This is a genomic window from Streptococcus mitis, assembly GCF_001579045.1.
Lineage (GTDB): Bacteria > Bacillota > Bacilli > Lactobacillales > Streptococcaceae > Streptococcus > Streptococcus mitis_D.
This window is the reverse complement of record NZ_KQ970262.1, coordinates 323,040-369,977: the sequence shown is the minus strand read 5'-3', so window position 1 is coordinate 369,977 and position 46,938 is coordinate 323,040. Positions and strand designations below refer to the sequence as shown.

General features: G+C 40.1%; 53 protein-coding genes, 2 tRNA genes and 1 other annotated feature. Of the genes, 43 read left to right on the top strand and 12 right to left on the bottom strand.

Translation table 11 applies throughout. The annotated features are described in order from the left end of the window. Positions 1-330: 330 nt before the first annotated feature. Positions 331-1,041, top strand: a complete 711-nt coding sequence (gene deoD, locus SMIDD28_RS04850) for a purine-nucleoside phosphorylase (RefSeq protein WP_061425110.1) — start codon at positions 331-333, stop codon at positions 1,039-1,041. A gap of 229 nt (positions 1,042-1,270) precedes the next feature. After that, entirely contained in the window at positions 1,271-2,002 is a 732-nt protein-coding gene (locus tag SMIDD28_RS04845; RefSeq protein WP_061425108.1) for an NAD-dependent protein deacylase, read from the top strand. A 230-nt stretch (positions 2,003-2,232) separates the two neighbouring features. On the opposite strand, the gene SMIDD28_RS04840 is transcribed toward SMIDD28_RS04845, so the two are convergent. The 3 genes from SMIDD28_RS04840 to coaA all read right to left on the bottom strand — a co-directional run bounded on the left by SMIDD28_RS04840 (position 2,233) and on the right by coaA (position 4,022). Beyond that, positions 2,233-2,745: a DNA topology modulation protein gene (locus SMIDD28_RS04840; RefSeq protein ID WP_061425106.1), complete on the bottom strand. Its 513-nt coding sequence runs from the start codon at positions 2,743-2,745 to the stop codon at positions 2,233-2,235. Between the two features lie 52 nt (positions 2,746-2,797). Beyond that, positions 2,798-3,034 (bottom strand): 30S ribosomal protein S20, encoded by a 237-nt coding sequence (gene rpsT, locus SMIDD28_RS04835; RefSeq protein WP_001274000.1) that lies wholly within the window; start codon positions 3,032-3,034, stop codon positions 2,798-2,800. Between the two features lie 67 nt (positions 3,035-3,101). After that, positions 3,102-4,022, bottom strand: a complete 921-nt coding sequence (gene coaA, locus SMIDD28_RS04830) for a type I pantothenate kinase (protein WP_061425104.1) — start codon at positions 4,020-4,022, stop codon at positions 3,102-3,104. A 200-nt stretch (positions 4,023-4,222) separates the two neighbouring features. Here coaA and SMIDD28_RS04825 point away from each other — a divergent pair, with 200 nt between their 5' ends. The 9 genes from SMIDD28_RS04825 to SMIDD28_RS04785 all read left to right on the top strand — a co-directional run bounded on the left by SMIDD28_RS04825 (position 4,223) and on the right by SMIDD28_RS04785 (position 12,591). Further along, on the top strand, positions 4,223-4,627 hold the full coding sequence (locus tag SMIDD28_RS04825) for a hypothetical protein (RefSeq protein ID WP_061425102.1): 405 nt from the start codon (positions 4,223-4,225) through the stop codon (positions 4,625-4,627). Positions 4,628-4,837: 210 nt separating this feature from the next. Then, positions 4,838-5,428 (top strand): class I SAM-dependent methyltransferase, encoded by a 591-nt coding sequence (locus SMIDD28_RS04820; protein ID WP_081103217.1) that lies wholly within the window; start codon positions 4,838-4,840, stop codon positions 5,426-5,428. Continuing rightward, positions 5,425-6,702 carry a pyrimidine-nucleoside phosphorylase gene (locus tag SMIDD28_RS04815; protein ID WP_061425098.1) on the top strand — a complete coding sequence of 426 codons (1,278 nt, stop codon included), beginning with the start codon at positions 5,425-5,427 and terminating at the stop codon, positions 6,700-6,702. Before SMIDD28_RS04820 ends, SMIDD28_RS04815 begins: the two co-directional genes overlap by 4 nt. 19 nt (positions 6,703-6,721) lie before the next feature. Further along, on the top strand, positions 6,722-7,384 hold the full coding sequence (deoC, locus tag SMIDD28_RS04810; RefSeq protein WP_061425096.1) for a deoxyribose-phosphate aldolase: 663 nt from the start codon (positions 6,722-6,724) through the stop codon (positions 7,382-7,384). After that, positions 7,371-7,760, top strand: coding sequence for a cytidine deaminase (locus tag SMIDD28_RS04805; protein ID WP_061425094.1), 390 nt, complete (start codon positions 7,371-7,373; stop codon positions 7,758-7,760). The genes deoC and SMIDD28_RS04805 overlap by 14 nt, the downstream gene beginning before the upstream one ends. An 89-nt stretch (positions 7,761-7,849) precedes the next feature. Then, entirely contained in the window at positions 7,850-8,902 is a 1,053-nt protein-coding gene (locus tag SMIDD28_RS04800) for a BMP family lipoprotein (protein WP_061425092.1), read from the top strand. A gap of 143 nt (positions 8,903-9,045) precedes the next feature. After that, positions 9,046-10,581 carry an ABC transporter ATP-binding protein gene (locus tag SMIDD28_RS04795; protein ID WP_061425090.1) on the top strand — a complete coding sequence of 512 codons (1,536 nt, stop codon included), beginning with the start codon at positions 9,046-9,048 and terminating at the stop codon, positions 10,579-10,581. Continuing rightward, positions 10,574-11,632 carry an ABC transporter permease gene (locus tag SMIDD28_RS04790; RefSeq protein ID WP_023942990.1) on the top strand — a complete coding sequence of 353 codons (1,059 nt, stop codon included), beginning with the start codon at positions 10,574-10,576 and terminating at the stop codon, positions 11,630-11,632. Before SMIDD28_RS04795 ends, SMIDD28_RS04790 begins: the two co-directional genes overlap by 8 nt. Before the next feature lie 2 nt (positions 11,633-11,634). Next, complete coding sequence (locus tag SMIDD28_RS04785; RefSeq protein ID WP_000029124.1) at positions 11,635-12,591, top strand: ABC transporter permease; 957 nt, start codon at positions 11,635-11,637, stop codon at positions 12,589-12,591. A 38-nt stretch (positions 12,592-12,629) separates the two neighbouring features. On the opposite strand, the gene plsY is transcribed toward SMIDD28_RS04785, so the two are convergent. Next, on the bottom strand, positions 12,630-13,271 hold the full coding sequence (plsY, locus tag SMIDD28_RS04780) for a glycerol-3-phosphate 1-O-acyltransferase PlsY (protein ID WP_000628800.1): 642 nt from the start codon (positions 13,269-13,271) through the stop codon (positions 12,630-12,632). Positions 13,272-13,406: 135 nt separating this feature from the next. Here plsY and parE point away from each other — a divergent pair, with 135 nt between their 5' ends. The 18 genes from parE to sufB all read left to right on the top strand — a co-directional run bounded on the left by parE (position 13,407) and on the right by sufB (position 32,057). Beyond that, the gene (gene parE / locus SMIDD28_RS04775; RefSeq protein ID WP_061425088.1) at positions 13,407-15,350 is read left to right on the top strand and encodes a DNA topoisomerase IV subunit B; all 1,944 of its coding nucleotides are present in this window, start codon (positions 13,407-13,409) and stop codon (positions 15,348-15,350) included. Then, complete coding sequence (locus SMIDD28_RS04770; protein WP_155719314.1) at positions 15,313-15,825, top strand: hypothetical protein; 513 nt, start codon at positions 15,313-15,315, stop codon at positions 15,823-15,825. The genes parE and SMIDD28_RS04770 overlap by 38 nt, the downstream gene beginning before the upstream one ends. An 11-nt stretch (positions 15,826-15,836) precedes the next feature. Continuing rightward, positions 15,837-16,241 carry a hypothetical protein gene (locus SMIDD28_RS04765; RefSeq protein ID WP_061425084.1) on the top strand — a complete coding sequence of 135 codons (405 nt, stop codon included), beginning with the start codon at positions 15,837-15,839 and terminating at the stop codon, positions 16,239-16,241. A 373-nt stretch (positions 16,242-16,614) separates the two neighbouring features. Next, positions 16,615-19,086, top strand: a complete 2,472-nt coding sequence (gene parC / locus SMIDD28_RS04760; protein WP_081103235.1) for a DNA topoisomerase IV subunit A — start codon at positions 16,615-16,617, stop codon at positions 19,084-19,086. A 134-nt stretch (positions 19,087-19,220) separates the two neighbouring features. Beyond that, positions 19,221-20,243: a branched-chain amino acid aminotransferase gene (locus SMIDD28_RS04755; RefSeq protein WP_061425080.1), complete on the top strand. Its 1,023-nt coding sequence runs from the start codon at positions 19,221-19,223 to the stop codon at positions 20,241-20,243. Positions 20,244-20,265: 22 nt separating this feature from the next. Further along, the gene (locus SMIDD28_RS04750) at positions 20,266-22,233 is read left to right on the top strand and encodes a peptide ABC transporter substrate-binding protein (protein ID WP_061425078.1); all 1,968 of its coding nucleotides are present in this window, start codon (positions 20,266-20,268) and stop codon (positions 22,231-22,233) included. Between the two features lie 97 nt (positions 22,234-22,330). Then, positions 22,331-22,561 (top strand): DUF2969 domain-containing protein, encoded by a 231-nt coding sequence (locus SMIDD28_RS04745; RefSeq protein ID WP_000037113.1) that lies wholly within the window; start codon positions 22,331-22,333, stop codon positions 22,559-22,561. Positions 22,562-22,610: 49 nt separating this feature from the next. Further along, positions 22,611-22,691 (top strand) — tRNA-Tyr (locus SMIDD28_RS04740). Positions 22,692-22,700: 9 nt separating this feature from the next. Then, positions 22,701-22,772, top strand: a tRNA-Gln gene (locus SMIDD28_RS04735). A gap of 162 nt (positions 22,773-22,934) precedes the next feature. Further along, positions 22,935-24,137: a 30S ribosomal protein S1 gene (gene rpsA / locus SMIDD28_RS04730; protein WP_001001631.1), complete on the top strand. Its 1,203-nt coding sequence runs from the start codon at positions 22,935-22,937 to the stop codon at positions 24,135-24,137. Between the two features lie 86 nt (positions 24,138-24,223). Beyond that, complete coding sequence (locus tag SMIDD28_RS04725) at positions 24,224-24,721, top strand: GAF domain-containing protein (RefSeq protein WP_061425076.1); 498 nt, start codon at positions 24,224-24,226, stop codon at positions 24,719-24,721. Further along, a complete protein-coding gene (gene dnaX, locus SMIDD28_RS04720; protein ID WP_061425075.1) occupies positions 24,721-26,376 on the top strand; it encodes a DNA polymerase III subunit gamma/tau in 1,656 nt (551 codons plus the stop codon). The genes SMIDD28_RS04725 and dnaX overlap by 1 nt, the downstream gene beginning before the upstream one ends. A gap of 27 nt (positions 26,377-26,403) precedes the next feature. Continuing rightward, a complete protein-coding gene (locus SMIDD28_RS04715; protein ID WP_001041547.1) occupies positions 26,404-26,598 on the top strand; it encodes a DUF3272 domain-containing protein in 195 nt (64 codons plus the stop codon). Positions 26,599-26,862: 264 nt separating this feature from the next. Then, positions 26,863-27,633: a Fe-S cluster assembly ATPase SufC gene (gene sufC / locus SMIDD28_RS04710; protein ID WP_045615100.1), complete on the top strand. Its 771-nt coding sequence runs from the start codon at positions 26,863-26,865 to the stop codon at positions 27,631-27,633. Positions 27,634-27,660: 27 nt separating this feature from the next. After that, positions 27,661-28,923: a Fe-S cluster assembly protein SufD gene (gene sufD, locus SMIDD28_RS04705; protein WP_061425071.1), complete on the top strand. Its 1,263-nt coding sequence runs from the start codon at positions 27,661-27,663 to the stop codon at positions 28,921-28,923. Between the two features lie 10 nt (positions 28,924-28,933). After that, positions 28,934-30,160 (top strand): cysteine desulfurase, encoded by a 1,227-nt coding sequence (locus SMIDD28_RS04700; protein ID WP_061425069.1) that lies wholly within the window; start codon positions 28,934-28,936, stop codon positions 30,158-30,160. Next, positions 30,147-30,587, top strand: coding sequence for a Fe-S cluster assembly sulfur transfer protein SufU (gene sufU / locus SMIDD28_RS04695; protein ID WP_061425067.1), 441 nt, complete (start codon positions 30,147-30,149; stop codon positions 30,585-30,587). Before SMIDD28_RS04700 ends, sufU begins: the two co-directional genes overlap by 14 nt. A gap of 57 nt (positions 30,588-30,644) precedes the next feature. Further along, positions 30,645-32,057, top strand: coding sequence for a Fe-S cluster assembly protein SufB (sufB, locus tag SMIDD28_RS04690; protein ID WP_000797053.1), 1,413 nt, complete (start codon positions 30,645-30,647; stop codon positions 32,055-32,057). Between the two features lie 109 nt (positions 32,058-32,166). Here the strand turns inward: sufB and pbp3 are convergent, their stop codons facing one another. Next, a complete protein-coding gene (gene pbp3 / locus SMIDD28_RS04685; RefSeq protein ID WP_061425066.1) occupies positions 32,167-33,408 on the bottom strand; it encodes a D-alanyl-D-alanine carboxypeptidase PBP3 in 1,242 nt (413 codons plus the stop codon). Between the two features lie 102 nt (positions 33,409-33,510). Between pbp3 and SMIDD28_RS04680 the strand changes: the two genes are divergently transcribed. The 3 genes from SMIDD28_RS04680 to SMIDD28_RS12145 all read left to right on the top strand — a co-directional run bounded on the left by SMIDD28_RS04680 (position 33,511) and on the right by SMIDD28_RS12145 (position 36,265). Then, complete coding sequence (locus tag SMIDD28_RS04680) at positions 33,511-34,620, top strand: AI-2E family transporter (RefSeq protein WP_061425065.1); 1,110 nt, start codon at positions 33,511-33,513, stop codon at positions 34,618-34,620. Positions 34,621-34,825: 205 nt separating this feature from the next. Then, a complete protein-coding gene (gene tuf / locus SMIDD28_RS04675) occupies positions 34,826-36,022 on the top strand; it encodes an elongation factor Tu (protein WP_001040726.1) in 1,197 nt (398 codons plus the stop codon). Positions 36,023-36,118: 96 nt separating this feature from the next. Then, the gene (locus SMIDD28_RS12145; protein ID WP_081103215.1) at positions 36,119-36,265 is read left to right on the top strand and encodes a hypothetical protein; all 147 of its coding nucleotides are present in this window, start codon (positions 36,119-36,121) and stop codon (positions 36,263-36,265) included. Between the two features lie 58 nt (positions 36,266-36,323). Here SMIDD28_RS12145 and SMIDD28_RS04670 read toward each other — a convergent pair whose 3' ends face one another. After that, entirely contained in the window at positions 36,324-37,406 is a 1,083-nt protein-coding gene (locus tag SMIDD28_RS04670) for a DEAD/DEAH box helicase (protein ID WP_061425064.1), read from the bottom strand. Further along, a complete protein-coding gene (locus SMIDD28_RS04665; protein WP_061425062.1) occupies positions 37,403-38,380 on the bottom strand; it encodes a Gfo/Idh/MocA family protein in 978 nt (325 codons plus the stop codon). Before SMIDD28_RS04665 ends, SMIDD28_RS04670 begins: the two co-directional genes overlap by 4 nt. A 400-nt stretch (positions 38,381-38,780) precedes the next feature. Between SMIDD28_RS04665 and SMIDD28_RS04660 the strand changes: the two genes are divergently transcribed. The 4 genes from SMIDD28_RS04660 (at position 38,781) to rpmA (ending at position 40,652) form a co-directional block, all read left to right on the top strand. Then, positions 38,781-39,485, top strand: coding sequence for a YoaK family protein (locus SMIDD28_RS04660; RefSeq protein WP_081103214.1), 705 nt, complete (start codon positions 38,781-38,783; stop codon positions 39,483-39,485). Between the two features lie 58 nt (positions 39,486-39,543). Continuing rightward, positions 39,544-39,631, top strand: a sequence feature (ribosomal protein L21 leader region). Between the two features lie 36 nt (positions 39,632-39,667). Beyond that, positions 39,668-39,982 (top strand): 50S ribosomal protein L21, encoded by a 315-nt coding sequence (rplU, locus tag SMIDD28_RS04655; RefSeq protein WP_000109141.1) that lies wholly within the window; start codon positions 39,668-39,670, stop codon positions 39,980-39,982. A 15-nt stretch (positions 39,983-39,997) separates the two neighbouring features. Continuing rightward, positions 39,998-40,342: a ribosomal-processing cysteine protease Prp gene (locus SMIDD28_RS04650; RefSeq protein ID WP_000613699.1), complete on the top strand. Its 345-nt coding sequence runs from the start codon at positions 39,998-40,000 to the stop codon at positions 40,340-40,342. A 16-nt stretch (positions 40,343-40,358) separates the two neighbouring features. Then, the gene (gene rpmA, locus SMIDD28_RS04645; RefSeq protein ID WP_000916509.1) at positions 40,359-40,652 is read left to right on the top strand and encodes a 50S ribosomal protein L27; all 294 of its coding nucleotides are present in this window, start codon (positions 40,359-40,361) and stop codon (positions 40,650-40,652) included. Positions 40,653-40,737: 85 nt separating this feature from the next. Here rpmA and SMIDD28_RS04640 read toward each other — a convergent pair whose 3' ends face one another. The 3 genes from SMIDD28_RS04640 to SMIDD28_RS04630 all read right to left on the bottom strand — a co-directional run bounded on the left by SMIDD28_RS04640 (position 40,738) and on the right by SMIDD28_RS04630 (position 43,409). Beyond that, positions 40,738-41,844, bottom strand: coding sequence for a site-specific integrase (locus SMIDD28_RS04640; protein WP_061425060.1), 1,107 nt, complete (start codon positions 41,842-41,844; stop codon positions 40,738-40,740). Positions 41,845-41,973: 129 nt separating this feature from the next. Beyond that, entirely contained in the window at positions 41,974-42,570 is a 597-nt protein-coding gene (locus SMIDD28_RS04635) for a CD20-like domain-containing protein (protein WP_061425058.1), read from the bottom strand. A 53-nt stretch (positions 42,571-42,623) separates the two neighbouring features. Further along, complete coding sequence (locus SMIDD28_RS04630) at positions 42,624-43,409, bottom strand: XRE family transcriptional regulator (protein WP_061425056.1); 786 nt, start codon at positions 43,407-43,409, stop codon at positions 42,624-42,626. Between the two features lie 451 nt (positions 43,410-43,860). Between SMIDD28_RS04630 and SMIDD28_RS04625 the strand changes: the two genes are divergently transcribed. The 4 genes from SMIDD28_RS04625 to SMIDD28_RS12400 all read left to right on the top strand — a co-directional run bounded on the left by SMIDD28_RS04625 (position 43,861) and on the right by SMIDD28_RS12400 (position 44,755). Beyond that, a complete protein-coding gene (locus SMIDD28_RS04625; RefSeq protein ID WP_023938094.1) occupies positions 43,861-44,091 on the top strand; it encodes a hypothetical protein in 231 nt (76 codons plus the stop codon). Positions 44,092-44,228: 137 nt separating this feature from the next. Continuing rightward, on the top strand, positions 44,229-44,414 hold the full coding sequence (locus SMIDD28_RS04620) for a helix-turn-helix domain-containing protein (protein ID WP_061425053.1): 186 nt from the start codon (positions 44,229-44,231) through the stop codon (positions 44,412-44,414). Positions 44,415-44,425: 11 nt separating this feature from the next. Continuing rightward, on the top strand, positions 44,426-44,623 hold the full coding sequence (locus tag SMIDD28_RS04615) for a hypothetical protein (protein ID WP_061425052.1): 198 nt from the start codon (positions 44,426-44,428) through the stop codon (positions 44,621-44,623). Between the two features lie 9 nt (positions 44,624-44,632). Continuing rightward, positions 44,633-44,755 carry a hypothetical protein gene (locus tag SMIDD28_RS12400; RefSeq protein WP_265182525.1) on the top strand — a complete coding sequence of 41 codons (123 nt, stop codon included), beginning with the start codon at positions 44,633-44,635 and terminating at the stop codon, positions 44,753-44,755. Here SMIDD28_RS12400 and SMIDD28_RS04610 read toward each other — a convergent pair. Next, positions 44,727-45,386: a DUF4145 domain-containing protein gene (locus tag SMIDD28_RS04610; protein ID WP_061425051.1), complete on the bottom strand. Its 660-nt coding sequence runs from the start codon at positions 45,384-45,386 to the stop codon at positions 44,727-44,729. The genes SMIDD28_RS12400 and SMIDD28_RS04610 overlap by 29 nt on opposite strands. A 53-nt stretch (positions 45,387-45,439) precedes the next feature. Between SMIDD28_RS04610 and SMIDD28_RS04605 the strand changes: the two genes are divergently transcribed. Together SMIDD28_RS04605 and SMIDD28_RS11865 are read left to right on the top strand one after the other, a co-directional pair. Continuing rightward, positions 45,440-46,153: an ORF6C domain-containing protein gene (locus SMIDD28_RS04605; protein ID WP_061425048.1), complete on the top strand. Its 714-nt coding sequence runs from the start codon at positions 45,440-45,442 to the stop codon at positions 46,151-46,153. A 38-nt stretch (positions 46,154-46,191) separates the two neighbouring features. After that, the gene (locus SMIDD28_RS11865) at positions 46,192-46,494 is read left to right on the top strand and encodes a hypothetical protein (RefSeq protein WP_196756367.1); all 303 of its coding nucleotides are present in this window, start codon (positions 46,192-46,194) and stop codon (positions 46,492-46,494) included. Here the strand turns inward: SMIDD28_RS11865 and SMIDD28_RS04595 are convergent. Further along, a complete protein-coding gene (locus SMIDD28_RS04595; RefSeq protein WP_061425045.1) occupies positions 46,460-46,639 on the bottom strand; it encodes a hypothetical protein in 180 nt (59 codons plus the stop codon). The two genes, SMIDD28_RS11865 and SMIDD28_RS04595, sit on opposite strands and share 35 nt — an antisense overlap. 117 nt (positions 46,640-46,756) lie before the next feature. Between SMIDD28_RS04595 and SMIDD28_RS11860 the strand changes: the two genes are divergently transcribed. After that, entirely contained in the window at positions 46,757-46,900 is a 144-nt protein-coding gene (locus SMIDD28_RS11860; protein ID WP_196756358.1) for a hypothetical protein, read from the top strand. Positions 46,901-46,938 lie beyond the last annotated feature (38 nt).

Genomic DNA, 46,938 nt, shown 5'->3' with positions numbered 1-46,938 from the left:
TTACAAACTAAAAACAAGAAAGGTAGGGCAGTTCGGGTTTGAATTGAACCCGGGTTAGCCATGACTTTCAAAACAATATTTAATTGACCCCGCCCTAAAAGCTGTGTGAAAAAGATTGATTGACTTGCAAGTCCAGTACTTGCTGCGTCAATCCCCTATTTTCACTTTGCTTTTTACGGGCTTGGTATCTTATAGAAAGGTAGAGTGAGGTGTTCTAATTTGAACACGAGCGGAAAACTCGGAAAATAGATAATCTGACTGAGAAATCAGGATTTCTCGTCAGATTCCTAATTTTCAGTCGTTTTCTTGTCGCTCTTTGTATCATAAATTATGTCTATCCATATTGCTGCTCAGCAGGGTGAAATTGCTGATAAAATTCTTCTTCCTGGGGATCCTCTTCGTGCTAAATTTATTGCGGAAAATTTCCTTGAAGATGCTGTTTGTTTTAACGAAGTGCGTAACATGTTTGGTTACACGGGTACTTACAAGGGTCACCGTGTATCTGTCATGGGAACTGGGATGGGAATGCCATCGATTTCGATTTATGCGCGTGAGTTGATTGTTGACTACGGTGTGAAAAAATTGATTCGTGTGGGGACTGCGGGTTCTTTGAATGAAGATGTCCACGTTCGTGAATTGGTTTTGGCGCAGGCAGCTGCAACCAACTCAAATATCATCCGTAATGACTGGCCACAGTACGATTTCCCACAAATCGCTAGCTTTGATTTGCTGGATAAGGCCTACCATATCGCCAAAGAACTCGGTATGACAACCCACGTTGGGAACGTTTTATCATCTGATGTCTTTTACTCAAACTACTTTGAAAAGAACATCGAACTTGGTAAATGGGGAGTCAAGGCTGTGGAAATGGAAGCAGCGGCTCTTTACTATCTGGCAGCCCAACAGCATGTTGATGCTTTAGCTATTATGACTATTTCAGATAGTTTGGTTAATCCAGATGAAGATACAACTGCAGAAGAACGTCAAAACACCTTCACTGATATGATGAAGGTAGGTTTGGAAACATTGATCGCAGACTAAAGGTAGGCTATATTTAGAATGATTTCTCTTGTTCTCAAAATGATAACTATCAACAATGAATCAATCCTGAAATAGGTAAGAATAAGGAAATTGAAGAAAGCCTAATTGTGTCAAAGGACCGAGACTAGTCAGTTTAATATCTAAATCATAATCAAATAAAGTTGGAAGCCAAGTTGACAAGAAGTCAAGACTTTCAACTTTTTAACTTGAAAATTCCTAGGAGTACAAAATGGATAAGATTGAACAATTACAAGGTATTATTGATCAAAGTCAGAGAATTGTCTTTTTCGGTGGTGCAGGGGTTTCTACAGAGTCTAATATTCCAGATTTTCGTAGTTCAGATGGTATATATAGTCTGAAACTAGGTCGCCATTTTACTGCCGAGCAACTGGTTTCACGCACTATGTTTGAGCGCTATCCAGAGGATTTTTTTGATTTCTACAAAAAGTATCTGCTCTATCCTGATGCCAAGCCGAATTTAGCACATGATTATCTAGCGTTGTTGGAAAAAACAGGTAAATTAAAGGCGATTGTGACGCAAAATATCGATAGTCTCCATGAAATGGCAGGATCTCAGAAAGTTTTGAAACTGCATGGTAGTGCAGATCGTAATTATTGTTTGGGCTGCCATCGCTTTTATGATTTGACTGCCTTTTTGGAACTTGAAGGTCCAGTTCCCTACTGCTTAGATTGTGGCAAGGTGGTCAAACCTGACGTGACCCTTTATGAGGAAGCGCTAGATATGAATGTATTTAGTCGCGCAACTCGAGTCATTCAGCAAGCAGATTTGTTGATCATTGGTGGAACTTCCTTAGTTGTTTACCCTGCAGCTAGCCTAATCAATTATTTTTCAGGGTCAAATCTTGTCGTTATCAATAAATCCAGCACTCCTCAAGACAGCCAAGCTGATTTAGTTATCGAAGGTAAGATTGGAGAAGTTTTTTCTAAATTGAGACAATAAAAAACTGAAAGAAGTAGGACTATACTTCCTTCAGTTTTCTTGTATCACGAACTCAGAAACTATGAACAAGATTCTCTTCATTTCTAGGAGAATTTTATTGTTGATTTATAAATTGCTCGAGTTATTTTTAATTGTTGAATAAAAGGAAAAAAGGAAGACTTTCTGGATGAAAAACTTCCTTTTTTAGTCAATTAGTACATGCTGATTTTAATGAAATGCTACTATATTGTTTACTTTTTTAAAGATCGCAAAAAACAATCAATCTCTGCTTGAGAATGGAGAATATGCATCTTTTCTGGGTAAGTATTGTTTAAATATTGGTATCTATCCTTAGCATTTTTTGTTCGACCATCCCTGAGAATCCATCTGATAAACTCCCAATTAAATTGTTCTTCACATCCAGCTGCCATACTTTCTCTGACCTTGCCTCGGTATGTGAGATAACGTTTAAAGGCTCGTAGCAGACAATTCCAGCGAGAAAAATTGAGAAAGATGATTTGGTCAGCTTCCTGCATTCTTTCCTCGTAATAGCACCAAGAATAATTCCCATCAATGACCCAATCTTCATGCTTGGTGAGAAAGCTTTTCATCTCGGTCAACATCCATTCGCGGTCACTGTCTTGCCAACCAGGTTGAAATTGGAGTGTGTCCATATGAAGTTTTGGGATGGAGTAGTAGAGAGATAACTTTGCTGCTAGAGTTGACTTACCAGCACCAGAATATCCGATAATTGCGATTTTCATTTTCTACCCTTTCCTATTTGGAGACAAAAAAACAGCCTCTATGGACTGTTTCTTATTTAGCAAGTTTAGCTGAAAGACGAGCTTTGTCGCGGCTTGCTTTGTTTTTGTGAATCAAACCTTTAGTTTCTGCTTTATCGATAGCTGAGCTAGCAGCACGGAAAAGTTCTTCAGATGGGTTTGCTTCGAAAGCTTTGATAGCAGTACGCATAGCTGATTTTTGAGCTGAGTTCTTTTCGTTTTGTTTAACGTTCAATTCAGCGCGTTTGATAGCTGATTTAATGTTTGCCAATGTTCTTACCTCCATATTTACTAACTATACCATTATATCTGAAAACTTACGTTTTGACAAGGGGAAATTATTTTTTTAAGTAAATTTCATCGATTTCATGGTTCTTTGTTTTATGAAGAATCACTTCTGCACGATTTCTGGTTGGTTCAATATAATTTTGTAGATTTGTGAGATTGATACTGGTCCAGACCTGATGGGCAAAGGATTCCACTTCCCCAATCGGCATTTGTGTAAAACGATAATAGTAGCTATCAGGGTCGTTTTGGGCTAGGCTCAGCATTTTCAAGAAACGGTCCAGATACCAACTCTCGATGTCATCAACTGAAGCATCAACATAGATGGAAAAGTCAAAGAAGTCAGTAATGTAGAGACGCTCGTTTTGTGGATTTTGAAAGACATTTATTCCCTCAACAATGACAAAATCAGCAGCTTTGACGCTTTGCTTTTCCTCGGGTACGATGTCGTAGACTTCATGAGAATAGACAGGAATATCTACATCTTGTCCATTTTTGATGTGATCCAGGAAGTTGAGAAGAGCTTCCATATCATAGCTTTCAGGAAATCCCTTACGATTTAGAATCCCTTGCTCAATCAGGGTCTGGTTGGGATAGAGAAAGCCGTCAGTTGTTACCAACTCAACCGTAGCATCTGTAAGCGTACGGGATAGCAGGATTTGAAGTAGGCGACTAGTTGTGGATTTTCCAACGGCAACACTCCCAGAAACCCCAATGATAAAAGGCTGGGTTTTACTTTCACGTTGGAGGAAAATTCCTTTTGAAAAGGCCAAATCATCCTTGGTACGTTTGTAAATCTGGATGAGATGGGCTAGGGGTAGATAGACATCGGTAACATCCTGCAAGCTAATCTGGTCATTAAAACTCTTGATGGATTCTAATTCCTCTTCTGTCAAAGGAGGTGTTGTTTTTCGATGTAAAGATTGCCAAGTCTGGCGACTGATTTTTTCAAAATGTAAAAATTCGTTGGTCATGTGTTTTCCCCTAGATATTTTGTTTATCATACCATAAAAAGATAAAAAAATAAAGCGGTTTCTTGATGATAGTAAGCCAATATCGTATAATAGAGGTAGATAGAGGTTGAACAATTTATTGATGAAGTAGGAGCTACCTTCTCCTGATTTATAAGCTTATAAAGGGCGCTTTTCGGTTCACAACTTATAGGAGGTGTGTCATGAAAATCTTAAAAAGTTATTTATTGGAACTCTGTTTTATTTTAAGTTTTGCACTACCTTTTTTAAAAGGAGCGAATGCGGATAATGGTAGACGTTTTGTGGAAACCTATTACGGTTTTACTTTTTTGATGGAACATGCCATTGTAACAGCTGTCTTTATCTGTTCGCTCTTGATTGCTTTCTTCCTAAAAAAACGGTGGACGAAATGGCTTGCTGCTGGAAGTTATGTCTTTTTAGTTCTATGGATTGCTACAGAGGGTTATTTCTTCCGCATGTCACTAGAAGATTTGATACGACTTTGGACAAGTTTGGAATTCCTGACAAAAACGTATCAGTTGGGCTTTTATCTAAACATCTTGTTGGGAATTTTGTTGATAATAAAGTATTTGAAGGTTAAGCAATAGTCATAAAAATGAGCCTAATTATAGATGATAAATTTGTTGTTTTATCCTGAATGTGGTACCTTATAGCTCCCAATGGGTTGTCATTCGTTTCCAATAATTGAAAGAGATTGAAGAAAATGTTTTACTTACTAGCTTTCTTCAGTCTTTTTCATTTTGTCATCAATTTGTAAACGATTTACAATTTAAGTCAAATTATGGTAAAATAGTTTCATGAGTAAAATGTATTATGCAGAAAATCCTGATGCTCCTCACGACATTCATGAGTTGAGAGTGGACTTGTTGGGAGAAAAAATGACCTTTTTGACGGATGCGGGTGTTTTTAGCAAGAAAATGGTTGACTTTGGAAGTCAACTATTGCTCAAGTGTCTGGAGGTCAACCAAGGAGAGACAGTCCTTGATGTAGGCTGTGGTTATGGTCCATTAGGTTTGTCCTTGGTCAAGGTTTATGGAGTTCAGGCGACCATGGTTGATATCAATAATCGTGCCTTGGATTTGGCGCGACAAAATGCTGAACAAAATAAAGTAGAAGCGACGATTTTCCAGTCTAACATCTATGAACAAGTTGAAGGGAATTTTGACCACGTCATTTCTAATCCTCCTATCCGTGCGGGCAAGCAAGTGGTTCATGAAATCATTGAGAAAAGTAAAGATTTCTTGGAAACTGGTGGGGATTTGACCATCGTCATCCAGAAAAAACAAGGGGCTCCAAGTGCCAAGTCCAAGATGGAAGATGTGTTTGGTAATTGTGAAATCGTCAAAAAAGATAAGGGATACTATATCCTTAGAAGTGTGAAAGAATGAGAGCAGTTGATTTAATCCAAAAAAAACGTGATGGTCAAGAACTGACTTCAAGTGAAATCGAATGGCTAGTTGAAGGCTATGTGTCAGGAACTGTTCCTGATTATCAGATGTCTGCCTTTGCTATGGCTGTTTATTTCAAAGGAATGACGACTCGAGAAATATCTGATTTGACCATGAAAATGGTTCAGACAGGCCAAGAATTTGATTTATCAGCTATTGATGGGGTTAAGGTTGACAAGCATTCTACTGGGGGTGTTGGTGACAAGGTGACCTTGATTTTAGCTCCATTAGTAGCGAGTTTTGGAGTTCCAGTCGCGAAAATGAGTGGTCGTGGTCTCGGCCATACGGGTGGAACAATTGATAAATTGGAGTCCATTAAGGGCTATCAAGTAGAGCGTAGTCAAGAAGATTTCATTCGTCAGGTTCAGGATATTGGTGTATCTGTCATTGGGCAATCAGACCAGCTGGTCAAAGCAGATAAGCTTCTCTATGCCCTTCGTGATGTGACCGCAACTGTTGACACAATTCCTTTGATTGCGAGTTCGGTGATGAGCAAGAAAATCGCGGCAGGGGCGGATGCTATTTTGCTAGACGTGACTGTCGGTGAGGGTGCCTTCATGAAGACGGTTGATGAGGCGCGTGAATTGGCTCAAACCATGGTAGAACTTGGTAAGGCGGTTGGTCGGAAGACGGTAGCTGTGATTACAGATATGAGCCAACCCTTGGGAAGAGCAATTGGAAATCGCCTCGAAATTCTTGAAGCACTGGAGATTTTACAAGGGCAAGGTCGTCAGGATATTACCCACTTCATCTGTGAATTGGCTCAAATTATGCTTGGTTTAGCAAATGTAAACAAGACAGTTGAAGAAGTCCGCCAACATCTTGAAAATGGTAAGGCACTGGCTAAGTTTGAGGAGATGGTCCAAGCCCAAGGTGGAGACTTGGAAGACCTCTATCGTCCTGTAAATGTAGCCCATGTGGTGGAAATCCCTGCTCAGGAAACAGGTGTCATTTCAGCTCTCCCAGCTATGGAATTTGGCCTCTATGCTATGAGACTGGGGGCAGGTCGTGCAGTTAAGTCTGATACCTTGGACTATGAAACAGGAATTGTTTTTGAAAAGAAGGTTGGAGACTCTGTTCAAAAGGGAGAAATTGTTGCAAAAGTATACACAAATGGAAAAATTTCTCCTCAGCTAGTTACAGATTTTCAAAAATATGTTAAAATAAATGATAGGGTGCAAAGTTTACGAGAAATTATAGAAATTATCTCATAAACCGCAGGAGAATCCGAATATGAAATTAAATAAATATATCGATCATACGCTTTTAAAACAAGATGCGACAGAAAATCAAATTGATTGTTTGTTGTCTGAAGCTAGAGAGTATGATTTTGCCAGTGTTTGCGTTAATCCGATCTGGGTTGAACATGCTAAGAAAGGGCTTGAAGGCACAGATGTTAAGGTCTGCACAGTAGTAGGTTTCCCTTTGGGAGCAACAACTTCAGTCGTGAAATCTTTTGAAACAAAAGAAGCTATCCAAAATGGGGCTGATGAGATTGATATGGTGATCAATGTTGGGGCTCTCAAATCAGGAAATTTAGCTTTGGTTGAATCTGATATTCGCGCAGTAGTAGAAGCAAGTGGTGACAAGTTAGTGAAAGTCATTATTGAAGCGTGTCTGCTGACAAACAAAGAAAAAGTTGTGGCTTGCCAATTAGCCCAAAAAGCGGGAGCTGATTTTGTTAAAACATCTACTGGTTTTTCAACTGGCGGCGCTACGATAGCAGATGTTACATTAATGCGTGAAACAGTTGGACCTGATATGGGAGTCAAGGCTGCTGGTGGAGCTCGTTCTTATGCAGATGCTCTTGCCTTTGTGGAAGCAGGTGCGACCCGTATCGGAACGTCAGCTGGGGTAGCAATTCTAAAAGGAGAATTGGCAGATGGCGACTACTGAGTTGATTGAACTAGCAATTGAAACCAGCAAGAAAGCCTATGTGCCCTATTCTCATTTTCCAGTCGGAGCTGTTTTAGTGTCGAAAGATGGTAGTATTTATACTGGTGTCAATATCGAGAATGCTAGTTATTCTTTGACCAACTGTGGAGAACGTACAGCGATTTTTAAAGCAGTTTCTGAAGGTCAAAGAGAATTTTCAGAATTGATTGTCTATGGACAGACTGAAAAACCAATTTCACCATGTGGTGCTTGTCGCCAAGTGATGGCTGAATTTTTTGAACAAGATCTAAAAGTGACTTTAGTCGCAAAAGATAAATCGACGGTCGAGATGACGGTCGGGGAGTTACTTCCATACTCTTTTACAGACTTAAACTAGTCTGAGTCGCTCTCTGAGTGGCACGGTCCTTGTGACCAACCAATCCATACTTGCAACATCGTTGCACATCTTATTTAGGAGGTTCAGTAATGAACAAGAAACAATGGCTAGGCCTTGGTCTAGTTGCAGTGGCAGCAGTTGGACTTGCTGCATGTGGTAACCGCTCTTCTCGTAACGCAGCTTCATCTTCTGATGTGAAGACAAAAGCAGCAATCGTCACTGATACTGGTGGTGTTGATGATAAATCATTCAACCAATCAGCTTGGGAAGGTTTGCAAGCTTGGGGTAAAGAACACAACCTTTCAAAAGATAAAGGTTTCACTTACTTCCAATCAACAAGTGAAGCTGACTATGCTAACAACTTGCAACAAGCGGCTGGAAGTTACAACCTAATCTTTGGTGTTGGTTTTGCCCTTCACAATGCGGTTGAAGAAGCAGCTAAAGAACACACTGACTTGAACTATGTCTTGATTGATGATGTTATTAAAGATCAAAAGAATGTTGCTAGCGTAACTTTCGCTGATAATGAGTCAGGTTACCTTGCAGGTGTGGCTGCAGCAAAAACAACTAAAACAAAACAAGTTGGTTTTGTAGGTGGTATGGAGTCAGAAGTTATCTCTCGTTTTGAAGCAGGATTCAAGGCTGGTGTTGCCTCAGTAGACCCATCTATCAAAGTACAAGTTGACTATGCTGGTTCATTTGGTGATGCCGCTAAAGGTAAAACAATTGCAGCTGCACAATACGCAGCTGGTGCAGATATTGTTTACCAAGTAGCTGGTGGTACAGGTGCTGGTGTCTTTGCAGAAGCAAAATCACTCAACGAAAGCCGTCCTGAAAATGAAAAAGTTTGGGTTATCGGTGTTGACCGTGACCAAGAAGCAGAAGGTAAATACACTTCTAAAGATGGCAAAGAATCAAACTTTGTTCTTGTATCTACTTTGAAACAAGTTGGTACAACTGTAAAAGATATTTCTAACAAGGCAGAAAAAGGTGAATTCCCTGGCGGTCAAGTAATCGTTTACTCATTGAAAGATAAAGGGGTTGACTTGGCAGTAACAAACCTTTCAGAAGAAGGTAAAAAAGCTGTTGAAGATGCAAAAGCTAAAATCCTTGATGGAAGCGTAAAAGTTCCTGAAAAATAATGGATGGAAGTCATTTCTTAGGAAGCGGCCCTCGGCCGCTTTTTTAAGAGTTGAGACAAAGTCATTTTGTCTCAGTAAAGCTTGCTACTAGAGAAACTAGCAAGTTTTATTGAAATAAAATAAGACTCTGAAAGGAAGAGCACATGGCACACGAAAATGTCATTGAGATGCGTGATATCACCAAGGTGTTTGGTGAATTTGTTGCCAACGACAAAATCAACCTGCACCTACGAAAAGGTGAAATTCATGCACTTTTAGGAGAAAATGGGGCTGGAAAGTCCACGCTCATGAACATGTTAGCAGGGCTTCTTGAACCAACCAGTGGTGAAATTGCGGTCAACGGACAAGTTGTTAACCTCGACTCCCCATCTAAAGCAGCTAGCTTGGGAATCGGAATGGTTCACCAGCACTTTATGTTGGTAGAAGCTTTCACAGTGGCTGAAAATATCATTTTAGGAAGTGAATTAACTAAAAATGGTGTATTAGATATTGCTGGAGCTAGCAAAGAAATTAAGGCTCTTTCTGAACGTTACGGCTTAGCTGTTGATCCTTCTGCTAAGGTAGCAGATATCTCAGTTGGAGCCCAACAACGTGTAGAAATTTTAAAAACCCTTTATCGGGGGGCTGATATCCTTATCTTTGACGAACCAACGGCTGTTTTGACTCCATCAGAAATTGATGAGTTGATGGCTATTTTGAAAAATCTTGTCAAAGAAGGAAAATCAATTATCTTGATCACCCACAAGTTGGACGAGATTCGAGCAGTTTCTGACCGCGTTACAGTTATCCGTCGTGGGAAATCAATTGAAACTGTCGAAATTGCAGGAGCTACCAATGCTGATTTAGCAGAAATGATGGTGGGACGTTCTGTTTCCTTTAAAACAGAGAAGCAAGCCTCTCAACCAAAAGAAGTGGTCTTGTCTATTAAAGACTTGGTGGTCAATGAAAACCGAGGTGTCCCAGCTGTGAAAAATCTGTCCTTGGATGTTCGTTCTGGAGAGATTGTTGGGATTGCGGGGATTGATGGAAATGGTCAGTCTGAACTGATTCAAGCCATTACAGGTCTTCGCAAGGTTGAATCTGGAAGCATCGAGCTAAAAGGAGATTCAATTGTAGGCTTGCACCCACGTCAGATTGCAGAGCTAAGTGTTGGGCATGTTCCAGAAGACCGTCACCGTGATGGTTTGATTTTGGAAATGATGATCTCTGAAAATATTGCCCTTCAAACCTACTATAAAGAACCACATAGTAAAAATGGAATTTTGAACTATTCAAATATTACTTCTTATGCTAAAAAGCTAATGGAAGAGTTTGATGTTCGTGCTGCCAGTGAATTTGTGCCTGCAGCTGCACTCTCAGGAGGAAATCAACAAAAAGCAATTATTGCTCGTGAAATTGATCGAGATCCTGATCTCCTTATCGTCAGCCAGCCAACTCGTGGGTTGGATGTCGGTGCCATTGAATATATCCACAAGCGCTTGATTGAAGAGCGTGATAATGGTAAGGCTGTCCTTGTTGTCAGCTTTGAACTGGATGAGATTTTAAACGTCTCAGACCGTATTGCCGTTATCCACGATGGTAAGATTCAAGGTATTGTATCACCAGAAACAACCAATAAACAAGAACTTGGTGTCTTGATGGCTGGTGGAAACTTGGGAAAGGAGAAGAGTGATGTCTAAAAAATTACAACAAATTTCGGTTCCCTTGATTTCTGTCTTCCTAGGAATTTTACTTGGAGCCATTGTCATGTGGATCTTCGGTTATGATGCTATTTGGGGCTACGAAGAATTGTTCTATACAGCCTTTGGTAGCTTACGTGGTATTGGGGAAATCTTTCGTGCCATGGGGCCTCTGGTCTTGATTGGTCTTGGTTTTGCCGTTGCCAGTCGAGCTGGTTTCTTTAACGTCGGGCTTCCTGGTCAGGCTTTGGCAGGTTGGATTTTAAGTGGTTGGTTTGCCTTGTCGCATCCAGATATGCCCCGTCCCTTGATGATTCTAGCAACTATCGTGATTGCCTTGATTGCTGGTGGGATTGTCGGAGCGATTCCAGGTATTCTTAGGGCCTATCTAGGGACGTCAGAGGTTATCGTAACCATCATGATGAACTACATCGTTTTGTATGTAGGAAATGCCTTTATCCATGCTTTCCCTAAAGACTTTATGCAAAGTACCGATTCAACCATTCGTGTTGGGGCTAATGCAACCTATCAGACCCCTTGGTTGGCTGAGTTGACTGGTAACTCGCGGATGAATATTGGTATTTTCTTTGCCATCATTGCTGTTGCAGTCATTTGGTTCATGCTCAAGAAAACAACCCTTGGTTTTGAAATCCGTGCGGTTGGTCTTAATCCACATGCTTCAGAATATGCTGGTATTTCTGCCAAACGGACTATTATCTTATCAATGATTATCTCAGGTGCCTTGGCTGGTCTTGGTGGAGCTGTTGAAGGACTTGGAACCTTCCAGAACGTCTATGTTCAAGGGGCGTCATTAGCTGTCGGATTTAACGGGATGGCGGTTAGTCTGCTTGCGGCCAACTCACCAATTGGTATTCTCTTTGCAGCCTTCCTGTTTGGTGTTCTCCAAGTTGGAGCCCCAGGTATGAATGCGGCGCAGGTACCATCTGAACTTGTCAGCATTGTAACAGCGTCTATTATCTTCTTTGTCAGTGTTCATTACCTTATCGAACGCTTTGTCAAACCGAAAAAACAAGTTAAAGGAGGTAAGTAAAGATGTCTATTACAACCTTGCTCACCCTCTTGGTGTCTTCTATGCTGATTTACTCAGCGCCCCTCATCTTTACAAGTATCGGTGGTGTTTTCTCTGAACGTGGTGGTGTCGTAAACGTCGGCCTTGAAGGAATTATGGTTATGGGTGCCTTTTCTGGAGTTGTCTTTAACCTTGAATTTGCAGAACAATTTGGAGCAGCAACTCCATGGCTATCCTTGCTTGTAGCAGGATTAGTTGGTGGTCTCTTCTCCATCATCCACGCAGCAGCGACGGTTCATTTCCGTGCAGACCATGTTGTCAGCGGTACGGTATTGAACTTAATGGCGCCAGCCTTAGCTGTTTTCTTAGTGAAAGTTCTTTATAACAAAGGACAAACCGACAACCTAAGTCAGACTTTTGGACGCTTTGATTTCCCAGTCTTGGCAAATATCCCAGTGATTGGTGATATCTTCTTCAAGTCAACTAGTCTACTTGGTTATCTGGCCATTGCCTTCTCATTCCTTGCTTGGTTTATCCTCTTCAAGACTCGATTTGGTCTTCGTCTCCGTTCTGTCGGTGAACATCCTCAAGCAGCTGATACCTTGGGAATCAATGTCTACAAAATGAGATATTTAGGGGTTATTATTTCAGGTTTCCTAGGTGGAATTGGAGGAGCAATTTATGCTCAATCCATCTCAGTCAACTTCTCAGTGACAACTATTGTTGGACCTGGATTTATTGCCCTTGCTGCGATGATCTTCGGAAAATGGAATCCAATCGGAGCCATGCTATCTAGTCTCTTCTTTGGACTTTCACAAAGTTTGGCTGTTATCGGATCTCAATTGCCATTCCTACAAGGAGTACCTGCGGTTTACCTTCAAATCGCACCTTATGTTTTGACCATTCTTGTCTTGGCAGCCTTCTTTGGAAAAGCAGTTGCACCAAAAGCAGATGGTATCAACTATATCAAATCAAAATAAGCATACAAAAAAACGTCAGTTCATTCAGAACTGGCGTTTTATTTTTTAGGATGTTGGTGGGTCAAGTTCAATCCCCAAGGGACCAAATTTTCAGTTTTATTTTTGATGCGTGTGATATTGTCTTTATGGCGAATGATGATCAAGCTAGCGAGTGCTAAGATAATAGCGATGAAGAGAGGGTCATAGTTACTCAGGATAAAACCAAAAAGTGGAAAGAGTAGAACTCCGATAACAGCCGCGATAGATGCTGTGACACTAGACAGTGAAATCATACTACCTAGATAGAGGGTTCCAAAGAAAATAACCGCAAGGTAGAGGCAGAAGACAGGAGCAAATCCGAAAATCACTCCAGCGCTAGTTGCGACAGCCTTGCCTCCCTTAAATCCTGCAAAGATAGGAAAGGTGTGGCCAATAACAGCCAAAAGTCCAAAGATGAGAGGAGAAACGCCTTGCAGATGAAACATAATCGGAAGAAGCGTTGCTAGAGTTCCTTTAAAAAAGTCAATCACAAAGGTTGCCATACCAGCTTTCTTACCTAAAATGCGAAAGGTATTGGTTGTTCCAGTATTTCCAGAACCATGCTCGCGCAGATTGATTTGAAAGAATACTTGTCCAATCCAGAGACCAGACGGAATCGAACCCAGCAGATAGGCTAGGATTAATAAAACTATTGTAATCATACTCCTATTATATCATGAAATGGAGAAGAAAGGCAGAGAATCTCTTCTGAAATTGTCACACCGGAGAAAGAAAAATTTTGCAAAATCCTTAGAAAACCTGTAGAATAGTAAAGATGAACGAATAGGAGGTTCCTTGTGTCAAAAAAGGAAATCAATATTAACAATTATAATGATGATGCCATTCAGGTGCTAGAAGGGTTGGATGCGGTCCGTAAACGTCCAGGGATGTATATTGGATCGACTGATGGGGCAGGTCTCCATCACCTAGTCTGGGAAATCGTCGATAATGCTGTCGATGAAGCCTTGTCTGGATTTGGTGACCGTATTGATGTGACCATCAATAAAGATGGGAGTTTGACTGTACAAGACCATGGTCGTGGGATGCCGACAGGTATGCACGCTATGGGAATCCCAACAGTTGAGGTTATCTTTACCATTCTTCACGCCGGAGGGAAATTCGGTCAGGGTGGCTACAAGACATCTGGTGGTCTCCACGGGGTGGGTTCTTCCGTTGTTAACGCCCTTTCTAGCTGGCTAGAAGTTGAAATCACTCGTGATGGTGCAGTTTACAAGCAACGTTTTGAAAATGGTGGCAAACCTGTTACGACTTTGAAGAAAATCGGTACAGCGCCCAAGTCTAAAACAGGTACCAAGGTTACATTTATGCCTGATGCCAGTATCTTTTCTACGACAGACTTCAAGTATAATACCATTTCAGAACGTCTCAATGAGTCAGCCTTTCTCTTGAAAAATGTGACCTTGTCTTTGACGGACAAGCGAACAGATGAAGGGATTGAATTCCACTATGAGAATGGGGTACAAGACTTTGTTTCTTATCTAAACGAAGACAAGGAAACCTTGACGCCAGTTCTTTACTTTGAAGGCGAAGACAACGGTTTCCAAGTGGAAGTAGCCCTCCAGTACAATGACGGATTTTCAGATAATATTTTGTCCTTTGTTAATAACGTTCGCACCAAGGACGGTGGAACGCACGAGACAGGACTCAAGTCCGCTATTACCAAGGTCATGAATGACTACGCGCGTAAGGCAGGCCTCCTCAAGGAAAAAGATAAGAACCTAGAAGGTTCAGACTACCGTGAGGGACTAGCGGCCGTTCTTTCTATCCTTGTTCCTGAAGAACACCTCCAGTTTGAGGGACAGACCAAGGATAAACTTGGGAGTCCTCTAGCTCGTCCAGTTGTGGATGGCATTGTGGCGGATAAGTTGACCTTTTTCCTTATGGAAAATGGGGAATTAGCTTCAAATCTTATTCGCAAAGCCATCAAGGCCCGTGATGCTCGTGAAGCGGCACGTAAGGCGCGTGATGAGAGCCGAAATGGTAAGAAAAATAAAAAAGACAAGGGCTTGCTGTCTGGAAAATTGACCCCAGCCCAGTCTAAGAATCCTGCTAAGAATGAACTCTATCTGGTTGAGGGGGACTCTGCCGGTGGCTCTGCCAAGCAAGGCCGTGACCGTAAGTTCCAGGCCATTTTGCCCCTTCGAGGTAAGGTTATCAATACAGCCAAGGCTAAGATGGCGGATATCCTCAAAAATGAGGAAATTAACACCATGATTTATACTATTGGTGCAGGTGTGGGAGCAGACTTCTCCCTTGAAGATGCCAACTATGACAAAATCATTATCATGACCGATGCGGACACCGATGGTGCCCATATCCAGACCTTGCTCTTGACATTTTTCTACCGTTACATGCGTCCGCTAGTTGAGGCAGGACATGTTTATATCGCCCTTCCGCCTCTTTACAAGATGTCCAAAGGCAAAGGCAAGAAAGAAGAAGTGGCCTACGCTTGGACGGACGGAGAGCTAGAAGAACTCCGTAAACAGTTTGGTAAAGGTGCTACACTTCAACGCTACAAGGGGCTTGGAGAGATGAATGCGGACCAGCTCTGGGAAACAACTATGAACCCAGAAACGCGTACCCTTATTCGTGTCACCATTGAAGATCTAGCTCGTGCCGAACGTCGCGTCAATGTCCTCATGGGCGACAAGGTCGAACCACGACGTAAGTGGATTGAGGATAATGTCAAGTTTACGCTGGAAGAGAGTGGGGCGTTTTAGTATGAAAAATAAAAATCGTTTATGGATTACTGTTCCTGTGAGTGGTTTAATAACACTGTATGTTATTAGATTAATTAAAGTTTGGATAACTACTATAACTAATAATAAATCTAATTTATTAGATTTGTCATTGTTAGAAAATATTATAGTTCTAGTGACATTTTTTAGTGCAATAATATTTCTTTTGAAAGTAGGCTTATCGAATAATAAAAAACAGAAAATAATAAGTATTTTAATAATTATATGTTTTATTCTTACTCTTTTTTCATATTTTATCTCTGTGGGTAATAAGCAAGTTAATGATTTCTTAGTTTTTTTTACTTATATTTTATTTAATCTTTTGATCTATTTACTTTGTGATATGATTTTAATAGTTTATGAGTGGGTAATTAAAGATGAATCTACCATGGCTCCTAAATTGACATTCATTTGGGGATTAATCACATTTTTGATTGCCATATTATTTAAATTTTAAGGGAGAGACTAATGGAAGATGTTTTAAATTATTTAAGAAAGTTTGGCTTGGGTGTTGAGTTTATTTTAATATTTACATATTCGTTTTTTTGTTGTATTAAAGTGATAATTTTTAAAAATAGTAGTACTATAAAAAATATTCTAGCTCAAAAGAAGGGATTAATCGAGCAATCATTTGAGATTTTTAAATCTAAGGATTATTTATTTATATTATTTTTGGGAATAATATGTATACTATTGCTTTCTATCATAATTCATTTTAAGTGGAAAAAGTCAACAATTGATCCAATAAATTATATAGGAATGTTCATACATATAATTCTTCTTATTGTAGTTATTGCTATTTATTGGGATCCAGTACTTTTAACATTTGGAATTATTTGTGCTATAGGATTGGGACTTACAAAGAGTCTATAGTTATTTATTATTTTCTACAATAAAATCTTTAATGAAAAAAAGAGTATGAATATAAATTTTCAAAGTTGACAATTATAGTAAATATTTGACTTATTTACTTTGTGAACATTTTAAATGAGTTGAACACGCCCTAAATGCTATGTGAAATTTCTTATTAACTGAAGCAACATATTAAATTACAGAAAGGATAGTTTGGTTACTTACGGTAACTGAACATTGGACTAATCCTTTTATCATTACACATACTCTACATTCTTTGAAAGGAGTTGAACATGCCCTAAATGATGTGTGAAAAAGATAAATTCTCTTGTGAGTTTGCTTACTTCAAGAATTTTCTATTTTCACTTGATATTTTATGGGCTCTGTATCCTATATGAGTAACATTCAAAACATGTCCCTGGAGGACATCATGGGAGAGCGCTTTGGTCGCTACTCCAAGTATATTATTCAAGACCGGGCTTTACCAGATATTCGTGATGGATTGAAGCCGGTGCAACGTCGTATTCTTTATTCGATGAATAAGGATGGCAATACTTTTGACAAGAGCTACCGTAAGTCGGCTAAGTCTGTCGGGAATATCATGGGGAATTTCCACCCACACGGTGACAGTTCTATCTATGATGCCATGGTTCGTATGTCACAGGACTGGAAAAATCGTGAGATTCTAGTTGAAATGCATGGTAATAACGGTTCTATGGACGGAGATCCGCCTGCGGCGATGCGTTATACGGAGGCGCGTTTGTCTGAGATTGCTGGCTATCTTCTTCAAGATATCGAGAAAAAGTCCGTTCCTTTTGCTTGGAACTTTGACGACACGGAGAAAGAGCCAACTGTCTTACCAGCAGCCTTTCCAAATCTCTTGGTAAATGGATCGACTGGTATTTCGGCTGGTTATGCCACAGATATTCCTCCCCATAATTTGGCTGAGGTCATTGATGCGGCGGTTTACATGATTGATCATCCAACTGCCAAGGTGGACAAACTCATGGAATTCTTGCCTGGACCAGACTTCCCGACTGGAGGGATTATCCAGGGTCGTGATGAAATCAAGAAGGCCTATGAAACTGGGAAAGGGCGCGTGGTTGTTCGTTCCAAGACTGAGATTGAAAAGCTAAAAGGTGGTAAGGAACAAATCGTTGTCACTGAGATTCCTTATGAAATCAACAAGGCCAATCTAGTCAAGAAAATCGATGATGTTCGTGTCAATAATAAGGTGGCTGGTATTGCTGAGGTTCGCGATGAGTCTGACCGTGATGGTCTTCGTATCGCTATTGAGCTCAAAAAAGATGCCAATACGGAGCTTGTTCTCAACTACCTATTTAAGTACACCGACCTACAAATCAACTATAACTTTAATATGGTGGCGATTGACAATTTCACGCCTCGTCAGGTTGGGATCGTTCCAATCTTGTCTAGCTACATCGCCCACCGTCGCGAAGTGATTTTGGCGCGTTCTCGCTTTGACAAGGAAAAGGCTGAGAAACGTCTCCATATCGTCGAAGGTTTGATTCGCGTGATTTCGATTTTGGACGAAGTCATTGCCCTTATCCGTGCTTCTGAGAATAAGGCGGACGCCAAGGAAAACCTTAAGGTCAGCTATGATTTTACAGAAGAGCAGTCTGAGGCTATCGTAACCTTGCAACTGTACCGTTTGACCAATACCGATGTGGTTGTCTTGCAGGAAGAAGAAGCAGAACTTCGTGAAAAGATTGCTATGCTTGCGGCTATTATCGGTGATGAACGGACCATGTACAATCTCATGAAGAAAGAGCTTCGTGAGGTCAAGAAGAAATTTGCGACTCCACGTTTGAGTTCTTTAGAAGACACTGCGAAAGCAATTGAGATTGATACAGCTAGCCTTATCGCCGAGGAAGATACCTACGTCAGCGTGACCAAGGCAGGTTACATCAAGCGTACCAGCCCACGTTCCTTTGCAGCTTCTACCTTGGAAGAAATTGGCAAACGTGATGACGACCGTTTGATTTTTGTTCAATCTGCCAAGACAACCCAGCACCTCTTGATGTTCACAAGTCTTGGAAATGTCATCTATCGATCAATCCATGAATTGGCAGATATTCGCTGGAAGGATATCGGAGAGCATCTGAGCCAGACCATTACAAACTTTGAAACGAATGAAGAAGTACTTTACGTAGAAGTGGTAGATCAGTTTGATGATGCGACAACCTACTTTGCAGCGACTCGTCTCGGTCAAATCAAGCGTGTAGAACGCAAAGAATTCTCTCCATGGCGGACCTACAAGTCTAAGTCTGTCAAGTATGCTAAGCTCAAAGACGAGACAGACCAGATTGTAGCAGTGGCTCCGATTAAACTGGATGATGTTCTTTTGATTAGCCAAAATGGTTATGCCCTTCGTTTCAATATCGAAGAGGTTCCAGTTGTCGGTGCTAAGGCTGCAGGTGTCAAGGCTATGAACCTGAAAGAAGATGATGTCCTCCAATCGGCCTTTATCTGTAATACCTCGTCCTTCTACATCTTGACTCAGCGTGGAAGCTTGAAACGTGTTTCTATTGACGAAATTCCGGCAACCAGCCGTGCCAAACGCGGACTACAAGTCTTGCGCGAGTTGAAAAACAAACCGCATCGTGTCTTCTTAGCAGGAGCAGTTGTAGAACAAGGCTTCGTTGGTGACCTCTTTAGTACAGAAGTGGAAGAGAACGACCAAACTCTGCTTGTTCAATCCAACAAAGGAACAATCTATGAAATCCGATTGCAAGACTTGAACTTGTCAGAACGAACCAGCAATGGTAGCTTCATCTCTGACACGATTTCTGATGAAGAAGTTTTTGAGGCTTATCTTAAAGAAGTATTTACTGAAGCTAAATAAGTAAAATGAAGAATCAGTTCTAAGAGCTGGTTCTTTTTATTGAAGAAATTTTCTGAAAATTACAAAATATACTTGCTATTTTAGAAAAATAGTGTAGAATAAAAGAAATAAGTTTTTAGAATAAGGAGTGGAATATGACAGTAATGATTGATTGGGAAAACCTTGGTTTTTCCTATATGAAATTACCTTATCGCTATATTGCTCATTTTAAAAATGGACAATGGAATCAAGGAGAGCTTACAGAGGATGCAACTTTGCATATTTCAGAGTCTTCTCCAAGTCTTCACTATGGCCAACAAGCATTTGAAGGTTTGAAAGCCTATCGTACTAAGGATGGTAGTGTTCAACTTTTCCGTCCTGACGAAAATGCTAAACGCCTGCAACGTACTTGTGATCGTCTCTTGATGCCACAAGTTCCGACAGACATGTTTGTAGAAGCTTGTAAGGCAGTTGTCCGCGCGAATGAAGAATACGTACCACCATATGGAACAGGTGGAACCCTTTATCTTCGTCCACTTTTGATTGGTGTTGGAGATATTATCGGGGTTAAACCAGCAGAAGAGTATATTTTCACCATCTTTGCTATGCCAGTTGGAAATTACTTTAAGGGTGGTTTGGTTCCAACCAACTTCTTGATTCAGGATGAATACGACCGTGCCGCTCCAAATGGTACAGGTGCAGCTAAGGTTGGTGGGAACTATGCTGCCAGTCTCTTGCCAGGGAAATTGGCGAAATCACGTCATTTCTCAGATGTTATCTACCTAGACCCTTCAACTCATACAAAGATTGAAGAAGTCGGTTCAGCTAACTTCTTTGGAATTACAGCTGACAATGAGTTTGTAACACCATTGAGTCCATCTATCTTGCCATCTATTACTAAGTATTCTTTGCTTTATTTGGCAGAACACCGCTTGGGCTTGACTCCTATTGAGGGAGATGTTCCAATTGATAACCTTGACCGTTTTGTAGAGGCAGGTGCCTGTGGTACAGCAGCAGTTATTTCGCCAATTGGTGGAATTCAGCACGGTGATGATTTCCATGTATTCTATAGTGAAACAGAAGTTGGCCCTGTGACTCGTAAACTCTATGATGAATTGACAGGTATTCAGTTTGGTGATATTGAAGCGCCAGAAGGTTGGATTGTAAAAGTAGATTAAAACAAACAAAAGGAGATTTTTGATGAAATCGAAAAAGTGGCTCTTAACAGCAGGAGTGGTCCTGAGCACAACAGCTCTTTTAGTGGCTTGTGGAAAAGCTGATAAAGAAGCAGATGCACCGACAACATTTTCATATGTCTATGCAGTAGATCCAGCATCTTTGGACTATAGTATAGCGACTCGGACATCTACAACAGATGTCATCGGGAACGTGGTTGATGGCTTGATGGAAAACGACCAGTACGGAAATGTTATTCCTTCCTTGGCTGAGGATTGGTCTGTGTCAAAAGATGGTTTGACTTATACCTACAAACTTCGTAAAGGGGTTAAATGGTACACTTCTGAGGGTGAAGAATATGCAGAAGTAACAGCCCATGACTTTGTAACAGGATTGAAACACGTAGCTGACGGTAAGTCAGATGGTGTCTCTCTCATCCAAAATTCAATCAAGGGTTTGGATGCCTACATGACTGGTGAGACGAACGATTTCTCCACAGTTGGTGTTAAGGCCTTGGACGATTATACAGTTGAATATACCCTAAACAAACCAGAAAGTTTCTGGAACTCTAAAGTGACAACAGCGACGATGTTGCCTGTAAATGAAGAGTTTTTGAAGGCATCAGGTAAAGATTATGGAGCAGTTACTCCAGCAGGGATTCTTTACAATGGTCCTTATATCTTGAAGACCTTGACTTCTAAATCGTTAATCGAATACGAGAAAAATCCAAACTACTGGGATAAAGAAAAGGTAAAAATCGAGAAGATTAAATTGACCTACTACGATGGTTCTGATCAGGAATCGTTGATTCGTAGCTTCTCTTCAGGTGCCTATACGACGGCCCGTCTCTTTCCAAGTAGCTCAAACTTTGCTTCAACTTTGGAACAATACGGAGATAAAATTACTTATAGCCCACAGGACTCAAGTAGTTATTACTTCACCTTTAACGTAAATCGTCAGTCATACAATAAAACTGCGAAAACAAGTGAGGAGCAAAAGACTTCTACAAAAGAAGCGATGCTCAATAAGGATTTCCGTCAGGCTATCAACTTTGCCTTTAACCGCCATTCTTATGCTGCTCAGTTAAATGGTGAAGATGGGGCGGACAAGATTATTCGTAACAGCCTCGTTCCTGACAACTTTGTGCAAGCAAGTGGTAAGAACTTTGGTCAAATTGCTCAAGCAGAGTTGGTGAACTACGGTGACCAATGGAAAGGTGTTGAGCTAGTTGACGGTAAGGACTCTATCTACAATCCTGACAAGGCTAAAGCAGCATTTGAAAAAGCTAAGAAAGACTTGGAATCTAAAGGTGTGACCTTCCCAATTCACTTGGATGTTCCAGTTGAACAAACAGATACCATCGCCGTTCAACAAAGCAACTCTTTCAAACAGTCAATCGAATCAACTCTTGGTGCTGAAAATGTTGTCATCGACGTTCTTCAAATGACAGATAATGAAAAGGAAACAATCACTTCACAAGCGCGTGTTCCTTCCCAAAAAGACTATGATTTGAATAGTACAGGATGGGCTCCAAGTTATCAAGACCCAGCATCTTATTTAACTATCATGGATCCTAAATCAGGTTCTGCTATGAAACACCTAGGTATCACTAAAGGAAAAGACAAGGATGTCGTAGCTAAGATTGGTTTGGACCAGTATAAGAAATTATTGGATGATGCCGATTCAGAAACTACGAATCTTGAAGAGCGCTATGAAAAATATGCCAAGGCTCAAGCTTGGTTGACAGATAGTTCATTATTGATGCCGACAGCCTCATCTGGTGGTTCTCCAGTTGTAAGTAATGTCGTGCCATTCTCAAAACCGTACTCACAAGTTGGTATTAAGGGTGACCCATATATCTTTAAAGGAATGAAATTGCAAAAAGATATCGTTACAACGAAAGAATATGAAGAAGCACTGAAAAAATGGCAAAAAGAAAAATTGGAATCAAACGGTAAGTACCAAAAAGAACTAGAAAAACACATTAAATAACGCAGAAAACTCTATATTAGACAAGCCTGATATAGAGTTTTTTCTTGCTAGTTTTTGGATTTTCTTGTAAAATAGAAAAAGTGAAGAGAGGTATGAAATGAGTAAGAAAGATAAAAAAATTGAAATTCAAGTAGCAGATGCTAAAGTTAATGTAGGAAAAGACAGTTTTGAAGGCTATACCTTGACCATTGGTAAAAAAGTTATCGGAGAAATTGCCGAATTAGACGGACAATTTGCCATCATAAAGAATGGGAATGTCGATAGTTTTTATAAAAAATTGGAAAAAGCTGTGGAAATTTTGATTGAAAATTATAATTTAGCAAAATAAGTCTTGTTTTTTTGAAATTTTCATGATATAATAGTCCATATTGATTGTAGGAGAGATAGCGAAGAGGCTAAACGCGGCGGACTGTAAATCCGCTCCTTCGGGTTCGGGGGTTCGAATCCCTCTCTCTCCATTTCATCAATGGGGTATAGCCAAGCGGTAAGGCAAGGGACTTTGACTCCCTCATGCGTTGGTTCGAATCCAGCTACCCCAGTTCTTAGGTAATGATCAAGATAAAAAGAAAAATATCTTAGGGTATTTTATTTTTATAATTGAAAGACGTGAACGATATGAACATGTCCTTGCGGGTGCTTAGGAAAAAAATTATAAGTATGTCAAGTTTAAGAAAAAACTTGATTGTTGGAGGATTTTTTAGATGAACGAATTTGAAGATTTGCTAAATAGCGTTAGCCAAGTTGAGACTGGTGATGTTGTTAGTGCTGAAGTATTGACAGTTGATGCGACTCAAGCTAACGTTGCAATCTCTGGAACTGGTGTTGAAGGTGTCTTGACTCTTCGCGAATTGACAAACGATCGCGATGCAGATATCAATGACTTTGTTAAAGTAGGAGAAGTATTGGATGTTCTTGTACTTCGTCAAGTAGTTGGTAAAGATACTGATACAGTTACATACCTTGTATCTAAAAAACGCCTTGAAGCTCGCAAAGCATGGGACAAACTTGTTGGTCGCGAAGAAGAAGTTGTTACTGTTAAAGGAACTCGTGCCGTTAAAGGTGGACTTTCAGTAGAATTTGAAGGTGTTCGTGGATTTATCCCAGCTTCAATGTTGGATACTCGTTTCGTACGTAACACTGAGCGTTTTGTAGGTCAAGAATTTGACGCTAAAATCAAAGAAGTTGATGCTAAAGAAAACCGCTTCATCCTTTCACGTCGTGAAGTTGTTGAAGCAGCTACAGCAGCAGCTCGCGCTGAAGTATTCGGTAAATTGGCTGTTGGTGATGTTGTAACTGGTAAAGTTGCACGTATCACAAGCTTCGGTGCTTTCATCGACCTTGGTGGTGTTGACGGATTGGTTCACTTGACTGAATTGTCACATGAACGTAACGTATCACCAAAATCAGTTGTAACTGTTGGTGAAGAAATTGAAGTGAAAATCCTTGATCTTAACGAAGAAGAAGGACGTGTATCACTTTCACTTAAAGCAACAACACCTGGACCATGGGATGGCGTTGAGCAAAAATTGGCTAAAGGTGATGTAGTAGAAGGAACAGTTAAACGTTTGACTGACTTCGGTGCATTTGTTGAAGTATTGCCAGGTATCGATGGACTTGTTCACGTATCACAAATTTCACACAAACGTATTGAAAATCCAAAAGAAGCTCTTAAAGTTGGTCAAGAAGTTCAAGTTAAAGTTCTTGAAGTTAACGCAGATGCAGAGCGCGTATCACTTTCTATTAAAGCTCTTGAAGAGCGTCCAGCTCAAGAAGAAGGACAAAAAGAAGAAAAACGTGCTGCTCGTCCACGTCGTCCAAAACGTCAAGAAAAACGTGATTTTGAACTTCCAGAAACACAAACAGGATTCTCAATGGCTGACTTGTTCGGTGATATCGAACTTTAATCAAATTGAAAATTCACAAAATCCTTTGTTTACTAAACAAGGGATTTTTCTTTTGTCTCTGCTCCTTTTTTTGATATAATAGTTCTATGTTAAAATCAGAAAAACAATCACGTTATCAAATGTTAAATGAAGAATTGTCCTTCCTATTGGAAGGTGAAACTAATGTTTTGGCTAATCTTTCCAACGCCAGTGCTCTCATAAAATCACATTTTCCTAATACCGTATTTGCAGGCTTTTATTTGTTCGATGGAAAGGAATTGGTTTTAGGTCCCTTCCAAGGAGGTGTTTCCTGCATCCGTATTGCACTGGGTAAGGGTGTTTGTGGTGAGGCAGCCTATTTTCAGGAAACTGTTCTGGTTGGTGATGTAACAACTTATCCCAACTATATTTCTTGTGATAGTCGAGCTAAAAGTGAAATTGTGGTGCCGATGGTAAAGAATGGTCAATTACTTGGAGTTCTGGATCTGGATTCTTCAGAGATTGATGATTATGATGCTATGGATCGAGATTATTTGGAACAATTTGTCGCTATTTTGCTTGAAAAGACAGAATGGGACTTTACAATGTTTGGGGAGAAAGCCTAATGTATCAAGCACTTTATCGAAAATATAGAAGTCAAAACTTCTCTCAGTTGGTTGGACAGGAAGTTGTGGCTAAGACTCTTAAACAAGCAGTGAAACAAGAAAAAATAAGTCACGCTTATCTTTTTTCTGGTCCTCGTGGAACGGGAAAAACCAGTGTGGCTAAGATTTTTGCCAAAGCTATGAACTGTCCCAATCAAGTGGGTGGCGAACCTTGCAATAACTGCTATATTTGTCAAGCAGTGACGGACGGTAGTTTAGAAGATGTCATTGAAATGGATGCAGCCTCTAATAATGGGGTGGATGAAATCCGTGAAATTCGCGATAAATCTACCTATGCGCCTAGCCTTGCTCGTTATAAGGTTTATATCATAGATGAGGTTCACATGCTGTCTACAGGGGCTTTTAATGCCCTCCTAAAGACGCTGGAAGAGCCAACACAGAATGTAGTCTTTATTTTGGCCACTACTGAATTGCACAAGATTCCTGCGACTATTCTATCCCGTGTGCAACGTTTTGAATTTAAATCAATTAAGACACAGGATATTAAGGAACATATCCACTATATCTTAGAAAAAGAAAATATTAGTTCTGAACCAGAGGCTGTGGAGATCATTGCCAGACGGGCGGAAGGTGGAATGCGGGACGCCTTGTCTATTTTGGATCAAGCCCTGAGTTTGACACAGGGAAATGAATTGACGACTGCCATCTCTGAAGAAATTACTGGCACCATTAGCCTATCAGCCTTGGATGATTATGTGGCTGCCTTGTCTCAACAGGATGTTCCCAAGGCCTTGTCTTGCTTAAATCTTCTCTTTGATAATGGTAAGAGCATGACCCGTTTTGTGACGGATCTTTTGCACTATTTAAGAGATTTGTTAATTGTTCAAACAGGAGGAGAAAACACTCACCATAGTCCAGTCTTTGTAGATAATCTGGCTATTTCGCAGGAAAAGCTGTTTGAAATGATTCGCTTGGCGACAGTGAGTTTAGCAGATATTAAGTCTAGTTTGCAGCCTAAAATCTATGCTGAAATGATGACCATTCGTTTAGCGGAGATTAAGCCTGAACCAGCTCTTTCAGGGGCGGTTGAAAGTGAAATTGCTACGCTGAGACAGGAAGTTGCCCGTCTCAAACAAGAACTCGCCAATGTGGGAACCGTAGCTAAGCCAACAAATCCAGCCCCTAGTCGTCCAGCGGCAGGCAAAACAGTCTATCGTGTGGATCGCAATAAAGTTCAATCTATCTTACAAGAGGCTGTCGAAAATCCTGATTTAGCACGTCAAAATCTGATTCGCTTGCAGAATGCCTGGGGAGAGGTAATTGAAAGTCTAGGTGGTCCTGACAAGGCTTTGCTGGTTGGTTCTCAACCGGTTGCCGCCAATGAACACCATGCTATTCTTGCTTTTGAGTCTAACTTTAATGCTGGTCAAACCATGAAACGGGACAATCTCAACACCATGTTTGGCAATATCCTCAGTCAGGCAGCAGGTTTTTCACCTGAGATTTTAGCTATTTCCATGGAAGAATGGAAAGAAGTTCGCGCAGCCTTTTCAGCCAAAGCTAAATCTTCTCAAGCTGAAAAAGAAGCAGAAGAAAGTCTGATTCCAGAAGGTTTTGAATTTTTGGCTAATAAAGTGAAGGTAGAGGAAGACTAAAGAAAGATTTCATGATACAATAAGTTTATGAATAAACAACAATTTATTATTATGGCGCTGTTTACAGCTGCTGAGACCTATTTTTTCAATGAAGCCTGGATGACTGGCCGCTATATTATGGCAGCCTTTTGGGCCATTTTGCTCTTTAGAAATTTCCGAGTCAGTTATGTGATGGGCAAAATCGTTGATGTCATCGATCAGCATTTTAATAGGAAAGACTAGCCCTCAGCTTCCAGACAAAATCAAAGCCTTTTAGGCTTTTTTTTGTTATACTAGAAAAGTATATTTATAGACCTTTTATACTCTTCGAAAATCTCTTCAAACTACGTCAGCTTTATCTGCAACCTCAAAGCGGTACTTTGAGCAACCTGCGGCTAGCTTCCTAGTTTGCTCTCTGATTTTCATTGAGTATTACCGTATTTTCTAGAGACAACTAGTATGTTTCCAGTAAGAACTGTAAAGGCCTTGAAAAAGAAAGGAACTATCATGTCAGTATTAGAGATCAAAGATCTTCACGTTGAGATTGAAGGAAAAGAAATTTTAAAAGGGGTTAACCTGACCCTGAAAACAGGAGAAATTGCCGCTATCATGGGACCAAATGGTACAGGTAAATCGACTCTCTCTGCCGCTATCATGGGAAATCCAAACTATGAAGTAACTAAAGGTGAAGTTTTGTTTGATGGCGTAAACATCCTTGAGTTGGAAGTGGATGAGCGTGCGCGTATGGGACTTTTCCTTGCTATGCAATACCCATCAGAAATTCCTGGAATTACTAACGCTGAGTTTCTTCGTGCAGCCATGAATGCTGGTAAAGAAGACGATGAGAAGATTTCAGTTCGTGAGTTTATTACTAAATTGGATGAGAAGATGGAATTGCTCAACATGAAAGAAGAAATGGCTGAGCGTTACCTCAACGAAGGCTTCTCTGGTGGTGAGAAAAAACGTAATGAAATTCTTCAACTTTTGATGTTGGAACCAACTTTCGCACTTTTGGATGAGATTGACTCTGGTCTTGATATTGACGCACTTAAAGTTGTGTCTAAAGGTGTGAATGCCATGCGTGGTGAAAGCTTTGGTGCTATGATTATCACTCACTATCAACGTCTTTTGAACTACATTACACCTGATGTGGTACATGTGATGATGGAAGGTCGTGTTGTCCTTTCAGGTGGTCCAGAATTGGCTGCGCGTTTGGAACGTGAAGGATACGCAAAACTAGCTGAAGAACTTGGCTACGACTACAAGGAAGAATTGTAATTCCCTCGTATCTTTTAGGAGAAGTAAATGACTAAAGAAAATATTAAACTTTTTTCAGAAATGCACGCTGAACCAAGCTGGTTGGCTGATCTCCGTCAAAAAGCTTTTGACAAGATTGAGACTTTGGAATTACCAGTTATTGAGCGTGTCAAATTCCACCGTTGGAATCTGGGGGATGGGACGATTACAGAAAGCGAGCCATCAGTAAATGTTCCAGATTTCACTGCACTAGATAACCATTTGAAGTTGGTGCAAGTAGGAACGCAAACTGTTTTTGAGCAAATTCCAGTTGAGTTGGCTGAACAGGGTGTTGTCTTTACAGATTTCCATTCAGCTTTAGAAGAAATTCCAGAGCTCGTAGAAGAATTCTTCATGTCATCTGTTAAGTATGACGATGACAAGTTGGCAGCCTACCATACAGCTTATTTCAATAGTGGTGCTGTTCTCTATATTCCTGATAACGTTGAAATTAAAGAGCCAATCGAAGGTATTTTCTACCAAGATAGTGATAGTGATGTGCCGTTTAACAAGCATATTATGATTATCGCTGGTAAAAATTCTAAGATTAGTTATCTGGAGCGTTTAGAGTCACGCGGTGAAGGAAGTGCCAAAGCAACTGCTAATATCACAGTAGAAGTAATTGCACGTTCTGGTGCTCAAGTCAAGTTTGCTGCGATTGACCGTCTAGGTGAAAACGTCACTGCTTACATTAGCCGTCGTGGTAAATTAGGCAACGATGCAAGCATTGATTGGGCAATTGGTGTCATGAACGAAGGAAATGTCGTTGCTGATTTTGATAGTGACTTGATTGGTAATGGTAGCCATGCTGACCTGAAAGTTGTAGCTCTTTCAAGTGGTCGTCAGGTTCAAGGGATTGATACTAGAGTGACTAACTATGGTTGCAACTCAATCGGAAATATCCTCCAACATGGGGTTATTCTTGAAAAAGCAACCTTGACCTTCAATGGTATCGGTCACATCATCAAGGGTGCTAAGGGAGCAGATGCCCAACAAGAGAGCCGTGTTCTCATGCTTTCAGATCAAGCGCGTTCAGATGCTAACCCAATTCTTTTGATTGATGAAAATGACGTAACTGCAGGACACGCGGCTTCTATCGGTCAGGTAGACCCAGAAGATATGTACTACCTCATGAGTCGTGGTTTGGACAAGGCAACTGCAGAACGCTTGGTTGTCCGTGGTTTCCTTGGATCTGTTATCGTGGAGATTCCAGTCAAGGAAGTTCGTGATGAAATGATTGCGACTATCGAAGAAAAATTGTCAAAACGCTAAGGGGTAGCCTATGTTAGATGTAGAAGCGATTCGCAAGGATTTTCCAATTTTAGACCAGATTGTCAACGATGAACCGTTGGTCTATCTGGACAATGCTGCGACGACACAAAAACCACTAGCAGTACTGGAAACAATCAACCGCTACTATGAGCAGGACAATGCCAATGTTCACCGTGGCGTTCATACCTTGGCAGAAAGGGCGACAGCTTCCTATGAGGCGGCTCGTGAAACCATTCGTAAGTTTATCAATGCAGGCTCAACAAAGGAAGTTCTCTTCACCAGAGGAACGACAACCAGTCTTAACTGGGTAGCTCGCTTTGCTGAGGAAGTCTTGACTGAGGGAGACCAAGTTTTGCTCTCTATCATGGAACACCATTCCAATATCATTCCTTGGCAGGAAGCCTGTCGTAAGACTGGGGCTGAGCTTGTCTATGTTTATCTCAAAGACGGAGCTTTGGATATGGCTGACTTGCGAGCAAAATTGACGGACAAGGTAAAGTTTGTCTCCCTAGCTCATGCCTCCAATGTTCTTGGTGTGGTCAATCCAATCAAAGAAATCACTCAAATGGCCCACCAAGTTGGAGCCATCATGGTGGTAGATGGTGCTCAGTCTACACCTCATATGAAGATTGATGTCCAGGATTTGGATGTGGACTTATTTGCCTTTTCAGGTCACAAGATGGCTGGTCCGACTGGTATCGGTGTTCTGTACGGAAAAGAGAAGTATTTAGAACAAATGTCACCAGTTGAATTTGGTGGTGAGATGATTGATTTCGTTTATGAACAATCTGCTAGTTGGAAGGAATTACCTTGGAAATTTGAGGCTGGGACTCCTAATATGGCAGGAGCAATTGGACTTGCAGCTGCAGTGGATTATCTTGAAAATATTGGCATGGATGCTATTGAAGGCCATGAACAAGAACTGATCGCATATGTCTTTCCAAAATTGCAGGCAATTGAAGGACTGACTATCTATGGTTCACAAGATTTGGCTCAACGCTCAGGTGTCATTGCTTTTAACCTAGGCGACCTTCATCCTCACGACCTTGCAACGGCTTTGGATTATGAAGGTGTGGCAGTTCGTGCGGGTCACCACTGTGCGCAACCCTTGCTCCAGTATTTGGATGTTCCAGCAACAGCTCGTGCAAGTTTTTATATCTACAATACCAAGGCAGATTGCGACAAGCTAGTCGATGCCTTACAAAAGACAAAGGAGTTTTTCAATGGCACTTTCTAAACTAGATAGCCTTTATATGGCAGTGGTAGCAGATCATTCGAAAAATCCACATCACCAAGGGAAGTTGGAAGATGCTGAGCAAATCAGTCTCAACAATCCGACTTGTGGAGATGTCATCAACCTCTCTGTCAAGTTTGATGTAGATGACCGTTTGGAAGATATCGCTTTTCTAAACTCAGGTTGTACCATCTCAACTGCCTCTGCTAGCATGATGACAGATGCAGTTTTAGGAAAAACTAAACAAGAAATTTTAGAACTTGCAACTATTTTTTCTGAAATGGCTCAAGGACAAAAAGATGAACGCCAAGACCAACTAGGCGATGCAGCTTTCTTGTCAGGTGTTGCCAAATTCCCTCAACGAATTAAGTGTGCAACCCTAGCTTGGAATGCCCTTAAGAAAACAATTGAAAATCAAGAAAAACAATAAGACAAGTTTCTGTTGTCTTATGAATCAGTAGAAATGAAGAATGAAAGAAAGGATATTATGGCTGAAGAAAGAGTAGAACCAAAACCAATTGATCTTGGTGAATATAAATTTGGTTTCCATGATGATGTAGAGCCTGTCCTATCGACAGGAAAAGGACTGAATGAAGATGTCATTCGTGAACTATCAGCTGCTAAGGGAGAACCTGAGTGGATGCTAGAATTTCGTTTGAAGTCTTATGAAACCTTCAAAAAAATGCCCATGCAAACTTGGGGAGCAGACTTGTCAGAGATTGATTTTGATGACTTGATCTACTACCAAAAACCATCTGATAAACCAGCCCGTTCTTGGGATGAGGTTCCTGAAAAAATTAAAGAAACCTTTGAACGTATTGGGATACCAGAAGCTGAGCGTGCTTATCTAGCCGGTGCCTCTGCCCAGTACGAGTCAGAAGTAGTTTACCACAACATGAAGGAAGAGTTCCAGAAATTGGGGATTATCTTTACAGATACGGATTCTGCCCTCAAGGAATATCCAGACTTGTTTAAACAATACTTTGCTAAGTTGGTACCGCCGACAGATAACAAGTTGGCTGCCCTTAACTCGGCTGTATGGTCTGGTGGAACCTTTATCTACGTACCAAAAGGTGTCAAGGTAGATATTCCACTTCAAACCTACTTCCGTATCAACAATGAAAATACTGGTCAGTTTGAACGTACTCTGATTATCGTTGATGAGGGAGCAAGTGTTCATTACGTAGAAGGATGTACAGCGCCAACTTATTCAAGCAACAGCTTGCACGCCGCCATTGTAGAAATTTTTGCCTTGGATGGTGCTTATATGCGCTATACGACCATCCAAAATTGGTCTGATAACGTCTATAACTTGGTAACGAAACGTGCCAAAGCCTTGAAAGATGCGACTGTTGAGTGGATCGATGGAAACTTGGGGGCTAAAACGACTATGAAATACCCGTCTGTTTACCTAGATGGAGAAGGTGCGCGTGGTACCATGCTTTCTATTGCCTTTGCTAATGCAGGGCAACACCAAGACACGGGTGCTAAGATGATTCACAATGCTCCACATACTAGCTCGTCTATCGTGTCTAAATCCATCGCTAAAGGTGGAGGAAAGGTTGACTATCGTGGACAAGTAACCTTTAATAAAAACTCTAAGAAATCTGTTTCTCACATTGAGTGTGATACCATTATTATGGATGACTTGTCAGCATCAGATACTATTCCATTTAATGAAATCCACAACTCGCAAGTTGCTTTGGAACACGAAGCTAAGGTATCTAAGATTTCAGAGGAACAACTCTATTACCTCATGAGTCGTGGCTTGTCAGAATCTGAGGCAACAGAGATGATTGTTATGGGATTTGTAGAACCCTTCACGAAAGAACTTCCAATGGAATATGCAGTTGAGCTGAACCGCTTGATTAGCTATGAAATGGAAGGGTCAGTTGGGTAAAATTTGATTTTAGATTTACTAAAAATCAAGGACTTTGATACTATTCGAAAATCAAGGACTTTGAAGATGAATTTGTAATAAAAAATCGCGGTTTAAAATCGCGATTTTTTTATAATTTCTCGTTGATAAATCGGATAAACTGATTCCACCAAACTTTTAAGAAGAAGGCTTTTTCAACTTTCTTTTCTGCTACCATTTCAAAACTAGGACGTTCTGTAGTGATGTAACCTTGACCAATCAAATCATTGTCTTCATAAGTCAAATGTCCAACCACAGTTCCGGCTGCAAGTGGTGCTGGAATTGCCTTAGAATCAGGTGTGAATTGAACAGATTGGGAAGATTGATTCCCAACACGTTCAATTAGAGAGATATCATCTTTGGCAATGGCAGTGACCATATTTTCTTTTCCATCTTGTACAGGGGCTTTACTATCTTGATAGGCATCGCCTTTTTGAACGATTTTGCGAAGTGTGAATGTAGAAGAGATATAATCCATTAGTGAAGAAGTAGCTGTGAAGCGAGCGTAAGGATTATTGTCTTGATGATCTGCATTCAAAACAACTGTGATAACCCTCATCCCTTTTTCGACAGTAGTACCAACAAAAGATTCTCCAGCTTTGTCTGTATTTCCTGTTTTAAGGCCATCAAAACCACCGCGATAAGCAGGCATACCCTCTAACATGTAGTTGGTAGAAGTGATTGTCATTCCAGCAAAAGTAGAAGAAGGTTTTTTCGTGATTTCCAAGACTTGTGGGTATTTTTTGATGAGATTGCGAGCAACGATAGCGACATCATAAGCACTGAGCTTATTTTCCTCATCTTTTTTAGATCCTGGGTAAATGTTATCCCCTAGAGTCTCATTGTTAAGACCAGTCGTATTGACAACAGTGGCATCCTGAATTCCCCATTCTAAGAGTTTTGCCCGCATCATATCGACGAAATCTTTTTCTGAGCCAGCAATTTTCTCAGCTAGGGCAATAGCCGCACTGTTAGCACTAGATACTAGGGTTGCTTCGAGCAGTTGTTCGACGGTATAATTACGAGCCTCCATAGGAACGTTACTCGCTTCAGAATTTGTCGTTAATTTGTAAGGATAATCAGAAATATCTACCGGAGTTGATAGTGTAATACTGCCGTTTTCCAAGGCTTCATAGACAAGATAAACAGTAATTAACTTTGTGATTGAAGCAATTTCAACTGGCTGGGTTGCATCTTTCTCATAGAGAATTTTACCAGTATTTGCCTCAACGGCAATTGCATGTTTAGCAGCAATATTAAAATCTTGAGCAGCAACAGTAGATGCTGAGCCAATAACGGAAAGGCTTAAAAGAGTTAAAATTATTTTTTTCATAGTAAGTTTATTCTATCATAAAGAAAAAAATATTTCCAGTTTCATGATATAAGAAAGAAGCTTTTTTGAAAGTGTGGTAAAATAGATGAATGGAGGTACCTCATGTTTCGTAAGAATAAATTATTTTTTTGGACCAGTGAGATTTTACTATTAACCATTATCTTTTATTTATGGAGAGAGATGGGAGCGATTATTACACCTTTTGTAAGCGTTGCAAACACTATAATGATTCCCTTTCTTTTAGGTGGTTTTTTATATTATTTGACCAATCCTATTGTAAATTTTTTACAAAAGTATTTCAAAATTAACCGTATCATTGGTATTCTACTAACCTTGTGCGCCTTGGTTTGGGGGCTAGTTATTGGGGTAGTCTATCTCTTACCGATTTTGATTAATCAGCTGACAAGTTTGATTGCAACAAGTCAGACAATTTATAGTCGTTTGCAAGATTTGATTGTGGATTTATCTACCTATCCAGCCTTTCAAAATTTGGATATTCAAGCGACTATTCAACAGTTAAATCTCTCCTATGTAGATATTCTACAAAATATCCTAAATAGTGTAACGAATAGTGTTGGAAGTGTCCTATCTGCGCTCTTTAGTACTGTTTTGATTATTATCATGACCCCTGTGTTTTTAATTTATTTTTTGTTAGATGGTCACAAATTCTTGCCGATGCTTGAGCGTACTGTTTTAAAGCGAGATAAGTTGCATATTACAGGTCTTTTAAAAAATTTGAATGCTACAATCGCTCGCTATATTAGTGGAGTCGCCATTGATGCGATTATTATTGGTTGTTTGGCCTTTATCGGATATAGCGTAATCGGTTTGAAATACGCTTTGGTCTTTGCCATCTTTTCAGGGTTAGCCAATCTCATTCCTTATGTAGGACCAAGTATTGGTCTGATTCCGATGATTATCGCCAATGTCTTTACTGATCCCCATAGAATGCTGATTGCAGTTATTTATATGCTGATTATTCAACAAGTGGATGGAAATATCCTCTACCCTCGAATCGTAGGAAGTGTTATGAAGGTTCATCCAATCACGATTTTGGTTTTACTTTTGTTGTCAAGCAATATCTATGGTGTAGTTGGAATGATTGTCGCAGTGCCAACCTATTCTATCTTAAAAGAAATTTCTAAGTTCTTATCCCGTTTGTATGAAAATCATAAAATAAAGAAAGAACGAGAAAGAGAATTAGCTAAGTAAAAGTCAGGAAATTCCTGATTTTTCTTTTCTTTAGGTAAATTATAGGAGTAGAAGTGCCGTTTAGATCAGCCGATTAAGAATAATTCACAAAAACTTTGTAAAACACTTGCAATTTAGCTGAAATTTGATAAAATAGTAAGGAAAGTTAGACTGTATTGCCTACTGTCTATCTATAAAATATATTTTATTGGAGGCTTTTACTCAAATGGCAAAAGAAAAATACGATCGTAGTAAACCACACGTTAACATTGGTACTATCGGACACGTTGACCACGGTAAAACTACCCTAACTGCAGCTATCACAACTGTTTTGGCACGTCGCTTGCCTTCATCAGTTAACCAACCTAAAGACTATGCGTCTATCGATGCTGCTCCAGAAGAACGCGAACGCGGTATCACTATCAACACTGCGCACGTTGAGTACGAAACTGAAAAACGTCACTACGCTCACATCGACGCTCCAGGACACGCGGACTACGTTAAAAACATGATCACTGGTGCCGCTCAAATGGACGGAGCTATCCTTGTAGTAGCTTCAACTGACGGACCAATGCCACAAACTCGTGAACACATCCTTCTTTCACGTCAGGTTGGTGTTAAACACCTTATCGTCTTCATGAACAAAGTTGACTTGGTTGACGACGAAGAATTGCTTGAATTGGTTGAAATGGAAATCCGTGACCTATTGTCAGAATATGACTTCCCAGGTGACGATCTTCCAGTTATCCAAGGTTCAGCTCTTAAAGCCCTTGAAGGTGACACTAAATACGAAGACATCGTTATGGAATTGATGAACACAGTTGATGAGTACATCCCAGAACCAGAACGTGACACTGACAAACCATTGCTTCTTCCAGTCGAAGACGTATTCTCAATCACTGGACGTGGTACAGTTGCTTCAGGACGTATCGACCGTGGTATCGTTAAAGTCAACGACGAAATCGAAATCGTTGGTATCAAAGAAGAAACTCAAAAAGCAGTTGTTACTGGTGTTGAAATGTTCCGTAAACAACTTGACGAAGGTCTTGCCGGAGATAACGTAGGTGTCCTTCTTCGTGGTGTTCAACGTGATGAAATCGAACGTGGACAAGTTATCGCTAAACCAGGTTCAATCAACCCACACACTAAATTCAAAGGTGAAGTTTACATCCTTACTAAAGAAGAAGGTGGACGTCACACTCCATTCTTCAACAACTACCGTCCACAATTCTACTTCCGTACTACTGACGTTACAGGTTCAATCGAACTTCCAGCAGGTACTGAAATGGTAATGCCTGGTGATAACGTGACAATCGACGTTGAGTTGATCCACCCAATCGCCGTAGAACAAGGTACTACATTCTCTATCCGTGAGGGTGGACGTACTGTTGGTTCAGGTATGGTTACAGAAATCGAAGCTTAATTCGATTTAGTTCCCAGAAGAACAATTATTTAAGTCAGACACTAAAAGAATCTTGCTATGCAAGGTTCTTTTTTTCAGATATTGAACTAATGCTCAATGAAAATCAAAGAGCAAACTAGGAAGTTAGCTGCAGGATGCTCAAAATACTGTTTTGAGGTTGTAGATAAGACTGACGAAGTCAGTAACCATACATATGGCAAGGCGAAGCTGACGCGGTTTGAAGGAGATTTTCGAAGAGTATAAAATTGAATTGCTTACAGAAAAAGCTCCATACACTAGATGTGTATAGAGCAATGGGGGATTATTTGATATAGAGTTCTTGGTTTTTCAAGACAATTTCACGTACGCTCGCAAATTTCTTGAGTTTTTTGATTTCTTCTGGATGAGTGACGAGAGTGATAACATAACCTTCCTTGCCCATACGGCCAGTACGGCCAGCACGGTGTGTGTAGGTTTCGCTATCTCTTGGGATATCAAAGTTTACGACACATTCTAGGCTATCGATATCAATTCCACGAGCCAAAAGCTCAGTTGCAAGGAGTAGGGTTAGTTGCTTATCTTTAAACTTTTCTAATATGACTTTTCTAAATTTGACATTAACATCACTAGCGAGGGAAACAGCCAAGATATCACGATACTGTAATTTTTCTTCTGCACTTCCAAGGTCTGACAGGCTGTTAAAGAAGACTAGTCCGCGGAAATCCTCAACATGAGCCAGTTTTCGTAGCAGATCAACGCGGTGACGTTGGTCTACCTGCATGTAGAAATGCTGGATATTATCCAGTTTTTGGTCAGAGAGATCAATGGTACGTGTGTTTGGCGCAATCTTTTCTTGGTCAAACTTGGTCGTCGCACTCATATAGACGAGTTGGTGGTCACGCGGTGCGTAGTGAGTGATTTTCTCAACAAAGTGAATCTGAGAATCATCTAGTAATTGGTCGAATTCATCCAGGATGATGGTTTCCACATTCATCATCTTGATTTTTTTCAATTTAATTAGTTCAAAGATACGGCCAGGAGTTCCAATCAGAATTTCTGGTCCTTTTTTAAGGCGTTCAATTTGTCGTTTTTGACTTGAACCTGATAGGAAGAGTTGAGCTGTCAAACCGATAGCTTCTGCCCACGTTTTACATACATCAAAAATCTGTCCAGCAAGTTCTGTATTTGGTGCTAGAATCAAGAGTTGTTGGGCTTTTTTCTTTTGAAGTCTGAGAAGACTGGGCAGGAGATAAGCTAGGGTCTTGCCTGTTCCTGTTGGGCTCACTCCTAGGAGGTTTTCTCCAGCAAGAAGGGGCTCAAATAGTTGGGTTTGAATGGGAGTGAATTCTTGGAAACCGAGTTGGTCACTCAGTTCTTGCCATTCAGTCGGTAGTTTGGTTTTCATTTTTCTGCCTCAAATCTAATGCCAGCAGTCTGGCGCATGGTATATAGTAGCTCATGAACAGAGCCTGCATCATCCAGCCAATTCTGGTAGAGTGTCTGGTCTGGTTGCTGAATCATCTGTGCAAATGCAGCGACTTCCTCAGTCATCGTATGAGGAGCCTGTTGGATAGGGAGCTGGACTTGATTGCCTTGGTGGTCGGTAAAAATAGTCGAGCGAACATGCTCAATGGTGTTGAGGGTCAAGGTACCATCTGTCGTATAAATTTCGCAAGGAAGATTGGAAGTAATGTTTTTCCCAGCCTTGATGTGAACCTGAAAGTTTGGGTAGAAGAGGATACCATCTCCATTTAGGTCAATGCTATTGTCAAGCTGTTGAGACTGGTAGGTCGCGTTCTGGGCTTTTCCAAAAAGGCGAACGGCAGCGTAGAGAGGATAAATCCCCAAATCCATAAGAGCTCCACCAGCAAAACGGTCTGAAAAGACATTTGGTGTCTCCCCAGCCAACAAATCTGGCATTTTGGAAGAATACTTGGCATAGTTGAGATCTGCTCCTAACACTTGCTTATCTGCTAAAAAGTTTTTGATGATAGTGAAAGCTTTCTCATGGTAATTACGAGCTGCTTCAAAGATAAAACAGTGATTTTTTTCAGCTGTTTGAACCAAATCTAGCCAGTCTTGTGGCTGAGTGACAGCTGGCTTTTCAAGAATGACATGTTTACCAGCAGACAATGCAGCTTTTGCCTGAGCAAAATGCAAGGAGTTTGGGCTAGCAATATAGACCACATCAAGGGAGCTCTTGAAGAAGTCCTCTACTTGATTAAAGAGTTGGATATTCTGATAGCGAGAAGCAAAGGTTGCCGCAGTTTCTAGTTTTCTAGAATAGACTGCGACCAGCTTGTATTCTCCACTGGCATGGGCTGCTTCTATGAAGTGGTGGCTAATAGCCCCTGTTCCGATGACACCTAATTTAAGCATAGATACTCCTTTTCCGATTTTAAATCCTTCTTTCATTATAACATAGATGGACGAGACTATCCAACAGAGGAGAAAAATTGGTAACTTCTAAAACTAACTTCCAGTTTCCCACAACCTAGCTTTTAGTATGAGAAAAACGCGTGCCATCAGTGGAAATCCGTCTTAGACTAACTTCCACTGGTTTTCTTTTTCTTGATATATAAGAGTTCAAAAGAGAAAAGACTCAGAAAAAAGTGCACGACAAATAGCCCTAAAACAGAGTCGTCTTAGAGTAACTTCCAGTTTTGGGAGAGAGGTGGAAGTTACTTTGAGAAGTTACAGAGGGTAAAAATTTTTAAATAAGCTACTAGGCTAGGTCTTTTCCAAAGAAAGTGGTACAATAATTAGATGAGTAAATGAAATGGGAAGAAAAATGAGGTTACTGCCTATAAGAAAAATATCACGTCAGTCTAAGAGGCTAGCGCTTTTTTTGACTTTTTGTGCAGGATATGTAGATGCCTATACTTTTATTGTCCGAGGGAATACTCTTGTTGCTGGACAAACTGGAAATGTCGTCTTTCTATCAGTAGGGCTCATTCAACACAATGTTTTAGATGCTAGTGCTAAAGTAATGACCTTGCTAGCTTTTATGATGGGGGTCTTTTTACTAACGATTTATAAGGAAAAATTGAGAATTGTGAAAAAGCCCATTCTGTCATTGATTCCTTTGGCAATCTTATCAATCATTATTGGTTTTGTGCCGCAAACTGTAGATAATATCTATCTAGTGCCGCCCTTGGCCTTCTGTATGGGACTGGTGACAACTGCTTTTGGTGAGGTTTCGGGTATTGCCTATAATAACGCTTTTATGACAGGGAATATCAAACGGACCATGCTGGCTTTTGGAGATTATTTCCGAACCAAGCACACTCCTTTTTTACGTGAAGGGATTATCTTTGTAAGCCTGCTTAGTAGTTTTGTCCTTGGCGTTGTCTTTTCAGCTTATCTGACGATTTTCTATTATGAAAAGACCATTCTTGGTGTTCCTATTATGATGAGCATTTTTTACATCAGCATGCTTTTTGCCTCTTGGCAGAAAAAAGTAAAAGAAAAAGCTTCATTTTAGGTGTTATTACTTGTAAGAAAATAGGAGATATGCTATACTTGAAGAGTTGACTATGCACGTTCCTGTGCAACCGCACGAACATCGTTGCTTGATTATTCAAGTTTAAGTGGTTCGTCCCACGATGCTAGGCGAGTCTTCACAAAAAATTCGGGGGAACCCATAAAAATCATAGGAGGTGCATAATGAGCACATACGCAATTATCAAAACTGGCGGAAAACAAGTTAAAGTTGAAGTTGGTCAAGCAGTTTACGTTGAAAAATTGAACGTTGAAGCTGGTCAAGAAGTTACTTTTAACGAAGTTGTTCTTGTTGGTGGTGAAAACACTGTTGTCGGAACTCCACTTGTTGCTGGAGCTACTGTAGTTGGAACTGTTGAAAAACAAGGAAAACAAAAGAAAGTTGTTACTTACAAGTACAAACCTAAAAAAGGTAGTCACCGTAAACAAGGTCACCGTCAACCATATACTAAAGTTGTCATCAACGCAATCAACGCTTAATTTTAAGGAGAACACATGATACAGGCAGTCTTTGAGAGAGCCGAAGATGGCGAGCTGAGGAGTGCGGAAATTACTGGACACGCCGAGAGTGGCGAATACGGCTTAGATGTCGTGTGTGCATCGGTTTCTACGCTTGCCATTAACTTTATCAATTCTATTGAGAAATTTGCAGGCTATGAACCAATCCTAGAATTAAACGAAGATGAAGGTGGTTATCTGATGGTTGAAATTCCAAAAGATCTTCCTTCACACCAGAGAGAAATGACTCAGTTATTCTTTGAATCATTTTTCTTAGGTATGGCAAACTTATCGGAGAACTCTTCAGAGTTCGTCCAAACCAGAGTTATCACAGAAAACTAACACGGAGGAAAACATTATGTTAAAAATGACTCTTAACAACTTGCAACTTTTCGCCCACAAAAAAGGTGGAGGTTCTACATCAAACGGACGTGATTCACAAGCTAAACGTCTTGGAGCTAAAGCAGCTGACGGACAAACTGTAACAGGTGGATCAATCCTTTACCGTCAACGTGGTACACACATCTACCCAGGTGTAAACGTTGGACGTGGTGGAGACGATACTTTGTTCGCTAAAGTTGAAGGCGTAGTACGCTTTGAACGTAAAGGACGCGATAAAAAACAAGTTTCTGTTTACCCAATCGCTAAATAATCGCTCTAAGTAGCATTAAATAAGGCTTTCCGAGTTTTCGGAGAGCCTATTTTTTTATTTTGATACCCATGCTGATACCCATATTTTAAAAACCAATGTAAGAAGCGAACTTGTCAGCCACTTCATCCTTTGCTTTTTGAGTGACATGAGCATAGATGTCCATAGTGGTTTGAATATTCTCATGACCTAATCTTTCCTGAACTTCCTTGATAGTGGCACCAGCTTCGAAGAGTAGTGAGCAGTGTGTATGCCTAAAACCATGAGGTGTTATTCGTTTGAAATCAGGATGCTTCCTCCAGATTCTGTTCAACATATTGTTGACATGGACAACACTCTTAGGTTCTCCATTCTCGTTTTTAAAAAGAAGTCCTTTTGTACTACACTTGTGCCAATCCTTTAAAACCTTAATTGTTTTTGAATCGAGGGTAATTGTTCGGGCACTCTTTTTTGTCTTTGGAGTCTGAAAGATCAGTTTATTATCTTCCCCCTTGGCCAAGGTTTGATTGACAGTAATCTGTCCTTTTTTTAAATCAATATCAGACCATCTTAGAGCGCTAATTTCATTTTTTCGCATTCCGGTAAAAGCTAGTAATCTAAAATACGTCAGCATTTCATCATCGTCGAAGCCTTTAACGATTTTGAAAAATTCCTTCAGTTCTTCTTTATTGTAGAACTTTTCAAGTTCATCTGTATTATTTTTTTGTCGTTTAGGCTTCAGTGTCTTTCTCATTGGATTCGTTTCAATCAACTCCATCGAAATAGCATAGTCAAAGATTTGATTTGCTATGCTGATGATTCCAAAAAATCTTTTGTACTCGTCTGCCCACTTATTAACTTGAGTTTGACACATAGTCATAGTAATCTTGTTTATAGCTTTATCTCCAAAAATCGGCAAGATATGACGGTCGGCAATGCTAGTCTGGCTTACGTAGGTTGACTCTTTAACAGTGTTTTTATAATGGTCCTTCCAAATCTCATAGACTTGTAGAAAGGTGGTTGTAGTGGTGTTTTTTACTCTGAATGTCTTTTTTTCATACTCAGTGATGCACTTTGCTTCAGCAAGTCTCGCCTCACGTTCTGTTTTAAAGCCACGACGAAAGGTTTGAATCTTCTTGTTAGTCAACGGATCTATTCCATGATAGGCTTTAAAGTAATAAGCAGTAGTTCCATTTTTTTGATATTTTCCAATCATTGATTTTACCTCACTTTTTTGATAAAATGGGTATAGTAAAGAGGGCTTTTTAATGCCTTTTACTATCCAGTATATCCTCACACTCAGAGTCGCCAAACTTTGTGAGTGTGGGGATTTTTTTGTTTTGAATTATTCCAAACCTGAGCTAACTTTAGAAGTCAACAAGAAAGATCCGTCGTCTTGTTTTGAAAACGAAAGAATAACGCTCTTGTATTTGCTACCAGCAGAAGTATATGATACTGTCTTGCTGTCGTGGTCGTTAACCGAACTAGTAGTAACGTTGTTAGGTTCTCCGTGAACACTAGCAACGTCATCGTAGTTAGTTCCACCAGCTCCATAGTTGATAATATCGCCAACTTGAAGCGCATCAAACTGTTCTTTTGTCCAGTTAAATTTAGCATCTTCTTCTTTTTGAGATGATTCGATAGAAGAGCTTACAGAGCTAACAGTCTCTTCAACGTTTTTACCTAGTTCTTTCAATGATTTAGCGTACATTGCTTGAGTTACTAATACAATAGCAATAGACACTACTGCTAGAACCGTCCCAATAATAGCTAGCGTCTTTGGTCTTTTTCTGTTTACTGCAAAACCAATTAAACCGAAGATAAGAGCTAAAATAGCTAAAATGAATGAAAAATTATTGATAATAGGCATCCATGAGCCAAGTAGAGCCAGCGCTCCGAAGATAATAGCTAGAATACCTAAAACTTTACGTTCCTGTTTCATAAGAAACCTCTCTATCAGCTTTTAGTGTGGATCAGTTGTTGCACATATTTATTTTAATTTTCTCTGTATATACTCACGACTTCGCCGATAGTTCGGACGTCGTTGCTTTCGTCTAGGTGTATATCTTCATAATCTGGATTCAAGCTTTCAAGATATCCCTGACGCAGTTTCTTGACATAGTTAGCGCCGTCTACTTGGAAGATGCCGATAGTGTTATAGTCAACTTGAGGTGTATTCTTGATAAAGAGGTAGTCGCCATTTTTTATCTTTGGCTCCATAGAGTTGCCGACGACATAAGCGATAGCATCGTAGTCGTCTGGGATTTCATCCTCATAGAATGAAACCTCCATATCTAAATCGTCGTCCTGCATCGAACCACTACCAGCTGAGACAACCCCAGTAACACGACGGTAAGTAGTCTGTCTGTAGTCGTCCAGTCTGATGATGTTTTCTGATACTTCGTTTATCTTCGTTTCTTCTTCGTTTTGCTCTGTGTACATCTCGCCGTTTGCTTTTTGTCTCTCCAGAAGCTCCTCAGAAGTCCGTAGCACGATTTTTTTATTATCTGGGGTTAATTGTACCACCTTGTCCGTTATCTGCTGTGTGAGCGAATCTGGGGACGCTGTGGGGGTGGTAACTTTAGAAAGACTAAATAGTTGTTGTGGCTCAACTTCGAGAGCAGCAGCATAAATTCTAATATCTGTTTCGTCTAATTGTCGTTTGCCGTTTTCATGATTGGATATAGTATTTTGTTTAAAACCAGTCAACTGTGACAATTCGTTTTGTGTCATTTTCTTAGATTTTCTGATTTCTTTAATAGAATTACCTAGTATATTCATAAACATTTCCTTTCTCTACTAATATATCACAATGAGATAAAAAAATAAATAAAAAAATCTCAAAAAGTGATAAAAAATCATTGACTTATATCTCAAAATGAGATATAATAGTCTTGTGAGGTTGAGAAAGGCAATCTTAAGACAAGGAAAACAACAGAAAGGATGGACTAAATGAAAAAGCACAAAAAGAAAAGACTTACCAATGAAGTCAAGATCGGTTTGATAATAGCCCTCATCAATCTAATCTCTGCACTGGTAAATCTTATATCAAAACTCTTCTAGGAAGAGAGTGGAAGGGGCGAAAGCCCCAACCACTATTGTGTAATTTCATTATAGCACAAGGTAGAAAAAATGCAAAACAAAACCGCTAAATTTATCACTTGGTCTTTGATTGCCTTAACTATTCTAGTTATCATTATTACTTGGCTTATATAAGAGAGGAGAATTATTGTTGACAAATAAAGAGAAAATACGTTCTCAATTTCTTCTTCCTAAAATTCGATTAAGGGAAGAACGTAGAAAAAGAGAGCTTACTACGTTATACATGGCGGACTTGATTGGGTTAAAAAATCGTCGTCAGTATGAACTTAAAGAAAAAGGTCAGTTTCCTTTTCAGGATTATGAAATGGCAATTATTGCTAATAAATTCGGAATGAGTGAAACTGACTTATTCTTCAGTTAAAAATATCTCAAAAGGAGATAAAACAAACAAAAGTCAAGAAGGTCAAACTTTTTCAAATTCGATAGAATAATTCTATCAAAACTGTTGACAAGTACCAACAGTTTTGAAAAGACCTATTAGTAGAAAGGAAAAAGTCAATGTATGGAGCGAAAATGAGGGAGCTGAGAATGGCTCAAAAGCTGGGCTTGCGTGAGCTTGCTAAGCGAACTTTGATAGACTACACGACCTTGTCACGGATCGAGAACGACCTGAAGACAGTGACGCTGTCGCAGGCGGTGGTCATCGCCAAGGCGCTAGGGTGTAGGGTGGAAGATATGTTGTAGGAGGAAATACTATGAACAACGCAGCGCAAAAAGTAACACGGATTGACAGAGATGCTTGGGAGATCGCTACGGATCTGGCGAACGAATACGGCGTATCTATTTGTCACATCATCAGCGAGAGCGTCCGCTACTGTGCAGAGAATGCCGAATTTAAGGAGATGGACGTTGTCGTTAAACGATTGGTAGTCGGCAGTAAGGTGCTGGAGTAGGAGAAGAAGGTGGAAAAAATTATAGCTTACTCTGTTGAAGAATTATATAAAAAAGTTGCAGAACAAGAAAAACGCATCTCAGAAATTGAAATGCGTTTAGGAATTAAACATTTGGAAGAAACTTCATCATAAATTTAGATTTGAAAATCTGGATGATAATATCTACATAGTTTTTAAGTTGAGGTAATGAAATACTGGTACTCTTGTTCCAATGGGTATAGCCATTACCGACTGTTCGGATAAAATGAAGAGCACCTTTTAAGAGGTCATCATTTTTTACATACCTATCAATGGCATTGTTAAAAGTTAATTTTGGATCAGATAAATATTCTTTATCGTCTAATTCAAAAGCCAAGGCGTAATCTTTAATTAAGCATTCGATAGCAGAGCGATATCCTGTTCCTGCAATGTTTTCCAATCCCATCTTTTCAGCCTCAACCGCTTCACTGTAAAACTCTACAAATCTAGGAGCATGTTCAATGAAAAGATCGTCTATATCGATAACAACTTTATTGGGATAAACAAGGATCATAGTTGTTTTGTCATCTTGGTTTAAATACTCTTGATTCGTCATATGGTATTTCTTACAAGCTGGACAACGATGGTGCAGAGTAAAAACGTAACCTTCTTGGATTTCTAATCTTCCTACTTCGTTGGTGGTTGGATTGTTTCCGATTCCACACAAAGGACAAGATTGAGGAATTTGAATCGTTAAAGTTTTTGAGATCGCACTGAAATAATAATCAACAGTAGATACTTCCATAAGATTTCTCCAATCGTTTTTATTTCATTATACCAAATTTAGAAAGGAACTTTATGAACGAAATTTTTAATTTTCACGGGCAGGAAGTCCGTACTTTGACAATTGATGACGAGCCGTGGTTCGTTGGGAAAGATGTTGCGGATATCTTGGGGTATGCTAAACCTCTGGACGCAATTTCTCGGCACGTTGATGAAGATGACTCCGTGAAATACGGACTCACCGACAATTTAGGTCGAACACAAAATACTATTATCATCAACGAATCTGGTCTCTACTCTCTTATTCTATCCAGCAAGTTACCTCAAGCCAAAGAGTTCAAGCGTTGGGTGACATCAGAGGTCTTGCCAGCTATTCGCAAGCAGGGCGGTTTCATCCGTGAGGACTTGGACGAGGATGCCTTTATCGCTCTGTTTACTGGCCAAAAGAAATTGCGTGAGCAACAAGCGACAATGCTAGAAGATATTGACTATCTCAAGAGTGAGCAACCAATTCATCCAAGCTATGCTCAATCGCTCCTGAAGAAGCGTAAGGCTAGGGTCGTGGCTTGCCTTGGTGGTATAGACAGTCCAGCTTATGCGGATAAGATTTTTGCTCAGTCGGTATTTAGACAAGCTGAGGTTGATTTCAAGGACCACTTCAACATCAGTCGCTATGACTTGCTACCGAAAAAATTTGCGGAAGCAGCGCTTGCTTACTGGATGACGTGGGAGCCAAGCACAAACACTAAGATGAAGATTATGGACCTGAACGCTTTTAGTCAAGCGTAGGGAGGAGAGGAAAATGAGACCAAGACGATATCCGTATAGTGGGAAAAAAAGAGTCCACCTTTGTGAAGGTAAACCCTGAGTTGGTAAAAAGATTCTCAGGAAATACTAGTTTTCTTGAGCGTTTACAAAAAGAGACTATCAGTTTCGGATTTAATTATAGCAGAAAGATAGAAATAAAAAATAGAAAGGAAGACAGAGGGATGGCAAAACTGAATATCTCTTTAAGAAGTACGTCTGTAGATGATGCTATTGAAAAAATAGCTCGTATTAAAGAAGCACATCCAGAAGATGTGCTCCAAATAGATGTTACGATTCTGGATGATCACCTTTTAAATTCGTAACAGTTTTATAGAATCGCTTGTAGAATTGTTCAATGGCTTCTTCTGTTAATCCAGACTTTGGAATACTATGTGCAACTCGAGTATTAAAGTGTTCGACGGTAATTTTTGTAAGTTCTAAAGCGATTTCTTTGTCAGATAGTGTCATTAAATCTCCTCCTTTCTATTGATTATTTTGACTAAAACGGTGAGAGGTCCTAGTCAAGATTATTATAGCAAATTAGGAGAAAACGGCATCGGTCTTGAGACTGATATAGGAGGTTGAATGGAAGATAAAATTATTGAACTTGCTGATTACTTTATCAGCGAATCGACAACGTACAGAGAAGCTAAAATAGCGTGTGAGAAGCTATTTAGACAAATCAGCCATGAGATAGAACTCAGGGCGATGGAAAGTGAGATAGTTTGACAACAACGCAAAAAAGCACCTGACATAAATCGAGTCCA

Bases quoted from the DNA above. Each gene is read 5' to 3' on its own strand.
- deoD (WP_061425110.1), top strand. From the start codon at position 331: ATGTCTATCCATATTGCTGCTCAGCAGGGTGAAATTGCTGATAAAATT.
- SMIDD28_RS04845 (WP_061425108.1), top strand. From the start codon at position 1,271: ATGGATAAGATTGAACAATTACAAGGTATTATTGATCAAAGTCAGAGA.
- SMIDD28_RS04840 (WP_061425106.1), bottom strand. From the start codon at position 2,745: ATGAAAATCGCAATTATCGGATATTCTGGTGCTGGTAAGTCAACTCTA.
- coaA (WP_061425104.1), bottom strand. From the start codon at position 4,022: ATGACCAACGAATTTTTACATTTTGAAAAAATCAGTCGCCAGACTTGG.
- SMIDD28_RS04825 (WP_061425102.1), top strand. From the start codon at position 4,223: ATGAAAATCTTAAAAAGTTATTTATTGGAACTCTGTTTTATTTTAAGT.
- SMIDD28_RS04820 (WP_081103217.1), top strand. From the start codon at position 4,838: ATGAGTAAAATGTATTATGCAGAAAATCCTGATGCTCCTCACGACATT.
- SMIDD28_RS04815 (WP_061425098.1), top strand. From the start codon at position 5,425: ATGAGAGCAGTTGATTTAATCCAAAAAAAACGTGATGGTCAAGAACTG.
- deoC (WP_061425096.1), top strand. From the start codon at position 6,722: ATGAAATTAAATAAATATATCGATCATACGCTTTTAAAACAAGATGCG.
- SMIDD28_RS04805 (WP_061425094.1), top strand. From the start codon at position 7,371: ATGGCGACTACTGAGTTGATTGAACTAGCAATTGAAACCAGCAAGAAA.
- SMIDD28_RS04800 (WP_061425092.1), top strand. From the start codon at position 7,850: ATGAACAAGAAACAATGGCTAGGCCTTGGTCTAGTTGCAGTGGCAGCA.
- SMIDD28_RS04795 (WP_061425090.1), top strand. From the start codon at position 9,046: ATGGCACACGAAAATGTCATTGAGATGCGTGATATCACCAAGGTGTTT.
- SMIDD28_RS04790 (WP_023942990.1), top strand. From the start codon at position 10,574: ATGTCTAAAAAATTACAACAAATTTCGGTTCCCTTGATTTCTGTCTTC.
- SMIDD28_RS04785 (WP_000029124.1), top strand. From the start codon at position 11,635: ATGTCTATTACAACCTTGCTCACCCTCTTGGTGTCTTCTATGCTGATT.
- plsY (WP_000628800.1), bottom strand. From the start codon at position 13,271: ATGATTACAATAGTTTTATTAATCCTAGCCTATCTGCTGGGTTCGATT.
- SMIDD28_RS04770 (WP_155719314.1), top strand. From the start codon at position 15,313: ATGTCAAGTTTACGCTGGAAGAGAGTGGGGCGTTTTAGTATGAAAAAT.
- SMIDD28_RS04765 (WP_061425084.1), top strand. From the start codon at position 15,837: ATGGAAGATGTTTTAAATTATTTAAGAAAGTTTGGCTTGGGTGTTGAG.
- parC (WP_081103235.1), top strand. From the start codon at position 16,615: ATGAGTAACATTCAAAACATGTCCCTGGAGGACATCATGGGAGAGCGC.
- SMIDD28_RS04755 (WP_061425080.1), top strand. From the start codon at position 19,221: ATGACAGTAATGATTGATTGGGAAAACCTTGGTTTTTCCTATATGAAA.
- SMIDD28_RS04750 (WP_061425078.1), top strand. From the start codon at position 20,266: ATGAAATCGAAAAAGTGGCTCTTAACAGCAGGAGTGGTCCTGAGCACA.
- SMIDD28_RS04745 (WP_000037113.1), top strand. From the start codon at position 22,331: ATGAGTAAGAAAGATAAAAAAATTGAAATTCAAGTAGCAGATGCTAAA.
- rpsA (WP_001001631.1), top strand. From the start codon at position 22,935: ATGAACGAATTTGAAGATTTGCTAAATAGCGTTAGCCAAGTTGAGACT.
- SMIDD28_RS04725 (WP_061425076.1), top strand. From the start codon at position 24,224: ATGTTAAAATCAGAAAAACAATCACGTTATCAAATGTTAAATGAAGAA.
- dnaX (WP_061425075.1), top strand. From the start codon at position 24,721: ATGTATCAAGCACTTTATCGAAAATATAGAAGTCAAAACTTCTCTCAG.
- SMIDD28_RS04715 (WP_001041547.1), top strand. From the start codon at position 26,404: ATGAATAAACAACAATTTATTATTATGGCGCTGTTTACAGCTGCTGAG.
- sufC (WP_045615100.1), top strand. From the start codon at position 26,863: ATGTCAGTATTAGAGATCAAAGATCTTCACGTTGAGATTGAAGGAAAA.
- sufD (WP_061425071.1), top strand. From the start codon at position 27,661: ATGACTAAAGAAAATATTAAACTTTTTTCAGAAATGCACGCTGAACCA.
- SMIDD28_RS04700 (WP_061425069.1), top strand. From the start codon at position 28,934: ATGTTAGATGTAGAAGCGATTCGCAAGGATTTTCCAATTTTAGACCAG.
- sufU (WP_061425067.1), top strand. From the start codon at position 30,147: ATGGCACTTTCTAAACTAGATAGCCTTTATATGGCAGTGGTAGCAGAT.
- sufB (WP_000797053.1), top strand. From the start codon at position 30,645: ATGGCTGAAGAAAGAGTAGAACCAAAACCAATTGATCTTGGTGAATAT.
- pbp3 (WP_061425066.1), bottom strand. From the start codon at position 33,408: ATGAAAAAAATAATTTTAACTCTTTTAAGCCTTTCCGTTATTGGCTCA.
- SMIDD28_RS04680 (WP_061425065.1), top strand. From the start codon at position 33,511: ATGTTTCGTAAGAATAAATTATTTTTTTGGACCAGTGAGATTTTACTA.
- tuf (WP_001040726.1), top strand. From the start codon at position 34,826: ATGGCAAAAGAAAAATACGATCGTAGTAAACCACACGTTAACATTGGT.
- SMIDD28_RS12145 (WP_081103215.1), top strand. From the start codon at position 36,119: ATGAAAATCAAAGAGCAAACTAGGAAGTTAGCTGCAGGATGCTCAAAA.
- SMIDD28_RS04670 (WP_061425064.1), bottom strand. From the start codon at position 37,406: ATGAAAACCAAACTACCGACTGAATGGCAAGAACTGAGTGACCAACTC.
- SMIDD28_RS04665 (WP_061425062.1), bottom strand. From the start codon at position 38,380: ATGCTTAAATTAGGTGTCATCGGAACAGGGGCTATTAGCCACCACTTC.
- SMIDD28_RS04660 (WP_081103214.1), top strand. From the start codon at position 38,781: ATGGGAAGAAAAATGAGGTTACTGCCTATAAGAAAAATATCACGTCAG.
- rplU (WP_000109141.1), top strand. From the start codon at position 39,668: ATGAGCACATACGCAATTATCAAAACTGGCGGAAAACAAGTTAAAGTT.
- SMIDD28_RS04650 (WP_000613699.1), top strand. From the start codon at position 39,998: ATGATACAGGCAGTCTTTGAGAGAGCCGAAGATGGCGAGCTGAGGAGT.
- rpmA (WP_000916509.1), top strand. From the start codon at position 40,359: ATGTTAAAAATGACTCTTAACAACTTGCAACTTTTCGCCCACAAAAAA.
- SMIDD28_RS04640 (WP_061425060.1), bottom strand. From the start codon at position 41,844: ATGATTGGAAAATATCAAAAAAATGGAACTACTGCTTATTACTTTAAA.
- SMIDD28_RS04635 (WP_061425058.1), bottom strand. From the start codon at position 42,570: ATGAAACAGGAACGTAAAGTTTTAGGTATTCTAGCTATTATCTTCGGA.
- SMIDD28_RS04630 (WP_061425056.1), bottom strand. From the start codon at position 43,409: ATGAATATACTAGGTAATTCTATTAAAGAAATCAGAAAATCTAAGAAA.
- SMIDD28_RS04620 (WP_061425053.1), top strand. From the start codon at position 44,229: ATGTATGGAGCGAAAATGAGGGAGCTGAGAATGGCTCAAAAGCTGGGC.
- SMIDD28_RS04615 (WP_061425052.1), top strand. From the start codon at position 44,426: ATGAACAACGCAGCGCAAAAAGTAACACGGATTGACAGAGATGCTTGG.
- SMIDD28_RS04610 (WP_061425051.1), bottom strand. From the start codon at position 45,386: ATGGAAGTATCTACTGTTGATTATTATTTCAGTGCGATCTCAAAAACT.
- SMIDD28_RS04605 (WP_061425048.1), top strand. From the start codon at position 45,440: ATGAACGAAATTTTTAATTTTCACGGGCAGGAAGTCCGTACTTTGACA.
- SMIDD28_RS04595 (WP_061425045.1), bottom strand. From the start codon at position 46,639: ATGACACTATCTGACAAAGAAATCGCTTTAGAACTTACAAAAATTACC.
- SMIDD28_RS11860 (WP_196756358.1), top strand. From the start codon at position 46,757: ATGGAAGATAAAATTATTGAACTTGCTGATTACTTTATCAGCGAATCG.